This window comes from Actinoplanes sp. NPDC019969 (assembly GCF_055562375.1).
In genome coordinates, this window is record NZ_JBVHFK010000023.1 from 1 (window position 1) to 56748 (window position 56748).

The following is a 56748-nucleotide window of genomic DNA, read 5'->3' on the forward strand; positions in this document are numbered from 1 at the left end:
CTCGGCAGGTCCACCGACCTGGTCGTCCGGTTGACCGGCGGTGACCCGGACGCGGGCCGGGAGGAGGTCTCCACCGAGGAGATCCGCGACATGGTGGCCGCGCAGCAGGACATCACCGCCGAGCAGCGGACCATCATCAGTGGCGCGTTCGACATCGCCGACCGGATCCTGCGCGAGATCCTGGTGCCGCGCCGCGACGTGCTGATCCTGCCGGCGGACCTGCCGACCGGGGAGGCCCTGGCCCGGCTGGTGAAGGCGGGGCACTCGCGGGCGCCGGTGACCGGGCCGATGGGTCTGGACGATGTGCTCGGGGTGGTGCATCTGCGGGATCTGATCGCCGCGGACGGTCTGGTGCGTGATCACATGTTCACCCCGTTGTTCCTGCCGGAGACGTTGAAGGTGTCGGACGCGATGCGGCAGTTGCGGGTGCAGCGGCAGCAGTTTGCGCTGGTCGTCGACGAGCGGGGTGCGATCGACGGGATCGTGACGATGGAGGACCTGGTCGAGGAGGTCGTGGGGGAGATCTACGACGAGACCGACCGGGACGTGCAGTCGGTGATCCGGGAGGAGGACGGGGCGATGCTGCTGCCGGGCACGTTCCCGATCCACGACCTGCCCGACATCGGCGTCGACATCGAGGAACTGGACGCCGGGGACTACACCACGGTCGCCGGGCTGGTGCTGGCCCGCCTGGGGCACATCCCGACCGTGCCGGGCGAGACCGTCGCCATCGACGGCCACACCGCCGAGGTCGTGGAGATCACCGGCCGGGCGATCACCAAGCTGCGGCTGCGCCCGCTCGCGACCGAGCCGTCCGAGGACGACGAGGCCACCGTCTGACCCGCTCCTTTTCTTTCCCCGCGACCGGGCACGGATCACATCGTGCCCGGTCGCGCTTTGCCGCCACCGGCCTTAATCTGCGCCGGTGCTCATGATCATCGCGCTGGCGCTGCTGGCCGCCGTCCTGGCCTTCGCGGTGGCGCGCCCCCGCGGCCTCCCGGAAGCCGTCGCGGCCGTCCCCGCCGCCCTCGCCGCCGTCGCGCTCGGCCTGGTCACCCCCGCCGACGCCATGGCCGAACTGCGCGAACTCGGGCCCACCGTGGCATTCCTCGCCACCATCCTGGTCCTCGCCTACACGGCCGAACGGCACGGCGTCTTCGGCTACATCGGCGCCCTGGTGGCCCGCTCCGGCCGTGGCCGCCCGCGCCGCCTGCTCGGCGCCGTCTTCGGAGCCGCCGCCCTGACCACCGCCGTGCTCAGCCTGGACGCCACCGTCGTCCTGCTCACCCCGGTCGTCTTCGCCGTCGCCGCCCGCGCCGGGGTGGGGCACCGCCCGCACGCCTACGCCTGCAACCACCTGGCCAACTCGGCCTCCCTGCTGCTGCCCGTCTCCAACCTGACCAACCTGCTCGCCTTCACCGCCAGCGGCCTCACCTTCGCCGGATTCGCCGCGCTGATGGCCGCCCCGTGGCTGGCCGTGATCGCCGTCGAATACCTGATCTTCCAGTTCTTCTTCGCCACCGACCTGGCCACCCCCGCCGCCGCCACCCCCGCCGAGCCCGGCCCGCCACCCCGCTACGCCCTCACCGTCCTGGCCGTCACCCTGATCGGATTCGCCGCCCTGCAACCCTTCGGCGTCGAACCCGCGGTGATCGCCGCCGGGGGAGCGCTGGCCCTGGCCGTACCCCTCCTGCTCCGCCGCGAGATCCGCGCCCGCGACCTGCTCGCCGAGGCCAACCCCGCGTTCTGCGCCTTCGTCCTCGCCCTCGGCGTCGTGGTCCTGGCCGTCCGCGCCAACGGCCTCGGCGACCTGATCGACACCGTCGTGCCCCGCCACGCCGACCTGCTGGGCCTGCTCACCGCCGCGTTCGTCGCCGCCGTCCTGGCCAACGTCCTCAACAACCTCCCCGCCACGCTGGTCCTGCTCCCGGCCGTCGCCGACTCACCCGGCCTGCTCCTCGCCGTCCTGATCGGCGTCAACGTCGGACCCAACCTGACGTACGCCGGCTCGCTGGCCACCCTGCTGTGGCGGCGCATCCTGCACGCGCGGGACGCCGCCCCGCGTACCTCCGAGTTCCTGAAGCTCGGCGCCGCGACCGTCCCGTTGTGCCTGGTCGCGGGCGTTACGGCTCTCTGGGCCGGCCTCCACTTCGCCTGATCTTGTGTGGCTGGTGCTCATGGCTGTCTCCCGCCCGTCGAGACAGCCATGAGCACCAGCCGAGGTCTCCGGCTGGTCGTGAGTGCTGCCTCGACCGGCCTGAGGCAGCACTCACGACCAGCCGGACGGTTCCGCTGCCGAACCAGCCGTCGTTCCGGCGGGTTTCGCCGTGGGGGTGGCCGTTGTGGGCGACGGCCGGGGTTGGGGGGCCGTCGTTCTGGCGGGTTTTGGTGGGCGGGTGACCGGGTTGGGTGACGGCTGGGATGGGGGCCGTCGTTCTGGCGGGTTTTGGTGGGCGGGTGACCGGGTTGGGCGACGGCTGGGATGGGGGTGACGGGGCTGCGGGCGTCAACGGAGCGTCAAAACGGTGGGGATCGGTGTTCGAGTTGTGTGAACGGGCTCTCTCGGCGGGCCGGTGGGAGGCGCCGCCGGGGAAGAATCGCGGGTGAGGGTTGGTGGGGCGGTAGGTGGGTGGGGGATGAGCGACGGTGGCGCGCGGGGAACTGCGGATCTATCTGGGCGCGGCGCCGGGAGTCGGTAAGACGTACGCGGTGCTCGAGGAGGCCCGGCGGCGTGCGGAGCGCGGCACCGACGTCGTGGTGGCGCTGGTCGAGACGCACGGGCGCAAGCACACGGCGGCGATGCTGGACGGCCTGGAGGTGGTGCCGCGGCGGGAGGTGAGCCATCGCGGGGTGACGCTGCGCGAGATGGACCTGGCGGCGGTGCTGCGGCGGCGGCCGGAGGTGGCGGTCGTCGACGAGTTCGCGCACAGCAACGCCCCGGGCGCCGGGAACGCGAAGCGGTGGCAGGACGTGCAGGTGCTGCTGGACGCCGGGATCAGTGTGCTGAGCACGGTGAACATCCAGCATCTGGAGTCGCTCAACGACGTCGTCGCGCGGATCACCGGGGTGGAGCAGCGGGAGACCGTGCCGGACGCGATGGTGCGGGTGGCGGAGCAGATCGAGCTGGTCGACATGACGCCGGAGGCGCTGCGGCGGCGGATGGCGCACGGCAACGTGTACCCGCCGGAGAAGGTCGACGCGGCGCTGGGGAACTGGTTCCGGGCCGGGAACCTGACGGCGCTGCGGGAGCTGGCCCTGCTGTGGCTGGCCGACCAGGTGGAGGAGCAGCTCGGGCGGTACCGGGCGGACCAGGGCATCGAGACGACCTGGGAGACCCGGGAACGGGTGGTGGTGGCGCTCAGCGGCGGCGCGGAGGGGGAGACGCTGGTCCGCCGGGCGGCCCGGATCGCGGCCCGTGGCAAGGGCGCCGATCTGCTGGCGGTGCACGTGACCCGGACGGACGGACTGGCCGGCGCCGACACGGCGGTGCTGGCCCGGCAGCGGGTGCTGGTGGAGAGCCTCGGTGGCACGTACCACCAGGTGTCCGGGGCGGACGTGCCGGCGGCGCTGCTGGAGTTCGCCCGCGGGGTCAACGCCACCCAGGTGGTGCTCGGGGTGTCCAGCCGGGGGCGGTTCCAGCAGGTGGTCAGCGCCGGGGTGGGGGTGACCACGGCGGCCCGGGCCGGGACGATCGACGTGCACCTGGTGACCCACGAGCGGGCCGGCAGCGGGCGGCGCGGGGAACGGATCCCGGCGGCCCTGTCGCGAGGGCGGCGGATCGCCGGTCTCCTGACCGCGCTGATCGGGTTCCCGCTGCTCACCGGGGTTCTGCTGGCGCTGCCGGACCCGCCGCTGATCAACGACATCCTGCTGTTCCTGGCGATGGTGGTCGGGGTGGCGCTGATCGGCGGGCTGTGGCCGGCGCTGTTCGCGGCGGTCTCCGGGACGCTGTTGCTGAACTGGTTCTTCGTTCCGCCGTACGGCAGGTTCGCGATCGCGCAGGGGCAGAACCTGCTCGCGCTGGCGATCTTCGTGACGGTGGCGGTGGCGGTGAGCTGGGTGGTGGACACGGCGGCCCGGCGGACCCGGCAGGCGGCGCGGGCGTCGGCCGAGGCGCAGACCCTCGCCGCGGTCGCCGGTGGGGTGCTGCGTGGCGACCGGCCGCTGCTCGCGCTGCTGGACCGGCTGCGGGAGACGTTCGCGCTGGACGCGGTGGCGCTGCTGGCGGGCGGGGTGACGGTCGCCGAGGTGGGCCGGCCGGGGCTGCGCCCGGACGAGGCGGAGGTGACGGTCCGGGCGGGAGAGGAGATCACGGTGCTGCTCGCCGGGCGTACCCTCGAAGCCTCGGATCGCCGGGTGGTGGAGGCCTTCGCCGCGCAGGCCGCCGTCGCGTTGCGGCAGGAGCGCCTGGCCGCCGAGGCGGCGACCGCGAGACCGCTGGCCGAGGCGAACCGGATGCGCACCGCCCTGCTCGCCGCCGTCAGCCACGACCTGCGCACGCCGCTCGCCTCGGCCAAGGCGTCGGTGGCCGGCCTGCGCAGCCCGGACGTGCAGTTCGACGACGAGGACCGGGCGGAGCTGCTGGCCACCGCCGAGGAGTCGCTGGACCGGCTGGACCGGCTGGTCGGCAACCTGCTCGACATGAGCCGGCTGCAGACGGGGGCGCTCGGCGTCACCGCGATCGACGTGGGCGCCGAGGACGTCGTACCGATGGCGCTGGAGGATCTCGGGCCGGAGGCCCGGCAGGTGGTGGTCCGGGTGCCGGACGACCTGCCGCTGCTGCACGCCGACCCGGGCCTGCTGGAACGTGTGCTGGTCAACCTGATCGCGAACGCGCTGCGCTACAGTCCGCCGGGCCGCCCGCCGATGGTGACCGGCAGCCGTCACGGCGCGGTCGTGGAGTTGCGGGTGATCGATCACGGCCCGGGGATCCCGGCGGATCGGTGGGAGGATGTCTTCCTGCCGTTCCAGCGGCTCGGCGACCGTGACAACCACACCGGGGTGGGTCTCGGCCTGGCCCTGTCGCGCGGCCTGACCGAGGCGATGGGCGGCACGCTCACCCCCGACGAGACTCCCGGAGGCGGCCTCACCATGATCGTCGCGCTGCCCGTGGGCGCTGCCGGATGACCCGCGTCCTGGTCGTCGACGACGATCCGCAGATCGTCCGGGCGCTGCGGATCAACCTCAAGGCCCGGGGGTACGAGGTGGACACCGCCCCGGACGGCGCCACCGCCCTGCACGCCGCCGCCCGGCACCATCCCGACCTGGTCGTGCTGGACCTGGGCCTGCCGGACATGGAGGGCGCCGAGGTGATCGCCGGCCTGCGCGGCTGGACCGCGGTGCCGATCATCGTGCTGTCCGGGCGGGCCGGCAGCGCCGACAAGGTGACCGCCCTGGACGCCGGTGCCGATGACTACGTCACCAAGCCGTTCGGGGTGGACGAGCTGCTGGCCCGGATCCGGGCGGTGACCCGCCGGGTCCAGCCGGCCGGCGAGCAGGCGCCGGTGGTGACGATCGGGGCGGTCGAGGTGAACCTGGCGGAGCGGTCGATCAGCGGTGACGTCCGGCTCACCCCGACCGAGTGGCAGCTGCTGGAGCATCTGCTGCGCCATCCCGGGAAGCTGATCACGCAGCGGGAACTGCTGCACGACGTGTGGGGGCCGCAATACCAGACCGAGACGAACTACCTACGGCAGTACATGGCACGTCTGCGCCGCAAGCTGGAGGCGGACCCGGCCCGGCCGCGGCATCTTCTGACCGAGCCGGGAATGGGCTATCGCTTCCGGCCATGATGAGAGGAATGCGGCTGGGAGTGCTCGACGTCGGGTCCAACACGGTCAACCTGGTGATCGCCGAGGCGGACTCCGGGCTGCCGCTGCCGGTGCACACCTGGGAGCGGCGGCCCCGGCTGGCGCACCGGCTGCCGGCCGACGGCACGATCGGCGCCGAGGCGCTGGACCGCATGATCGCCACGGTGGGCGAGGCCGCGGCGGAGGCGCACCGGGCCGGGGTGGACCGGATGTTCGCCTACACCACGGCGGTGGTGCGGGACGCCCCCAACCGCGAGGAGGTCCTCCTCCAGGTGGAGAAGGCGACCGGGGTACGCCTGGGCACGCTCACCGGCATCGAGGACGCCCGCCTGACGTTCCTGGCGGCCCGGCGCTGGCTGGGCTGGCAGGCCGGCCCGATGCTGATGGTCGACATCGGCGGCGGCTGCCTGGAGGTGGCGTTCGGCCGGGACCGGCTGCCCGAGTCGGCGATGTCGCTGCCGCTCGGCGCGGGCCGGCTGACCCGGGAGTTCCTGGACGGCGACCCGCCGTCGGCGCGTGCGGTGAAGCGGCTGCGGCGGCACGTGCGGGACCGGTTCGCCGAGGTCGCCGCCCGTACCTCCTGGGAGGACCCGCGCACCTCGGTGGCCGCGTCGAAGACCTTCCAGCAGCTGGCCCGGCTGACCGGCGCTCCGCCGCTGCGGCTGGGCCCGTTCATCCCGCGCGAGCTGGAGGCCGCCGCGCTGCGGCCGTGGATAACACGGCTGGCCGGGATGTCCTGCGCCAAACGGACCCGGCTGCCCGGCGTGTCCCCGCACCGGTCCCGGCAGATCCTGGCCGGCGCGATCGTCGCGCACGAGGTGATGCGCCGGCTCGGCATCGCCAGCCTGCGGATCTGCCCGTGGGGCCTGCGGGAGGGCATCCTGCTGCGCGAGCTGGAATCGTGGCAGCCGCCGCTGGTCAACGCCGCCTGGGTGCCGTGGAGGTGATGGGCCTCATACTCCGCCCGGTCGCGCCGATGGAGAGGTATCCGGTTCCACGCTCGGCAAGGAGAGTCCACCATGCGGTTGTTCGGTTCCCGGGCGGTCAGCCCCGAGGCGGCGCGCCCCACTCCGCGTGACGTGGAGGCGCTGGAGCAGCTGGTGATGGATCTCGAGGCGGCCACCGACGAGGCCAGCGCCTGGCGGATCACGGTGGAGAGCACGACCAGGTTCTACGGCTTCGGGTACGGCGGGGTCTGGGTCCCGGACGGGTCGGGCCGGTTGCGGCTGCGGTACGAGACCGGGGCGCTGGTGCCCGAGATGCGGGGTGTGTTCGGCGCCGACCCGGAGGACGGTGGCCTGGTGGCGCAGGCGGTCCGGAGCCGGGTGCCGGTCGTCGAGGAGGACCCGGAGAAGCTCACCGGATGCCGTCGCCAGCAACACGCGATCAAGTCGGGCATGGTGGCGGCGATCCTGCTGCCGGTGGTCAAGAACAACATCGTGTGCGCCGTCTTCGAGTACTACTCGACGAGCCTGGTGCACGCCGACGACGCCCGCAAGGAGAAGTTCGCGGCCATCATCCGGATCGCCGACCGGGCCCGGCTCAGCGCGGTCGCCGCGGCCGAGCTGCGCCAGGTGGCCAACGACCGGGAGGCCGTCACCACGGTGGTCAGCCGGGTCGGGGCGGCCTCGGACAGCCAGACCACGATCCGGGCGGCGCTGGACTCGGTGCGTACGGCGTTCGGGTGGGCGTACGGCTCCTACTGGGAGATCGACCCCGAGGTGAACGTGCTCAAGTTCGAGATCGAGTCCGGGTCGGCCGGTGACGAGTTCCGCCGGGTCACCCTGGCCGCCTCGTTCGCCGAGGGCGTCGGTCTCTCCGGCCGCGCCTGGCGGACCCGTGACCTGGTCTTCGTCCGGGATCTGGCGGAGATCACCGACTGTGTGCGGGCGCCCGCGGCGCAGCGGGCCGGGGTCCGTTCCGGCGTCTGCTTCCCGATCCTGAGCGGGGACAAGGTGGTCGGCACGATGGACTTCTTCACCACCGAGTACATCGACCTGTCCGAGTCCCGGGCCGCCGCGCTGCGCAACGTGCAGCAGCTGGTCTCCCAGCGCCTGGACGTGGTCCGCGGCAACGAGCGGGCCAGCTCCAATGCCCGGGATCTGCTCAACACCGTCGACCGGCTGCGCAGCGCGAGTCACGACGCCACCTCGGTGGCCGAGCAGGCGGTGACCCGGGCGTCGGCGATGACCGCCGAGGTGGCGGCGCTGGGGCAGGCGTCCACCGCGATCGGCGACGTCATCAAGATCATTTCCTCGATCGCCGAGCAGACCAACCTGCTCGCCCTCAACGCCACCATCGAGGCGGCCCGGGCCGGCGAGTCCGGCAAGGGCTTCGCGGTGGTCGCCGGCGAGGTCAAGGAGCTGGCCCGGGAGACCGCCGAGGCCACCCAGAAGGTCGCCGAGCAGATCGCCGGGATCCAGGCCAGCGCGGAGACCGTGGCCACCGGCATCCACACCACCAGTGAGACGATCGGCAAGATGGACGCGGTCCAGGCCCGGATGAACGACGTGCTCGCGGAACAGGCGGAGATGGCACGCGCGCTGTCCGGCTGACCCCTTCCGGTCGAACATTCGTCCTAGACTCCCCAGAGTGACGCAGCGCACACCATGATGCGTCTATGTGTCCGGCTGGTCGTCAGGGCTGTCTCCACGGCGTCGAGACAGCCCTGACGACCAGCCGGACGTAACGCCTATGGAGGGGAGCGGAACGTGAGCGGTGTTCGGTTGCTGGTCGGCACCCGCAAGGGGCTGTTCATCCTGACCTCGGACGGCACACGCCGGGACTGGAAGGTGGACGGCCCGCACTTCGCCGGATGGGAGATCTACCATGCCAACGGCTCGGCGGTGGACACCGGCCGGCTGTACGTGTCGCAGTCGAACGGCTGGTTCGGCCAGCTGATCCAGCGGTCCGACGACGGCGGCGCCACCTGGCAGCAGGTCGACCACGACTTCACCTACGCCGGCGAGGTCGGCGACCATCTCTGGTACGACGGGACCCCGCGCCCGTGGGAGTTCAAGCGGATCTGGCACCTGGAACCGTCCCGGACCGAGGCCGACGTGGTCTACGCCGGCGCCGAGGACGCGGCCCTCTACCGGAGCACCGACGGCGGGCAGAAGTGGGAGGAACTGACCGGCCTGCGCACCCACACCTCGGCCCCGCTGTGGCAGCCCGGCGCGGGCGGGATGTGCCTGCACACGATCCTGCTGGACCCGGTGAACCCGGACCGGATCTTCGTGGCGATCTCGGCGGCCGGGGCGTTCCGCACCGACGACGGCGGCGTCACCTGGCAGCCGATCAACCGGGGCCTGCAGAGCGAGGGCATCCCCGACCCGGACGCCGAGGTCGGCCACTGCGTGCACCGGCTGGCCATGCACCCGTCCCGCCCGGACACCCTGTTCATGCAGAAGCACTGGGACGTCATGCGCACCGACGACGCCGGGGCGAACTGGCACGAGATCAGCGGGAACCTGCCGACCGACTTCGGGTTCCCGATCGCGGTGCACGCGCACGAGCCGGAGACGATCTATGTCGTTCCGGTCACCAGCGACCAGCTGCACTACGTGATGGACGGCAGACTGCGGGTCTACCGCAGCCGGAGCGGCGGCAACGAGTGGGAGGCGCTCACCACCGGCCTGCCGCAGGAGCACTGCTACGTCAACGTGCTGCGCGACGCGATGGCGGTGGACACCCTCGAGGAATGCGGCGTCTACTTCGGCACCAGCGCCGGGCAGGTGTACGGCTCCCCCGACAGCGGCGACACCTGGCAGGCCCTGGTCACCGACCTGCCGCCGGTGCTCTCGGTGGAAGTCCAGGTGCTGCCGTGATCCGGGTGGTCCTCCCGCCGCACCTGCGCCATCTCGCGAAGGTGACCGGGGAGGTACGGGTCGAGGTGACCGGGGAGGTGACCCAGCGGCACGTGCTGGACGCTGTCGAGCAGCGGTTCCCGATGCTGCTCGGCACCATGCGCGACCGGAACACCGGCAAGCGCCGCGCCCTGGTCCGGTTCTTCGCGTGCGAGGAGGACCTGTCCAACGAGCCGCCGGACGCCCCGCTGCCGGACCGGGTGGCCAAGGGTGAGGAGCCGTTCCTGGTCGTCGGCGCGATGGCCGGGGGCTGAGACGGCGCCGATCCGCGGCGGCCGGGTGATGCCCGGCCGTCGCGGATCGAGACGACGACGGTCAGAAGCAGGGACCGCACGCGTTGTGGAACGGGAACCCGGCCGGGAACGCCGGGGCGACCAGCGGCCGCAGCGGCACGACCGGCTGGGCCAGCGGCACGATCGGCTGCATGACCGGCGTGGACAGCGTGACCGACTGGACGTCGTCGCAGGTGGACGCGACAGTGGCGCACTGCTCGTCATCGTCGGAGGTGGCCGCCTTGACGTGCTTCTTGGTGGCCTTCGGCTTCTTGTGCGGCTTGACCACCGGCTCCTCGACAGCCGGGCGCACCTGGACGGTGGCCGGCTCGGCGGTCGGCTCCGGCTCCTTCATCGGCGGCTCGGGCTGCGGCTCCGGCTGCGGCTCGGGCTCCTTCATCGAAGGCTCGTCGTCGTCGCAGGTGGCCGCCACCGTGGTGCACTGTTCCCAGGCGCTCGGCTGCGTGACCACGGGCACCGCGACCGAGAGCGCGACCGGCTGCTGGACGACCAGCGCGTACGGCTGAGCCGCCACCCAGGACGGCCGGTAGGCGCAGTCGAAGTCGTCGTGCCAGAGCGACAGCGTCGACGCGTACGAGTTGCAGCCGCCCAGCGAACCGTAGTAACCGAGCACGTGGCCCTGCGGGTACCAGGTGGTGCCGCCCGCCATGGCCGGCCCCGCCCCGAACGCCGCCCCGGCGACCAGGCCGGCGCAAGCCGTGATCAGCCCCCGTGTCACTTTCCTCATCTCGAACCTCTCCGGTGTGTGAGCCGTTTCCCGGATAGCTGAGCACGATGTGCGGTATGGGATCCGGCGTTCGCCGGAACGTCGGCTATTCGGATGGTCTCTGGCCCGTCCGGGCCACGCGGCCGGAATCAGGCGCCATCGGGCGGGGCCTACGATCGCGGTATGGCCAGGCGTTCCGGGGAGGCGACCCGTGAGGAGATCCGTGTCGCGGCGACGCGCCTGTTCCGGGAGCGCGGCTTCGCCCGCACGTCGGTCCGCGACATCGCCGCCCAGGCGGTCACCAACCCGGCGCTGGTGATCCGGCACTTCGGCACCAAGGAGCTGCTGTTCCTGGAGACGATGTCGTTCACGATCGACGACGAGCCGCTGCTGGACGTGCCGCTGGAGCGGCTCGGCGAGCGGTTCGTCGAGGTGCTGCTCGCCGACGACGACATCCGCGGGGTCTATCTGGCGCTGGTCCGGGGCAGCAACGAGGAGCGCATCAAGGCGCGACTGCAGGCGATCCACGAGCAGACCTTCGTGGCGCCGGTGCGCCGCCGGCTGACCGGGCCGGACGCCGACATGCGGGCCCGGATGGCCGCGACGGTGGTCGGCGGCCTGCTGTACGCGCTGTGGGTGGTCGAGGACGAGGGCCTGGCGCAGGCCGCCCGCCCCGAGTTGATCACCCGTTACGGCGCCCTGCTCCAGCAGACCCTGACCCCCGCTTGAGCGTGTCGAGTTCGGGCGCGCATGACGGCCGAACTCCACACGCTGTCGGGTGTGTTGAGTTCGGGCGTCATACACGGCCGAACTCGACACGCGGGAACGGCTACTGCACCGACCAGCCGCCGTCGGACGGGAGCACCACCCCGTTCAGGTTGACGCCGTCGTCGCTGAGCAGGAACGTGATCGACGCGGCCAGGTGCCCGGCCAGTGCCACCCCCGGAATGAGCTGCAGGAACGGGCCGGTCCGCGCACGGCCGAACTCGCTCTGACTCACCGGCGCCATCCCGGTGGCGACCCCACCGGGCGCGACCGCGTTGGTCCGGATGCCGCTCTGCCCGTACATGAAAGCGGTGTTCTTGGTGATGCCGATGACCGCGTGCTTGGAGGCGGTGTAGGCGACCCCGGCCGCGTTGCCGCGCAGCCCGGCCTCGGAGGCGACGTTGACGATCGCGCCGCGGCCGGCCGCCAGCATGGCCGGGACCACCGCGCGGGTGAGCCGGAAGACACCGTCGACGTTGACCGCGAAGACCTTCTCCCAGACCGCGTCGGAGGTCTCGTGGGCCGGGCTGAAGTCGTCGACCACGCCGGCGATGTTGGCCAGGCCGTCGATCCGGTCGCCGGCGGCGGTCACGATCCGGTCGATGTCGGCGGCGCTGGTGATGTCGGCGGCCACCGGCACGAACGCGACGCCCAGTTCGGCCTCGGCCTGCTTGAGCTTGTCGGCGGTGATGTCGACGCCGATCACCCGGCCGCCCTCGCGGACGATCCGGGAGGCGGTGGCCCGGCCGATGCCGGAGGCCGCGCCGGTGACGATGACGGTCTTGCCGGCGAATCGGCCGGCGGTGATCTTCTCCTGCCAGGCGCCGTCCTCGGCGCCCTGCACCGGGGCGACTCCGCCGTTGACGCGCAGGACCAGCTCGTCGATCACGGCCTGCGGCATCTTGCCCTGGCTCAGCTCGACCATCTGCTGCAGCGGCAGGCTGCGGATCGGGGCCAGCATCGAGGGGTCCGCGCCGCCGGCGGCGAGCAGCTCACCGAGGGCGGGCCCGCCCTCCGGGTGGTCCAGCCAGTCGCCGATCGTGCTGTTCGCGGTCAGCGGGTTCGCCATGGGGGTGTCCCTTCGGAACGGGGATGAGCAGCGGAAGTGAACTTAGTTTACTTCCGCCGCCGGACCAACCCCGAGTTTCCGGATAGTCGTCACACGGCGGCGCCCGGCGAACCAGACTCGGGATCATGCAGGTGCTGACCAAGCGGCAGACCAACGTCGTCTTCGTCGCGATCCTGCTCGGGATGCTGCTCGCCGCGCTGGACCAGACCATCGTGTCGACGGCCCTGCCGACGATCGTGGCGGACCTGGGCGGAGCCGGGCACATGTCCTGGGTCGTCACCGCTTATCTGCTGGCCGAGACGGTGGCGACGGTGCTGGCCGGCAAGTTCGGCGACCTCTTCGGCCGCAAGCTGGTCTTCCAGGTCAGCGCGGTGATCTTCGTGGCCGGGTCGGCGCTGTGCGGCGTCGCGCACAACATGGCGATGCTGGTCGGCTCGCGCGCGCTGCAGGGGATCGGCGGCGGCGGCCTGATGGTCACCGCGATGGCGCTGATCGCCGACGTCATCCCGCTCAAGGACCGGGGCCGCTACCAGGGCGCGCTCGGCGCGGTCTTCGGCGTCACCACGGTGGTCGGGCCGACCCTGGGCGGGCTGTTCACCGACCATCTGAGCTGGCGCTGGGCGTTCTACATCAACGTGCCGATCGCGGCCGTGGTGATCGGCATGGCGGCGAAGGCGATCCCGTCGATCCGGTCGTCGTCCCGGCCGGTGATCGACTACGCCGGGATCGGCCTGATCGCGGCGTCCGCCACCGGCATGATCCTGGCGCTGGAGTGGGGTGGCGGCGAGTACGCCTGGACCTCCCCGATGATCATCGGCCTGTTCGCCGGGTCGATCCTCGGGTTCGCCGCGTTCGTGCTGGTCGAGACGCGGGCGGTGGAGCCGATGCTGCCGATGCGGCTGTTCCGCAACTCGGTCTTCACGGTCTGCTCCACGCTCAGCTTCATCGTCGGGTTCGCGATGCTCGGCGCGATGACGTTCCTGCCGACCTACCTGCAGTACGTGGACGGCGTCTCGGCCACCGCCTCCGGGGTGCGCACCCTGCCGATGGTCGCCGGCCTCTTCATCACCTCGATGTTCTCCGGCACCGTGGTCAGCCGGACCGGCCGGTACAAGATGTTCCCGGTGGCCGGCGCCGCGATCCTGGCCGCCGGGCTGTACCTGATGTCCACCATCGGGCCGGGCACCAGCCCCTGGCTGCAGTCGCTGTACATGTTCGTGATCGGCGCCGGGATCGGCCTGTCCATGCAGGTGCTCACGATCGTCGTGCAGAACACCGTGCCGTACGCCGACCTCGGCACCGCGACGTCCGGCGTGACGTTCTTCCGTACCCTCGGCTCGTCCTTCGGCACCGCGATCTTCGGCACCCTCTACAGCAGCCGCATCGAGGACGGCCTGGGCGCCGCGCTGGCCACCTCCGGGGTCCCGGCCGCGGCGGCCGCCGACCCGGCCGCCCTGCACCGGCTGACCGCCGTCCAGGCCGCGCCGATCATCGAGGCGTACGCCGACGCCGTCACCCACGTCTTCCGCTGGGTCGTCCCGGTCGCCGCGCTCGGCTTCCTGATCGCCTGGTTCCTCAAGGAGCTCCCGCTGCGCGACAGCGCCCGGGCCGCCGCCACCGACGTCGGCGAGGGCTTCTCCGCCCCGGTCCCGGACGACCGGCTCACCCGGCTGGAACGGCAGATCAGCGACACCATGCGCCGGTCCGGTCACGACCGGGACGTGCTCGACCGGGTGCTCACCGCGTCCGGCGCCGACCTGGATCCGGCGCAGGCGTGGGCGTTGGGGCAGACCCACCTGCACACCACCGCGCGCGGGCGGGCCGAGCTGCCGGTCATCGCCCGGCACCACCGGATGCCGCCGGAGGTCATCGAACCGGCTTTCACCGCATTGTGCGAAGCCGGGTACGCCGGCCGCGACGGCCAGACCGTGCGCCTCACCGCGGCCGGCGAGGAGCAGTTCGAACGGGTGAAATCGGCCTGGCAGCAGTGGCTCGACGCGCATCTCGACGACATCACCATGTCCGATCCCGCCGACCGTGCCCTGCTCGACCAGGCTCTCGGGAACATCGCCGGCCGGCTGGTGGACGAAGAGCTGTCCGCGCCCGGGGGCGTAACCCGCTAGGGTCCACCAATGGGTTTGCTGGACAGGTTCGGCGGTTCTCCCCGCCGGCGTTTCGCGCAACTCGCCCTCAAGGTGGCCCGCCGCGCCCCCGGCGTGGAGCGTGCCGACTACCGGCCCGACGAGTTCGCCATCGCGATCCACCGGACCGGGGCGGACGGTCCCGCCCACCTCTACCTGTCCAACGTCTACCGGGAGACGGCGGACGCCTCCCCGGCGGAGCGCCGGGCCCGGCTGGAGAAGCTGATCCGGCTGATGACGCCGCTTCCCGAGGACGATTGGGCGACGGTACGGCCCAAACTGCGCCCCGTGCTCCGCCCGGTCACGTTCGGCGTGGCCGGCCCGGCCGGGATGCGCCCGCCGCTGTCCCGGCCCGCCATGCCGTTCCTGCGGGAGCTGGTCGTGATCGACACCCCCGAGGCGATGGCGTACGTGCTGCCGGACCGCGTCGAGGAATGGGGCGTCCCGGCCGAGGAGGTGTTCGCGGTGGCCCGGGACAACCTCGCCGTGATCGCCCGCAACAGCCTGAACCGTCAGTGGCGGGACGGGCCGATGGTCAGCATGCTCGACGACGGCGACGGCTACTTCACCTCGCTGTTGCTGGCGCCCGGCTGGCTGGCCGAGGTGGGGGAGCTGATGGGCGGCCCGGTGCTGGCGTTCGCCCCGGACAACAACACACTGCTGCTGACCCCGGTGCCGGAGCACGGCGGCGAGCGGCTGTACGCGGCGGTGGAGCAGGTGTTCGCCGAGGCGGTGCGCTACCTGTCACCGGTCGGGTACGTGGCCGGCCCGGACGGCCGGGCCGTGCCGTACGCGCCGCCGCCCGGCCACCCCGAGCACGTGGCCACCCGCCGGGCCGCCGCCGTCCTCGCCCTCACCGAGTACTCCAACCAGACCGACTGGCTCGCCGAGCAGTACGCCAAGGCCGGCGTCGACGTGCACGTCGGCAACCTGGCCGCGATCGAGCCACCCGGCGGCGGCCCGGCCGAGACCATCGCGACCTGGACCGAGGGGGTGTGCACGCTGCTGCCCCGGGCCGACTCGATCGCCTTCGCCCGGACCGGCTCCGGCATCGACTTCCGGGTGCCGTGGCACGTCGCCGAGGAGGAGGCCGGCCTGATCGCCGAGCCGCTGCTCGCCCCGGCCCGCTACCGGGTCGAGTCGTGGCCGCCCGCCGGCGTGCTGGCCGAGCTGCGGCGGCGCAGCCTGGACTGATCGTCGTCCACGGATCCCGCGCGGAACGGCGTGGCGCGGGCGGGGGAGACTGCAGGCGAACACCGATCCTGGGGAGGGTCCGATGCCAGTCTCCGACGACGAGGACGCCGGTCTGCGGGTGGGGCCGCCGGCCGATCACGCGGCCGGCCTCGAGGCGGTGCGGCTGAGCCTGGCGAACGCCGTACAGCAGATGGGTCTGCGTAAGACCGTGCGCAATCTGCGCACCCTCAACCAGCACGACGGCGTCGACTGCATGAGCTGCGCGTGGCCGGACCCGGCCGGCCGCCGGCACACCGCCGAGTTCTGTGAGAACGGGGCGAAGGCGGTCTCCTGGGAGGGCCAGCGGGACACCGTGGGCCCGTCGTTCTTCGCCGCGCACTCGATCGCCGACCTGGCCGGGCGCACCGATCACTGGCTGGAGAAACAGGGCCGGCTCACGCACCCGATGGTCCGGCGCGACGGTGGCACGCACTACGAGCCGATCTCCTGGGACGAGGCGTTCGCCCTGGTCGGCGGCGCTCTGGCGCACCTGGACAGCCCGGACGAGGCGGCCTTCTACACCTCCGGGCGAGCCAGCAACGAGGCCGCGTTCGTCTATCAGCTGCTGGCCCGCGCGCTCGGCACCAACAACCTCCCCGACTGCTCCAACATGTGCCACGAGTCGACCGGCACCGCGCTGATGCGCACCATCGGCGTCGGCAAGGGCTCGGTCACCCTCGACGATCTGCACCGGGCCGACCTGATCGTGGTCAGCGGGCAGAACCCGGGCACCAACCACCCCCGGATGCTGACCGCCCTGGAGATCGCCAAGCGGGACGGCGCGAAGATTCTGGCGATCAACCCGCTGCCGGAGGCCGGGCTGATCCGCTTCGACAACCCGCAGAAGGCGCGCGGCCTGGCCGGGAAGGGCACCGCGCTGGCCGACCGGCTGCTGCGGATCCGCTCCAACGGCGACCTGGCCCTCTGGCAGGCGATCGGGCACCTGCTGCTGGCCAGAGGCGTGGCCGACCGGGAGTTCATCGCGTCGTCGACGGTCGGGTTCGAGGCGTGGGCCGCGCACGTCGACAAGATCGACCGGGAGCAGGTGCTCGCCGCGACCGGGCTGACCTGGGCCGAGATCGAGGCCGCCGCCGACATGCTGGCCTCGGCGGAACGGATCGTGCACTGCTGGGCGATGGGCATCACCCAGCACCGCAACGCGGTCGCCACGATCCAGGAGTTCGTCAACGTGGCCCTGCTCCAGGGCATGATCGGCAAGCCGGGCGCGGGACTCTGCCCGGTCCGCGGGCACTCCAACGTGCAGGGCGACCGGAGCATGGGCATCTGGGAGAAGCCCCCGGCGGCGTTCCTGGACCGGCTGCGCGACGAGTTCGGGTTCGAGCCGCCGCGCGAGCACGGCCACGACGCGGTCGACACGGTCAAGGCGTTCCGGGACGGGCGGGCGAAGGTGTTCGTCGCGCTCGGCGGCAACTTCGTCGGCGCCATGTCCGACACCACGGTGACCGCCGCCGCGATGCGGAACGCGGCGCTCACCGTGCAGATCTCCACCAAACTCAACCGCAGCCACGTCGAGGCCGGGCGGACCGCGCTGATCCTGCCCACCCTCGGGCGCACCGAGCAGGATCTCACCGGCGGCCGGGTGCAGCGGGTCACCGTGGAGGACTCGATGTCGGCGGTGCACGCCTCCCGTGGGCGCTCGGCTCCGGCCGGGCCGCTGCTGCGCTCCGAGGTGGACATCGTCTGCGGCATCGCGGCCGTGGCGCTCGGCGACCGGCACGGCATCCCGTGGGCGGAGTTCGCCGGTGACTACGAGGCGATCCGGGAGCGGATCGGGCGGGTGGTGCCGGGCTGCGACGACTATGCCGCGAAGATCCGGGCCGGCGGGTTCACCATGCCGCACCCGCCGCGCGACTCGCGGACCTTCCCCACCCGGGAGGGCCGGGCCGTCTTCACGGTCAGCCCGCTCGAGGTGATGGCCGTGCCGCCGGGCCGGCTCGTGCTGCAGACGCTGCGCAGCCACGACCAGTTCAACACCACGATCTACGGGCTCGACGACCGGTACCGGGGGATCAGCCAGGGCCGGCGGGTGGTCTTCGTCAACGCCGCCGACCTGGACGAGCTCGGGTTCGCCGACGGTGACGTGGTCGACCTGGTCTCCGAGTGGACCGACGGCGTGGAGCGGCGGGCCGAGCGGTTCCGGCTGGTCGCCTACGACACCCCGAAGGGCTGCGCGGCCGCGTACTACCCGGAGACGAACCCGCTGGTCCCGCTCGACTCCCAGGCCGAGGAGAGCGGAACCCCGACCTCCAAGTGGGTGCAGATCCGCCTCGAGCCGCGTGTGGAGTTCGGGCGCGCATAGCGGCCGAACTCAACACGCGGAACTAGACCGGCTCGTTGCCCGCGGCGCCGCTCTCGAACAGGGCGGCCAGGGTCTCCACGCCGCCGCCCCACGCGGCGGCGGCCACGGCGGCCACCACGGTCGCGGCGCGCAGCGCGTGGAACATGCCGCGGCCGCTGCCGGCGTCGGCCAGGTTGCGGGCGACAGCGCGGGGCAGCGTACGCCGCAGATAGTCCTTCTCCGCGCCGAGCTCCTGATCCTTCGGCAGGAACGCGGACATCTGCACCTTGCCCCGGCCCTCGGCGTAGCAGCGTCTCATCAGGAACCCGAACGTCGACCGGTCGGCGGGCACCTCGTGGTCGATGGTGGCGTGCGGGACGTACATCCACCTGCCGCCCGCCGCCGCGCTCATCCGCAGGCACAGCTCGGTGTCCTCGGGCCGGTTCTGGTCGCCGAGCTTGCCGAACCCGGTGCGGAACCCGCCGACCGCGAGGAACGCGTCCCGCCGCACGATCATGTTCGCCGACCAGACGTTGCGGATCGGCGCGGTGGCGGTCGGCATGCCGGTGTACGACACCCCGACCGCCCACAGCAGCTCGTCCGGCATCCAGGTGGGCCGCATCCGGGACCAGGCCGGGATGATCCCGCCGCCGGTGCCGACCACCGCCGGGTCCGCGAACGGGACGAGCTGCCGCTCCAGCCACGACGGGCTGGCCACGGTGTCGTCGTCGAGGAACGCGATGAACGGGGTCCGGGTCCGGAACGCGCCGGTGTTGCGGTTGCCGGAGGCGCCCCGGGCGTACGCGTTCTCGCAGACCGTCATGTCCGGGAACTCCGCGCGGACCCGGGTGGCCATGGCCGGGTTGTGGTCGACCACGACGACGATCTCCGTGGCCGGGTGCGTCTGGGCCCGGGCGGAGGCGATCGTACGGGTGAGCGACGCCCACCGCCGCTCGGTGTGCGTCGGGATCACGATGCTGACATCGGTGCTGCTCAGCGGCTCCAAGCCGGGCTCCTGGGCGGTGTGGCGATTGAGAAGGAGCAGAGCTTGGCGCAGGTTCCTGTGCAGGGCCTGTGGATTCGGCTACCGGCATGTGGCAACCGTGTGAGACGGGTCGCTCACGAATCGGGAGAACGGTACGCGGCGGGCGTAGCGGGTACGAGCAGGCATGAGGCCGGTCACCCTCACCTGGTGAGCGATGACCACGGAGCGTACGTTGCCGGAAACACCATCGAACCGACCGAAAGTTCCCCGATGCATAACGCGATCACCCGGCGCCGCGCCCTCGCCACCCTCGCCGCCGCCTCCCTCGCCCTGGCCACCGCGGCCTGCGGCGACGACGGCGCCGCGGAGAAGAGCGCGGGCGGGCTGACGAAGATCCAGGTCGCCCTCGACTGGACGCCCAACACCAACCACACCGGCCTGTACGTGGCCCAGGCCAAAGGCTTCTTCGCCGCCCACGGCCTGGAGGTGGAGATCGTCCAGCCCGGCGACGCCGACCCGGCCGCGCTGGTCGCCGCCGACAAGATCCCGTTCGCGATCAGCGCGCAGGAGGCGCTCACCCAGGCCCGGTCCGAGGGCGCGCCGCTGGTCTCGATCGCCGCCGTCGTCCAGCACAACACCTCCGGCTTCGCCTCCCCGAAGGACCGGAACCTGACCAAGCCGGCGCAGTACGCGGGCAGGACGTACGGCGGCTGGGGTGGCCCGATCGAGGCGCCGCTGCTCAAGACCATCGTCGCGGCCGACGGTGGGGACGCGAGCACCGTCAAGACGGTCAACGTGGGCGACGCCGACTTCTTCGCCGCCACCAAGAAGGGGATCGACTTCCAGTGGATCTACTACGGGTGGACCGGCATCGAGGCCGAGCTGCGCGGTGAGCCGGTCAACATCCAGTACGTCAAGGACTACGACAAGGCCCTCGACTTCTACACCCCGATCCTGATCACCAACGAGAAGCGGGTCTCCGGCGACGCCGAACTGGTCACGAAGTTCACCGCGGCGGTCTCCGAGGGGTACGTGTTCGCCGCCAAGAACGCCGCCGAGTCCGCCGACATCCTGCTCAAGGCCGCGCCCGACCTGAACGCGGAGCTGGTCAGGAAGAGCCAGGAATGGCTCAGCCCCAAGTACCAGGACGACGCGGCCCGCTGGGGTGAACAGAAGGCCGAGATCTGGACCGGGTTCTCCGACTGGCTGTACGACCAGAAGGTCATCACCACGAAGGTGGACGGCACGAAGGCGTACACCAACGACTTCCTGCCCTCGGCGTGACCCTCAAGCGCGTCCTGCCCCCGGCGATCACACTGATCCTGCTGATCGCCGGGTGGCAGCTCTACACCAGCGTCTCCGGGGTCGACACCTGGCTGCTTCCCAGCCCGCAGGACATCTGGGAGGCGGGGGTGCTGCAACGCGAGGCGCTCACCGACCACACCCTGGCCACTGCCGAATTGACGGTGTACGGGTTCAGCGCCGGCGTGGCCACCGGGCTCCTCGTCGCGATCCTGCTGCATCTCGTCCCGGTGCTCCGGGCCGCCGTCTACCCGCTCCTGGTGATCAGCCAGAACGTGCCGGTGATCGCGATCGCGCCGCTGCTCGTGGTCTGGCTCGGGTTCGGGCTGGCCCCGAAGATCGTGGTGATCATCCTGGTCTGCTTCTTCCCGGTCGCCGTGGCCACGCTCGACGGGCTGCGCCGCAGCGACCCGCTGATCGCCGACTACCTGCTGATGAGCGGGGCGAACCGGCGGCAGCTGTTCACCAAGCTGCAGTGGCCGCACGCGCTGCCGACGATGTTCTCCGGGCTGAAGATCGCTGCCACGTACAGCGTGTTCGGCGCGATCGTCTCCGAGTGGCTCGGCGCGGAGAAGGGGATCGGCCAGTACATGATGATCCAGAAGTCGGCGTTCCGGGCGGACCGGATGTTCGTCGCGATCGGGATCGTGATCGTCCTGGCCCTGGTGGTGTTCGGCTTCGTCGTCCTCCTGGAGAGACTGACCGTGAAGGGACGGCGTCGTGACTGAGGCTCTGTCCGTGTCGCACCTCAGTCATTCGTTCGCCGATCTTCCGGTCATTTCCGATATCTCGCTGTCGGTGGCGCCCGGGGAGTTCGTTTCGATTGTGGGGCCGTCAGGGAGTGGCAAGAGCACGCTGTTCCACCTGGTCGGCGGGCTGCTCACACCGACAGAAGGCGAAATTCGGGTCGATGGGGTGAAGGCTCGCCGGGGGTTGGTCGGCTACATGCCGCAGCAGCCGGCGCTGTTGCCCTGGCGTACCATTGAGCGAAATGTCGTTCTGAGCCAGGAAATTCGCGGCAAAGCGGATACAGCGCAAGCGCGGGAGTGGCTCGCCCGGGTCGGGCTGGACGGCTTCGCCAGGTCGTACCCTCACCAGCTCTCCGGCGGCATGCAACAGCGCGTCGCCTTTCTTCGCGCGCTCCTCTCCGACCAGCCGCTGCTCTGCCTCGACGAGCCGTTCAGCGCCCTCGACGCGATGACCCGCATCGAGATGCACCGCTGGCTGCTGGACATCTGGGAAGCGAACCGCCGCGCCGTCCTGTTCGTCACCCACAACATCGAAGAGGCCCTGCTCCTCTCCGACACCGTCTACGTCTTCTCCCCGCGCCCCGCCACCATCCTGGAGAAGGTCACCGTCCCGTTCGACCGTCCCCGCCGCGACGACGTCGTCGACGACCCCGCATTCGTCAAACTGCGCCGCCGCCTCACCGACCTGCTGACAGGCGCCCCGAGATGACCCGGCCCGGCCCGCTGCTCTCGCCGACCGCTCTGGACGTCCGCCGCCGGGACGGTGATCTGCTCGTGCTCGACGCGACGGTCGAGCTGGCCGCACCCGCGCACGACGGCGACCACCGCTCGTCCTCCGGCTTGCCCGGCTGGGCGGCGGCGCACATCCCCGGCTCCCGGCACGCCGACCTGCTGCACGATCTGAGCGACACCTCCGCCGCGTACCACTTCGCCCGCCCGCCCGCCGACGTCCTCGCCGCACGGCTGGCCGCGCTGGGCGTCCGCGACGGCATCCCGGTCGTCACCTACGACCGGGTGGGCGGGATCTGGGCGGCCCGCCTGTGGTGGCTGCTCGACTGGCTCGGCGTCGAGGCCTACGTGCTCGACGGCGGCCTCACCGCCTGGCGTGCCGCGGGCCTCCCGGTCACCGCCACCCCAGCCGTCGCCCAGCCACCTCTCCCCACCCCCGAAACCGTCCTGACCGACGGCCGGCGCTCCGCCCCTGGTTCGCCGGCCGTCGTTCAGCCGCCTTTCGGCGGCGGGGAAGCCGTTGTAGGCGACGGCTGGCGTTCGGTGTCTGGGTCGGCCGTCGTTCAGGCGGCTTTCGGCGGTCCGGAAACCGGCGTGGGCGACGGCTGGCGTTCGGTGTCTGGGTCGGCCGTCGTTCAGGCGACTTTCGGCGGTCCGGAAAGCGGCGTGGGCGACGGCGGGCGCTCGGGGGCGGGGGCGGCTGGGTCCCGTATGCCTCTTGGAGGTGGGGAGACAGCCGTGAGGACCAGCCGGGGGTTGACGGTTCGGGAGCGGGGCGGGCGGTGGGTCGGGCGGGCCGAGGTCGAGCCGTGGCTCGGCGGGGAGGGCGAGGCGACGGTTCTGTGCGCGCTCAACCCGGAGGCGTACGCGGGGGAGGTGCCGACCAGGTACTCGCGGCGGGGGCACATCCCCGGCAGCGGGAACCTGCCGGCGCGGTCGCTGCTGGGGCCGGACGGGCGGTTCCGGCCGCCGGACGAGCTGCGGGAGACGCTCGGCGGGCTGCTCGCCGATCCGGCGCCGATCTGGCTGTACTGCGGCGGCGGGATCTCGGCGACCATTGTCGGGCTGGCGCTGACCGCGCTGGGCCGTGACGACGTGGCGCTCTACGACGGTTCGCTGGAGGAGTGGTCCGCCGACCCGTCGCTGCCGATCGACCTGGGCCGCGAGCCCGCCGCCGATGGCGGAACCGGATGATCGGGGGAATCGAGGACGCGGCCGGGCGGATCGTGGCGTGGGCGGAAGGGCTGGCGCGGCCGGCCGCGCGGTCCCGGGTGATCGCGGTGGAAGGGCGATCGGGGGCCGGGAAGACGACGATCGCGCGGGTGGTGGGGGAGCGGCTCGGCGCGCCGGTGCTGCACATGGACGACCTGTACGCCGGGTGGGACGGGCTGCTCGACGGGGTCTGGGCGCTGCACGACCGGGTGCTGGTCCCGCTCGCCGAGGGCCGGCCCGCCGTCTGGCGGCGCTGGGATTGGGCGGCGAGTGCGTACGCCGAGGAGCACCGGGTGCCGGACGGCGACTGGGTGGTCGTCGAGGGGGTGGGGGCCGGTGGGCGGGTGCTCCGCCCGTACCTCGCAGGGATCGTCTGGGTGGAGTGCCCCACGCCGGACCGCAAGCGGCGCGCGCTCGACCGGGACGGGCCCACCTATGCCCCGCACTGGTCCCGCTGGGCCCGGCACGAGGACGCCTACTACGCCTCCGATCAGGTCCGCGAGAGCGCGGGCCTGATCATCGATAACGCGTGACCGCCGGCTTGACCGGTTTCTTGACGGTGGGCGGGGGCGTCGTCTTCGGCGGGCGCTGCTCCATCAGGATGATGCTGAGCCGGTGGTAGTTCCAGCGGTACTTGACCCGGTAACCGGTGTGGATCAGCACCTGCTTGGCCGGTGACATGTCCGCCAGCGGGTCGGCGGCGGTGTCGGCGCGGACGATCCAGATGCGCGGCGGGGCGCCGAGGCAGGCCGCCACGTCGTCGCACTCGCGGGCCAGGAAGTGGCCGTCGGCGCGTTGCGGGGCGATGGCGAGCACGTCCGGCGGGCGGGGCATCGGCACGTACGTCTCGTAGATGTCCCGGGCGGCCCAGCCGATGCTGGGATGGTCGTCCGGGAAGACGACGACGTCGCCGTCCAGGTAGTACGGGGGAATCACCTCGGCGATCCGGGACGAGTCCTGCCAGTGCCCGCCGCGTTCCCGGATGTCCAGCTGGGCGGGGTAGGCGAGGAACGCGGCCAGCGCCACCACCAGTGCCGCCTTGACCCGGCCGGCCCGGACCGCGGTGCGGACGGCGAGGACCACCAGGGCGGGTACGGCGAACAGCGCGTACCGGGCCACCCAGACCGGGGCGACGGTTCCCGCGATCAGCAGCAGCACCGGCGGGAGCAGCCCGGCCCCGGCCAGCGCCACCGACACCCGGTCGCGGCGCAGGCCGGCCACGGCGAGACCGAGGACCAGGCCGCCGGCGATCCCGGAGACGAATAGCTGCTCCGGCAGCGCGCGGACGGTGTCGGTGGTGACCGTGTCGATCCAGGCGACCTGGGCGGCCTGCCCGGCCGCGCGCACACTGATCCAGATCGAGGTGATGCTGCCCGCGGCGGCGGCGATCGTCCAGAGTTTCCACCGGCGCCAGCCGATCGCGGCGTGACCGGCCAGCATGAGCAGCGCGCTGAGCGGGTGGAACAGGCCGGTGACGGCGACCGCGGTGGCGTACCCGGCGGCACGCCACCGGGTCGGCCGGTCCAGCAGCAGGAGCAGCGCCAGCAGGGCGAGGGCGGCGAAGAGCATGACGAACGCGTACGGCCGGGCCTCCTGCGCGTAGCGCGAACCGACCGGAAGCACCGCGAACAGCAGGCCGGACAGCAACCCGGCGGTGGGCCCGGCGACCCGGCGGCCCAGCGCGACGATGACCAGGGTGGTCGCGACGACGGCGATCAGCGAGGGCAGGCGCAGCGCCGCCGGGTCACCGGCGCCACCGGTGACGAACTTCAGAACCACGTAGTACGGGGTGAGGACCGCGTCCACCGACCCGGACAGCTGCCACAGCTGATCCCAGTCGAGCGCGACGGCGCCGCGGGTGGCCAGCTCGTCGGCCCAGAGCGCGGGCCGGTCCAGCGCCCACCCGGCGAGCACGGCCGCGGTCACACCGGGCACCACGAACGACGGCACCGTGACCAGGACGGCCCGGACCAGCGCCCACACCCGGTCGAAGGGTATCGACCAGATCCGGTCGCGGAGGCGTTCCCAGCGGGTGGCGGTGGGCTCCGGCGCGGGGACCTCCAGCGGGAGGTCGATGTCCTCGTCGCCGGATTCGCCGACGGGCGCGTCGGCCGTTTCCTCGGCGCTGACGTCCTCGTTGTCGGTACTGGTGTCTTCGATGCTGGCGCTGATGATGAACTCCGGCGGCGGGCGGTGAGTCGGCCCAGCCTAGGCGTGGCGGGTTCCGGGTGCACGGCGTTCGGGCCGAACACGCCGTGAACTCCGCCACGTCCCGCGGGCCGTGCAGAGGTTCAGGGTCCGGCGTTCACAGTACGCAGCCGGAGCCCGTCACCCCTTCACGGCGCCCGCGGTGATGCCGGTGACGATGTTCAGCATCAGCCGGCCGCGGGAGATCCGCTGGAAGGTGGCGGCCATCTGGGCGGCCAGCGTCGGCGACAGCGAGCCGGGACGGAACGGCGTGGAGCTCAAGTGCGGCAACTCCTATCAATCAAGGAGGTTAACTAGAATATGTGCACGTTCTCACACTGTGGCTGGGCCGCGGGCGTGGCGGGCAGTGTGAAAGTGAAGATCGTCCCTCCGCCCCGGTTCGGCAGCGCCTCGATCCGGCCGCCGTGCCGCTCCACGATCCGGCGGCAGATGGCCAGGCCGAGGCCGGTGCCGGGCATCGCCGTACCGTTGCTGGCCCGGTGGAAACTGTCGAAGACCGCGGCGTGCTCGCCGTCCGGGATGCCGATGCCGCGGTCCGCCACCTGCACGCGGACCGTGCCGTCCGGGCCGGCCTCGGCCGTCACGTCGATCCGCGGCGCCCGGCCCGGCGGGGTGTACTTGACCGCGTTCCCGACCAGGTTGTCCAGCACCTGCCGGAGCAGCACCCGGTCGCCGCGCACCGGCGGCAGCGGGCCGACGAAGACGTCCGCGAGGGCGGCGGGGTCGTCCCGCGCCGCCAGCACGTCGTCCGCCAGCTCCCGCAGGCTCACGTCGGCGACCCGCAGCGTCGCGTCCCGGGCCGCGGTGTAGTCCAGCAGCTCGGTGATCAGCGTCTGCATCCGGTTCGCGCCGTCGATGACCTTGCCCGCGCTGCGCAGCGCGTGCTGCCGGCCGGACGGGGTGAGATCGCCGTCCCCGAGGGCGTCCACGATCAGTTCGGCGTACCCGCGTACCGAGGTGAGCGGCGCCTTCAGGTCGTGCGCCACCACACCGGCGAACCCGCGCAGCTCCGTCTCCACATGCTTGCGCTCGGTGATGTCGTGGAAGACGGCGACCGCGCCGCGCTCCCCGGCCGCGGTGTCGATCGGCCGCGCCGACACGCTGATCACCCGGCCGTCCGGATGGCCGGCGTTGCGGACCACCATCTCCACCTGGTCACAGCTCTCCCCGGCCAGGGCCCGGCTCAGCGGCAGCTCCGCCACCGGGACCGGGGTGACCCCGTCCAGTCGGTGGAACCCGAAATGCTCGCTCCAGTCCGCCGGCCCGGCAGCGTCCTCGCGCCGCCCGAGGATCCGCCGCGCCGCCGGGTTGTGCAGCAGGAACCGGCCGTCCGGGCCGACCACCCCGACGCCGTCGCTGATCCCCTCCAGCACCGCCATCAACAGCCCGGCCTGCCGGCGCGACTCCTCCTCGCCGGCCTTCAGCTCCGCGGTCGCCGAACGGACCCGGGCCTCGGCCCGCTCCCGGCCGGTCGCCAGCACCCACACCAGGGCCGTCAGCAGCGCGGTCAGGGTGAGCCCGCCGTGCACCATCGCCGCCGGCAGGCTGCTCGCCGCCCCCGGCAGGTGGTCGCTGACCGCTGCCACCCGCAACGTCCAGTTGCCGTCGGCCACCCCGATCGTCACGGCCCGGCGCAGGTCGCGGTCCCCTGACGTCGCCGCCGGCAGCGCGGCGACCGTGACCTCGCGCCGTTCCGCGTCGACGGCGTGCAGCGACAGGTCGAGCAGTCCCTGCCCGGCCTGCGCCATGGTGGCGCCCATGAAGTCCTGCCCGCGGACGCCCAGCACGATCCAGCCCAGGATCCGCGGCTCGCCGTCCTGCCGGACCGGGGCGGCCAGCACGAACGAGTTCTGCTGCCGCTCCGGGGGCAGCGACTGGTCGACGAGCAGGTGGTAGGTGTCCGAGACGGCCGGTTCGCCGCTGCGCCGGGCCTCGGCCATCGCCGCCGACGCGGCCTCGGACCGGATCAGATCCAGGCCCGGCGGTACGGCGCTGCTGCCGTCCAGCGGGGTCCGGAAGACGGTGAACAGGTGATCGCCCCGCCCGTACGGCTTCAGCTCCAGATCCGGCATCCCGCGCGAACGCCACCGCTCCTGCACCGCGGCCACGTGCTCGTCACCGGTCGGCACGACGAACGCGATCGACGTCGCGCCGGCCAGCTTCATCGAGGTCAGCGGGGCGGTCAGGGCCGCGTACTCGGCGCCGGTGAGCTCCTGCTGCGCCCCGGTGGCCGCCGCCACGGTGCGCAGCGTGTCGACGTACCGCTGGGTCTCCGAACGGACCGCGTCGGCGGCGGCGGCGGTGCGGCGGTCCATCTGGACCGTGCCGCTGACGTCCTCCCGGCGTCGCAGCTCGGCGCCGACACCCAGCGTCACCCCGCACCCCACCGCCGCCACCAGCGCGGTGACGGTGGCCCGCTTCCTGCTCACCTCTGCCCTATCGGGCGCTGCCAGGGCGTTGCTGAGCCCCTCAGTGCCGCGGCGGCAGCAGCCAGCTCACCCGGCGCACCAGCTCACCCGGGTTCACCGGCTTCGGCAGGTACTCCTCGGCGCCGGAGACGAACGCCAGGTCGATGTCGGTGTCGGTGGCCATGCCGCTCAGCATGATCACCGGGATCTCGGCGGTCGCCGGGTCCGCGTGCATCCGGTAGCAGACGCTCAGCCCGTCCATCCCCGGCATCGCGATGTCCAGCACCACCAGATCCGGGCGGGACTCGGCGACCACTGTCAGCGCGGTGCAGCCGTCGGCCGCGGTCAGCGTCCGGAAGCCGGCCATCTGCAGCTTGAAGGTGACCAGGTCACGAACGCTCTCGTCGTCGTCGACCACGAGCACCATGGGGCCGGTGGCGGTGTGCGGGAGAACGGGGGTGATGTCCATCAGGGCCGTCATGGGAGTCTCCGGTTCTCTGGCGGGGCGGCGATGCGCCGCGAGGTTGACCGCAGCAATCGGCCCGCCCGCGGCCCTCGCCAGGCAAATCCCCGTTGCGAACCGGTTGCCGATTCCCCGCCGGGGGTGACCGGTCAGCTCAGCTGGGGCACGCGCTCCTCGGCGGCGGTCGCCGCGTCCGCCGGGGTGGGGGTGGCGAGACCGGCCTGGCGGGCGGTGACGGCGCGTTCCGGGCGGGACCGGCCCAGGAACACGGTGGCCCAGCGGATCAGCGAGCTGGCGCGATTGCGGCCCTTCGGCAGGTACGCCCAGTGGACGCCGAGCCAGAGCAGCCAGCCGGCGAGTCCGGCCAGGCGCACGCCCCGCAGGTCGGCGACCGCGGAGAACCGGGAGACCGTGGCGATGTTGCCCTTGTCGACGTAGTGGAACGGCTTGCCGGCGGGCTTGCCGGTGAGCCGGCGCCGGATCAGCCGGCCCACGTAGCCGCCGCCCTGGATGGAGACCTGCGCGACGCCGGGCAGCCGGCCCAGGCTCATCAGGTCGCCGACCACGAAGATCTCCGGGTGCCCGGGGAGCGTGAGGTCCGGCTCGACCTTGATCCGGCCCGAGCGGTCGGTCTCCGCGCCGGTCGCGGCGGCCAGCCGGGCGGCCAGCGCGCCGGCGGCGACCCCGGCGCTCCACACCTTCACCATCGTCGCGATGCGCTCGCCGCCGTCCACCGTCACGCCGGTCGCGTCCACGTCGGTGACCTTGGTGTTCAGGCGGATCTCGACGCCGATCCGGCGGAGGCGGGCCGCGGCGGACGCGGACGAGCCGGGGCTGAACGTCGGCAGGATCCGGTCGGCCGCGTCGATCAGCACGATGCGGGCCTGCGCCGGGTCGATCCGGCGGAACTCGCCGGGCAGCGTGCGGTGGGCGATCTCGGCGATCTGGCCGGCCAGCTCCACGCCGGTGGGGCCGGCGCCGACGATCGCGAAGGTGAGCCAGCGCTCCTGCTCGGCCGGGTCGGTGGACAGCTCCGCCATCTCGAAGGCGGTGAGGATCTTCGAGCGCAGCTCCACCGCGTCGTCGATGCTCTTCAGGCTGGGGGCGTACGTGGCGAACCTGTCGTTGCCGAAGTACGACTGGGCGGTGCCGGCGGCCACGATCAGGGTGTCGTAGGGCACCTGGTAGGGCGTTCCGCCGGGCGCGGTGGCGGTGACCGTGCGGTTCACCGCGTCCACGTCGGTGACCCAGCCGAGCAGCACCTCGGTGTTCGGCTGCCCGCGGAACAGCTCCCGCACCGGGGTGGCGACCTCACCGGGCGACAGGACACCGGTGGCGACCTGGTAGATGAGCGGTTCGAAGACGTGGTGGTTGGTTCCGTTGATCACGGTGACGTCGGCCGGGGCCTTCCGTAGCGCGCGGGCCGCGTACTTGCCGCCGAAACCCGCTCCGATCACGACGACCCGGTGCCGTGCCTGTGCCTGCTCGATCATGAGATCACGCTCCTCGCTACCTCCAGTAGAACCCTTTTCCCGGGGCTGGAAGTCCTCGCGTGACAGCGATGATCATCACTGATCATCGCTGTCACAAAAGGCGGAGCCGTGTCGTCGCGGGTTACTGGACCACGAAGAGCAGGCGGTTCGGGGAGCCGGTGCCCGGGCTGGTCACCACGTTCGGGGTGGCGTTGGTGGTGAGCGCCGAGGCCACCTGCGCCGGGGTGTAGCCGGTGTTGCGGGACAGGACGAGCGCGGCAGCGCCGGCGACGTGCGGGGACGCCATCGAGGTGCCGCTGATGGTGTTGGTGGCGCTGCTGCCGGTGTGCCAGGCCGAGGTGATCGACGAGCCGGGCGCGAAGATGTCCAGGCAGGTGCCGTAGTTGGAGAAGCTGGACCGGGCGTCGGTGTTCGTGGTCGACCCGACCGTGATCGCGGTGGGCACCCGGGCCGGCGAGGCGTTGCAGGCGTTCGCGTTGGAGTTGCCGGCCGCGACCGCGTAGGTGACGCCGGACGCGATCGAGTTGCGCACCGCGGTGTCGATGGTGGTGCTGGCGCCGCCGCCGAGGCTCATGTTGGCGACCGCCGGCTTCACGGCGTTCTGGGTGACCCAGTTGACGCCGGCGATGACCCCGGCCGTGGTGCCGGAGCCGGAGCAGTTCAGCACCCGGACGCCGACCAGCTTGACCGCCTTGGCCACGCCGTACGTCGACCCGCCGACCGTGCCCGCGACGTGCGTGCCGTGGCCGTTGCAGTCGACCGCGCCGCTGCCGACGGCGTCGTACCCGGGGGTGGCCCGGCCGCCGAACTGGCTGTGGCTGTAGAGGATGCCGGTGTCGATGATGTACGCGGTGACGTTGGAGGCGGTCACCGGGTAGGTGTACGTGGTGCTCAGCGGCCGGGCCCGCTGGTCGATCCGGTCGATGCCCCAGGTCGCGTTGGTCTGCGTGGCGGCCAGCGAGATCACCCGGTTCTGCTCGACGTACGCCACCTTCTTGTCGGCGGCCAGGCGCCGGGCCTGGTAATCGGTCATGCTGGCCTCGAACCCGTGGAGGGCCTTGCCGAAGCCGCGCTGGACCTTCGCTCCGTAGGACTTGCCGACCTCGGCGGTCGCCCCGTCCTTGAGCACCACGATGTAGCTGCCGGGGATAGCGTCGGCGCCGCCGGCCAGCCGGACGGTGCCGGTCGCCGGGGCGGCGGTGGCCGGGGTGCCACCCGCCACGACGGCCGTGGCCAGTGCGAACAGTCCGGCGGCAAGGATCCGGCCGGGTCGTCGAATCGCCATGATCTTCCTCTCTCGCGCCTGCCGACGGTGAGCACAGGGATAGATGCTCGTCACTCGACAGCGTCACGGCGAGCGTAAGCGCGGCGGAGGCGGTGGCCTAGATATCGAAATAGATATATCTCCGGCTCAGGGTTTCGGCACGGTTGCCGACAAGGGGGAGGAAAGGGTCACATCCCGATACGAGGCGAGCCGATGAGACTTCCGATGGCCGTACCGCCCGTTCTCGGCTTCGCGGCGCTCCATCTGGCCGCCGTGGCGGCCGGGGCGCGCACCTCGCTGGACGCCTCCGGCATGCCGATGCTGTGGCCGGCCGCCGGTGTCGCGGCGATCTGGCTGGTGATGAGCCGGTGGCGCCTGCCCCAGGCGTCCGCCGTCGGCGCGCTCACCGCGGGCGGGATGTTCCTGGCCGGCACCGGATGGCAGGAGACGGTCGCCGAGTCGGTCGCCGCCGTCGGCGGGGCGCTGGTCTTCGCGTACGCGTACGAGCGCTGGCTGCCCTGGGCCGGCAAGGAGGACGGGCCGCCGCTGTCCCGGCTGGCCGAACTGTGGCGGGTGCTGCTCTGCGCGACGCTCAGCGCGGCGTCCGGCACCCTGCTCTGGACCGTCTGCGGCCTGAGTCTGCACCAGAGCTGGACACCCGTCGACGTGGTCACCCGGCTGGCCCGGGACGTGGTCGCCGTCCTGCTCTTCGGCGTGGTCGTGCGGCGGGCCGTGCTGCTGCTGCGCGACCGCGGGCAGGAGCTGCGGGCCGTGCCGCGGGCCCGCTGGCTGGAGTGCGCCGCGATCTTCGCCGCCTCGGCGGCCGCCTACTGGTACGTGTTCGGCTTCCAGGAGGAGCTGCCGATCGGGTTCGTGCTGATCACGCTGACCGTGTGGGCCGCGATCCGGATGCCGGCCGCGGTGGTGCTCGCCCACTCCGCGGTGTTCACCACCGTGGCCGGCCTGTGCACCCGCTCCGGGATCGGTCCCTACGCGACGGTCGCCGACCTGGCGGTCCGCGGCCTGCTCATCCAGCTCTTCGCCGGGGTCGTCGGCTGCGTCGGGCTGACCCTCGCGCTGACCTGCGCCGAACGCGACATCCTGATCGAACGCCTGCGGGCCTCCGAACAGGAGGCCACCGACAAGGCGACGATGATGAGCACGGTGGTCAACTCGATGACCGAGGGCGTGGCGATCCTCGACCACACCGGCCGTCTCGTCCTGCGCAACCCGGCCGCCGGGCGGCTGCTCGGCGCGGCCAGCGCGGTCTCCGGGACGGTGCCGCTCGGCAGCGACCACGGCTTCTTCCGCCCGGACGGCACCCCGCTCACCGACGCCGAGCTGCCGCACACCCGCGCGCTGGCCGGCGAGGAGGTCGAGCCGATGGACGTGCTGGTCCGCAACGGGGCCGCGCCGGAGGGCCGGATCGTCCGGTTCAACACCGCCCGGCTCGCGCTCGGCGCCGGCCCGTACCACGTGGTGGTGGTCTTCCACGACGTCACCGCCGACCGGCGGCACCGCGAGGAGCTGATGTCCTTCTCCGGCCGGGTCGCGCACAACCTGCTCAACCCGCTGACCACCATCGAGGGGTGGTCCGAGGTCCTGGAACAGGAGCTGGCCGGGTACCAGCCGGCCGAGCGGGTGGTCCGGATCCAGCGGGCCGCCGCGCGGATGCGGACGTTCCTCAACGGGCTGCTCGCCTACACCGCGGCCCGCGACGGCAAGCTGATGCCGACCACCGTCAACCTGGCGCTGCTCGTCGGCGACATCGTCAACAGCCGGCTCGACCAGGCCGACAGCAGCGGGGCGGCGCCGCCGTACTTCGAGGTGGGCCGGCTCGACCCGGTGGAGGCGGACCCGGTGCTGCTGCGCCAGCTGCTGGAGAACCTGATCGACAACTCGCTGCGGACGATCGCCGCCGGGGTGGCGCCGTACCTGGCGATCTCCTGCCAGCCGGCGCCGAACGGGCTGCTGCGCATCGACATCCTGGACAACGGCCTCGGCATCCCGCCCGGCACCCGGCACGAGATCTTCACCAACTTCCACCGCGACAAGGGCAGCGGCGCCACCGGTCTGGAGCTGGCGATCTGCAAGCGGATCGTGGAACGGCACGGCGGGACGATCGAGGCCATGGCCAATCCGTACGGCCAGGGCACCCGGATGTCCTTCACGCTGCCGGCCGGCCGTTCCGCGTACGCCCGGGCCCTCGCCCCGACCGGCTGACCGCGAACCCCGCGTGTGTGGTTCGGCCGTCAGACGCGCCCGCAACTCCACACGCGGGTTCTCAGGGCACCGCGCCGAGCATGTCCAGGACGCCGCCGAACAGGGTCGTGGTGGCGTTCTGATCGAGGTGCCGGGCCTGCCAGCCGCGGTCCTGCAGGCCCTGCAGGACACCGATCACGGTGGTCCGCACGGTCCGTAGCGTGGCCGGGGACAGCAGCACCGCCGAGGTCCCGTCGGCGTGCGCGGCCCGCGCCGCCGACCCGAGCGCCACCAGCGCCGCAGCCGCCCCGTTGAGGATCTGCGCCACGTGCAGCCGGTCCCGGTCCAGGTTGAACGCGGCCACGTGCACGGCCAGCCCGAGCGCCGTCATCAGCCGCCCGGTCTCGTCGCCGCTGAGCACCGCCGGCATGGTCGCCGAGTCGTCCTCGGCGGTCGCGATGCCGTCGCAGAACCCGCTGATCAGCTCCTCGGCCACGTCGGCCGGGACGAGCTGCGCGCCCGGCAGGCGGCGGCGCAGCGCGGCGTCGATGGCGTCCCGGACGATGTACTCCGGGACGACGCGGTGCTGCTCGGCCAGCCGGCGCAGGATCACGGACACGATGGCGTCGACGTGCATCCCGCCGGGCTGAGCCATCTGTCTAGCCTAAGACCTAGGCGCAGGCGGGCAGAGTCACACGGGCGACGGTACCGCCGGCCTCCGGTGTCACGGTGACCGTGCCGTCGTGCGCCTGGATGATGTTGCGGGCGATCGTCAGGCCCAGGCCCACCCCGGGAACGGCCTGCTCACGGGCGTGCCGGCCGCGGTAGAAACGGTCGAAGACGTACGGTAGCTCGTCGGCCGGGATGCCGATCCCGGCATCGGTGATCGTCACCGACGGTCCCGGCCGGCTGCCGGTGCCGATCGTGATCGGACGGTCCGCCGGGGTGAACAGCAGCGCGTTGCGCAGCAGCTGCGCGACGGCGTGCGCCAGCCGGGCCAGGTCGGCGCGGACCGGCACGGCGCCGTCCCGCTCCCTCCGGACGTTCTCCGCGCGCAGCGCGATCAGCGGCCGGCAGGTGTGCACGGCGGCGTCGACGACGGTCTCCAGCGTGACCGTGCCGACCGGGGCGGGCAGCGGGGCCTCGTCCGGGCGGGTGCCGGCGAGCAGGTGGTCGACCATGCTGACCAGGCGTTCGCCGTTGCGCTGGATCGGTTCGATCAGGCGGTGGTACGGGGCCAGATCCGCGGCCTGGTCGCCGAGGATCTCCAGGTAGCCCTGGATCGAGGCGACCGGCGTACGCAGCTCGTGGGTGATCGTCGCGACCAGATCGTCCTCCCGCTGCGAGGCGCGGGCCAGCTCGTCGCCGAGGTCGGCCATCCGCAGCCGGTTGCGGATCGCCGCCAGCTGGGTGGACGCCTGCCCGGCGAAGGTGACCAGGTTGCGCACCTGACGTTCGTCGATCTCGCGCGGCCGGTCGTCGACCACGCACATGGCGCCGAGGGTGTGCCCGTCCTCGTCGATGATCGGCGCGCCGGCGTAGAACCGGATGTTCGGCGCCCCGGTGACGTTGGGCAGCCCGGCGAACCGGCTGTCCCGGGTGGCGTCCGGCACGATCAGCGGCTCCCCGGACGGGACGACGTGCTTGCAGAACGACACGTCGAGCGGGGTCTGCTCGTCGGCCAGGCCGTGACTGCCGGCGAACCACTGCCGGTCCCGGTCGACCAGCGAGATCGCGGCCATCGGGGTGTCGAACATCGAGGCGGCCAGCCGGGTCAGATCGTCCAGGACGGGCGGCCGGGCCCGGTCGAGCACCTGGTAGGACCGCAGGGCCTGCAGCCTGGCCTGCTCGTCGGCGTCCCGGCGTTCGCGCTCCACGAATGCTCTTCGGCGGTGGCTCAGAGGAGCTGAGCGGAATCAGGGACGGGTTCCGGTTCGCGCGCGGCCACCGGAACCGTGAAGACGAAGCGGGAGCCGCCGCCCGGGTTGTCCGACGCGGTGATCGTTCCACCGTGCCGTTCCACGATCCGTTTGCAGATGCCCAGGCCGAGACCTGTCCCGGCGTACCCCTGCGTGGTGTGTGCCCGGTGGAAGTTGCCGAAGATCTCGTCGTGCTGGCCGGCCGGGATGCCGATGCCGTTGTCGATGACGCAGACGTGCGCCATGCCGTCCACGATGGTCGCGGAGACGGTCAGCGACGGCGTCACCCCGCGGGCGGTGTACTTGATCGCGTTGCCGATCAGGTTGTCCAGCAACTGCCGCATCAGCACCGGGTCGGCCCGGACCCGGGGCAGGTCGCCCACGGTGAACCGGGGCGCCGGGAACCCGCCCGCGATGGCCGCGTCCAGCCGGGCCACCGTCACCTCGGACACCATCGCGCCCAGATCCACGGTCTCGGTGGCGACCTCCCCGTCCCGGGCGGTGGTGTAGTCGAGCAGCCCGTCGATCAGCGACCGCATCCGCTCCGCCGACCGGCTCACCCGTGCCAGGCCGTCGCGGGCCTGATCGGCCGCCGGATGGGCCGGCGTCATGTCGAGGGCGGCGGCCGCCACCTCGGCCCAGCCGGTGACCGCGGTGAGCGGGCTGAGCAGGTCGTGCGCCACCACCCCGGCGAATCCGGCCAGCTCGTCGCGGTGCCGGCGCTCGGCGGTCACGTCGTGGAACAGGACGACGGCGCTCCGGGTGCCGTCCGGGTCGGGCAGGGCCGCGGCGCGCACGCTGAGGATCCGGCCGCTGTGCCGGACCAGCACGTCGGTCTCCGGGACGTCCCGGCCGGCCAGGTCCAGGGTGAGCGGCGTGCCGTCCGGGTGCAGCAGCAGCTCGTCGAGGCCGGTGAACCGGCCGAGCAGGTGGGTGGCCGCCGGGTTGCGCAGCCGGACCCGCCCGCCGGCGTCCAGCACGACCAGGCCGTCGGAGGTCGCGTCGATGATCGTCTGGAGCAGGTCGGCCCGCCCGGACGCCTGTTCGCGCTCTCTGGCCAGCTGCGCCTTCTCCGCGGCCAGTTCGGCGAGCAGGTTCTCCCGCTCGTTGCGGCCCAGCGCCAGGGTCAGCCCGATCACCGCCACCATGGCGACGAAGAGCTGGCCGACGAACGCCCGGGTGGTGGGGTCGTCGATCGCGGCGAACGGGCCGTTGCCGGCCAGGGTGAACAGCACCGAGACGATGCCCACCGCCAGGTCGTGCACCACCACGAACGCGGTGGGGAACCGGGCGCCGGCCCAGATCGTCACCGCCAGCAGGGTGAACGCGATCGGCAGGCCCCGGCTGTAGGCGAAGGTGCCCAGGTACACACTCGCCGAGCAGACGATCAGGGCGGTGACCTCGGCGGCGCGCGGGCCGCGGAGCGGGCGGCCCCGGCGGAACCAGGCGGCGATCTGGCCGCCGCACAGCGCGACCGCGCCGATCAGCAGCATGCTCGCGGTGTTGCGGGCCAGCCAGACGAACGTGGACGGCCACGAGTAGTGATCGGTGAGCAGCCACAGCCCGGTGGGGCCGACCGCGGCGCCGGCCACGGTGGCGGCGAACGCGGCGGCCAGCAGCGCCCACAGGTCCCGGGTCCGGTGCAGGCCGTCGTCCCAGAGCCGGGGCCGCCAGCGGTTGATCAGGCGCAGGAACACCCCCACCTGAATCAGGTTGGCGAGGACGAAGACCGCCGCCATGGCCGGCGTCGCCCCGGTCGCCGTGTTCACCAGCACGGTGACCAGGGCGAGCGCGGCGACGTCCGCCCAGCGAGCGGGGGCCTTCCGCTGGGCGCAGAACCAGACCACGGCGATCCCGGCCGCCGGCCACACCAGGCTGAGGTTGCGGCCGTCCACCACGGTGAGGCGGCCGGCGAGGACAGCCAGCAGGTACGCCAGGGCGAACAGACCCGTGCGTGCCAGCGACCTGCCGTACGTCACTCCTCACCTATCGGCGGGGAGCCGGGGGGACTGAGGGTCAGCTCGCGGCGGCGCGGCGGGCGGTGTAGTCGGCCCCGGCACGGTGGCTGGGGTACGGGATGAGGTTGTCGGGCTGGTCCTCGTACGCCGTCTCGGCCCACCGGGACCGGCTGCTCTCCAGCGGATCGGCGTCGTAGACGGACCGGCTGTGGAACCGCTGCGCGTAGTCCATCATGCCGTCGACCAGCCGGTCCACGTCGGCGGCCGGGCGCACCACGAGCCGCATGAACTGGCTGGTCATGCCGAGCTTGTTGCCGCACTCCCGGGTCATGATGCCGTGGTTGGCCACCAGGTAGTCGCGCAGCGCCGTGCCGGACCACTCGTTCGGCAGCTTGACCAGGAAGAAGTTGCCCTGCGACGGGAAGACTGTCAGGCCCTGGACGCGCTGCAGCTCGCGGCCCATCGACCGGCGGTCCCGGCTGAGCAGGCGCAGGCTCTCCTCGTACTCCATCTCGTGGTCGGAGATCATGTGGACGACCTTCTCGGCGAGGGAGTTCAGGTTCCACTTCGGCAGCATCCTGGCGATCTTCCCGGCGATCGCCGGGTTCGCCAGCATGTAGCCGAACCGGATGCCGTGCAGGCCGAAGTTCTTGCCGAGACTCTTCAGCACCACCGCGTTCGGCCGGATCACCGCGTCCGGGCCGACCGACGGGTACCGCTCGGCGTCGGAGAAGTCGATGAACGACTCGTCGACGACGACCAGGTCCAGGTCGCTGAGCGCGTCCATGAACCGGATCACGTCCCGCCGCGGGATGTAGTGACCGTCCGGGTTGTTGACGTTGCAGACCACCGCGACCCGGGACTTGCGCTCCCGGATGAACCGGACGTACTCCTCCAGGTCGAGCCGGAACCCGTCGCGTTCCTGCAGCGGGAACATGTCCACCCGCTTGCCGGTCTCCAGCGGCTGGTCGGTCCAGCGCCCGAAGGTCGGGATCGGGATCGCCACGCTCTCCTTGATCAGCAGGTGGTCGATCCAGGTGATCAGCTCGGTGGAGCCGTTCGCCATCGCCACCGTCTGCGGGTGCAGGCCGAGCACCGCGGCCAGCTTCTTGGTGATCGCCGCCGAGTCGCTCGGGTAGTACTTCAGGATGCTCTTCAGGTCCCGGCTGAGCTCGTCGAACATCTCCGGCGTCGGGAAGTACGGGTTGCACGGGATGCAGAAGTCGACGATCTCGACGCCCTCACCGGCGGCCCGTGCCACGTCGAAGTACGACGCGCTGTGCGAGCCCTTGTGCAGGATCGACGTATCGATGCCGGTGCGTGCCACAGTGTCCTCCCGAACCCGTTCGGTGACGTTGCCGCCAGTCGGTACGGGCCCGCTCGTCCGATCGTTCACGATTTCGCCGATCCTTAAGTCGCGGGAAAGGATCGCCTCCCGCCACGATTGATCAACTAGCTCGTTCTCCCCTGAAGGTGGCTGTCACGACATGGGGGACGAGGATGCGCGGACTGATCAGGGTGGGGCTGGCCGGCGCGGTGGTGTTCGGCGCGGTGATGACGGCGAGCCCGGCGGACGCCGAGCCGCGGCACGGCGGGAGCACCGGGGCCGTGCGGCCGGCCGCCGATCATGAAAAGGTGGGGAGGAGCGAAGGGGGCGATCATGACCGCGCCGGTGATCTATGAGATCGGCACCTGGCCGTGGCTGGCCGGGCTGAGCCGGCGGTACGGCAGGCCGGTCACCCTGGCCGACGTCCCCGCCGAGGTGTGGGACGAGATCGCCGCCCCCGGAGTGGACGCGGTCTGGCTGATGGGCGTCTGGGAGCGCAGCCCCGCCGGTCTGGCCGTCGCCCGGGAGAACGACCTGCTCCAGCGCGCCTTCCGGGCCGCCCTGCCGGACCTGGCCGACGCCGATGTGGTCGGCTCGCCGTACTGCGTCCGGCGGTACCGGGCCGACGACCGGCTCGGCGGCCCGGACGGCCTGGCCACGGCCCGTGCCGAGCTGCGCCGCCGGGGCCTGCGGCTGATCCTCGACTACGTGCCGAACCATGTGGCGCCGGACCACCCGGCGGCCGTCGAGAACCCGGAATGGTTCGTCCACGGCACCCCGGACGACCTGGACACCGACCCGCGGGCCTGGTTCGCGGCGGACGGCCGGGTCCTCGCCTTCGGCCGTGACCCGTACTTCCCGCCGTGGCCGGACGTCGCCCAGCTCAACGCGTTCGACCCGGGCCTGCGCGCGGCCACCGCCGACCTGCTGACCCGGATCGGCGAGCAGTGCGACGGCGTCCGCGTCGACATGGCGATGCTGGTCACCAACGACATCTTCGCCGGAACCTGGGGCGACCGGGCCGGCCCGGCGCCCGCCGAGGAGTTCTGGCCACCGATCATCGAGCGGGTCCGGGCCGTCCACCCCGGCCTGATCCTGATCGCCGAGGCCTACTGGGACACCGAGTGGATGCTCCAGGAACAGGGCTTCGACTTCTGCTACGACAAGCGCCTGTACGACCGGCTCGCCCACGAGGACGCCGCCTCGGTCCGCAAGCACCTGCTCGCCGACCGCGGGTACCAGGACCGGCTGCTGCGGTTCACCGAGAACCACGACGAGCCGCGCGCCGCCGCCGCGATCCCCGGCGGGCGCGGGCGGGCCGCCGCGGTCGCCGTCGCCACCCTGCCCGGCGGCACCCTCTGGCACGACGGTCAGTTCGACGGCCGCCGCACCCACCTGCCGGTGTTCCTGGGCCGGTACCCCGACGAGCCGGCCGACCCCGAGCTGCGGTCCTTCCACCGCCGGCTGCTCACCGTCGCGGCCCGGATTCGGCACGGCGAATGGCGCCTGCTCGACACCGGTGGCTGGCCCGACAACCCCACCCACCGCGACGTCCTGGCCTGGTCCTGGCACGACGGCGGTGCCCGCCACCTGATCGTCGTCAACTTCGGCGACCGGCCCGCCCAGGCCCGCGTCCGCCTGCCCTGGCCCGGCCTGGCCACCCGTTCCTGGGAACTCACCGACCTGCTCGACGGCAGGGTCTTCGACCGCGACGGCGACGAGCTCTCCCGGGAGGGCCTCTTCGTCGATCTGCCGGCGTGGGCTACCCACGTCCTGAGCGTCGAGCCTGCCTGATCCGCCGGGCGTGCCGGGCCCGCTGAACGCGCTCGGCCCGGCGCCGGTCGGCGCGGTTGGCGGCGTACGGCATCGGCTTGCCCGGGGGTCCCTCCGCGGGGACGAACCGGAGGACGAGGATCGAGCCGGTCAGGAACAACACTTCCACGGCGATGAATCCCGGCAGGTCGGACCAGTCGTCGAGCGTCATGTCCGGTGAGGTGACCCGGTTCGTGTCGTCCGGATCGACCAGAACGACGACCCGGTCGCCCTCGATCGGCGACCCGGACAGCCGGTCGGTCAGCGCGGTGTGCAGCAGGCCGTCCCACTGGAACTCGACGGTCCACTCGGGGGCGACGGTGGCGTGCCCGATCCGCGCGTCGGTGCGCACCGCGTGCAGAGCGAACCGCCACTCCATCAGGCCCTCGTAGGCGGTGTAGAGCCCGATCGCCACGACGAACGCGATCAAGCCCCACGCGATCTCGCGAATGGTCTTCCTCACGAGATCATGGTGACAGCCACACGCGTCAATACGGCAGTCCGCGCCTCGCCTACCGGGGCAGGGTCACGGTGAACGGGTGTCGAAGGCGGCTCCTGAGGCGTGACCGCCGTCTCATCGCATCGGGAATTATCGATTCCTGACTCCGGTTGAGCGGGTCACGAGAGGCGGACAGAGCCCCTCACCGGAGACGGAGAGAGTGATCAGAATGAGCCAGCAGAAGATCATCGCGGTTGTCGGCGCCACCGGTTCCCAGGGCGGCGGACTGGTCAAGGCGATCCTGGCCGACAAGTCCGGCGAGTACGCGGTCCGGGCCCTGACCAGGGATACCACCTCGCCCCGCGCCCAAGAGCTGGTCAAGCTCGGCGCCGAGGTGGTGGAGGCGGACAACTACGACGCCGAGAGCCTGGAGCGGGCGTTCGCCGGGGCGTACGGCGCCTTCCTGGTGACTAACTTCTGGGCGCACATGTCCGCCGAGAAGGAGCTGGAGGAGGCCGCCAACCTGGCGGGCGCCGCCCAGCGGGCCGGCCTGAAGCACGTGATCTGGTCCACCCTCGAGGACACCCGCGACCACATCGCGGTGGACGACGCCAGGATGCCGACCCTGCAGGAGAAGTACAAGGTTCCGCACTTCGACGCCAAGGCCGAGGCGGACGAGCTGTTCCGGGCGGCCGGGGTGCCCACCACGTTCCTGCGGACCACTTTCTACTGGGAGAACCTCGCCAACGGCTGGGGCGCCACCCGCGACGCGGACGGCGTGCTCACGCTGAGCCTGCCGATGGGGGAGAGCAGGCTCGCCGGGATCGCGGTCGAGGACATCGGCAGGACGGCGTACGGGATCCTCCGCGCCGGCGACGAGTACGTGGGCAGGACCGTCCACATCGCCGGCGAGCATCTGACCGGCGAGCAGATCGCGGCCGGGCTGACCCGGGCCGTCGGTGAGCCAGTCGTTTACCGCCCGCTCACCCACGACGCCTACCGTGGTCTCGGTTTCCCCGGCGCCGACGAGGCGGGCAACATGTTGCAGTACTACACCGAGTTCGAGGACTACTTCACCGGCGTCCGCGATCTCGCCGAGGTCCGCCGGCTCAACCCGGAGCTGCAGACCTTCGACCAGTGGCTCGCCGCGAACGGTCACACCATTCCCACCGCGTGACAAACGGGTAGGAACCACCGCATAAGATCCAGCGGTGCTCATCCGCGACCTGACCGCACGTTGCCTGGGAATCGTCGGCGCACCCTGGTTCAGCATCGCCGGATTCGCGGTCATCGTGATCAACGCGGCGTGCCTCGGCCTGGAGACCTACTCCGGGATCGAGGCCGCCGCGGGACCGTTCCTGCGGTTCGTCGAGCACCTGTGCGTCACCGGCTTCGCGGTGGAGCTGCTGATCCGGTTCGGCGCCTCGCTGGACCGCCCGTCCGGCTTCTTCCGCGACCGGTGGAACCTGTTCGACCTGGCCATCCTCGTTGCCCCGCTGCTGCCCGGCATCCGCGAGAACGTGACGGTGCTGCGGCTGCTGCGCCTGGCCCGGATCGTCCGCGCGTTCCGGCTCTTCCCCAGCCTGCGGGTGATCCTGGTCGGCATCCGGCGCAGCCTGCCCGGCCTCGGCAGCTTCCTGCTGATCACCGTCCTGGTGATCTACGGGTACGCGATGGTCGGCTGGATGCTGTTCGGCACGGCCCAGCCCGAGCGGTACGGCACGGTCGGCCAGGCCATGCTCAGCCTCTTCCTGCTGCTCTCCCTGGACGGCATCACCGACATCCTGGCGGCCGGCCGCGAGGTCACCCCGCTCGCCGTGCCGTACTACGTGTCCTACATGGTGATGGCCTGCTACCTGCTGACGAACCTGCTGGTCGGGCTGGTGCTGACCGCGCTGCAGGAGGCCGCGGAGTCCGAACGGGCCGCCGGCCGCGGCAAGCGGAACGGCCCGCCCATCCCGGTCGAGCACTCCCCGCACCACCAGATCGCCAAGCTGCGCGAAGCCCTGGACGCCCTGGAGGCGCAGCTCACGATCCCGCAGCAGCTTCCGCCGCCGGAGCCGGTGGATGCCCGTGCCCCGGGCCGCGCGGGGTGACGGCGGCGACGGCCAGGTCGACGATGCCGTCGGCGTAGGTGTCGGTCAGCGGGCCGGTGCGCAGCAGCCAGCGGTGGTAGAGCGGGCCGAACAGCAGCTCGACGACCTGGTCCAGGGGCGCGTCGGCGCGGACCTGCCCGGCGGTGCGGGCGGATTCGAGGCGGGTGCGGACGGCGTCGAGCTGGGGGCGCAGCAGGCGGTCGCGGACCTGGGCGGCGAGCTCGTCGTCGGCGAGGGTCTCGATGGTGAGGGCGCGGGTGGTGGCGGACAGGCGCGGGTCGGCGAACTCGGCGACCGTGGCCCGCAGCACCGCCCGCAGGTCGGCGCGCAGGTCGCCGGTGTCGGGCAGCTCGATCGTGCCGGGCAGGCCGTCGGCGAGGGCGTCCAGGATGACCGCGCCCTTGCCGCGCCACCAGCGGTAGATCGTCTGTTTGCCGACGCCGGCGCGGGCGGCGATGGCCTCGATGGTCACGGCGGGATAGCCGGTCTCGGCCAGCAGCTCGAGCGCGGCGGCGAGGATCGCGCGGCGGGAGTTCTCGTTGCGTCGGGGCGTCACGCCGAAATTCTATAACGAGACGCAACGTCTCGTCTTGACGGCACGGTGCGGGTGTGCGAACCTCGTTCAAGCGAGACGCAACGTCTCGTCTTAGTCAAGGGGATCGCATGCCGCATATCGCCGTCGTCAGCATTCCGTTCCACGGGCACGTCAACCCGAGCCTGGAGATCGTCCGGACGCTCGTGCGGCGCGGCCACCGGGTCACCTACGCCAACGACGCCCGGTTCCAGGACGTCGTCGAGAGCACCGGCGCCGAGCTGCGGCCGTACGTGTCGAAGCTCCCCGCCGACGGCGGCGCCGGCAGCGACGACCCGATCGACCACCTCACCTTCTTCCTGGACGACGCGATCGCGATGCTGCCGCAGCTGCGGGCCGCCTATCAGGACGACAAGCCGGACCTTTTTCTGTACGACATCGCCGGCGCCCCGGCCCGGCTCCTCGGCGAGCAGTGGGGCATCCCGGCGATCCAGCTCTCCTCGACGTACGTGGCCTGGGCGGGGTACGAGGAGGAGATGGCGCCGATGATCGAGGCGATGCGGGCCGACCCGCGCGGCGCCGCCTACTACCAGCGGTTCACCGCGTGGCTGACCGCGGAGGGATCGTCGGTCACCGACAGCCTCGCGTTCCAGGGCCGCCCCGTACGCAGCCTGGTCCTCCCGCCGGAGGCCCTCCAGCCGAACGCGGACCGGGTGGACCGTTCGGTCTACAGCTTCGTCGGGCCGGTCCTCGGCGACCGTTCCGATCAGGGCCCCTGGGCCCGCCCGGCCGGCGCGGAGAAGGTCCTGCTGGTCTCGCTCGGTTCCGAGTTCACCAGGCAGCCGGAGTTCTACCGCCGCGCGATCGCCGCCTTCGGCGACCTGCCGGGCTGGCACACCGTCCTGCAGATCGGCAAGCACGTCGACCCGGCCGAGCTGGGCCCGGTGCCGGACAGCGTCGAGGTGCGGTCCTGGGTGCCGCAGCTCGCCGTCCTGGAGCAGGCCGACGCCTTCGTCACCCACGCGGGCATGGGCGGCAGCAGCGAGGGCCTCTACTGCGGCACCCCGATGATCGCCGCCCCGCAGGCCGCCGACCAGTTCGCCAACGCCGAGCAGCTCGCCGCCCTCGGGGTCGCCCGGGTCGTCGACTCCGCGACCGTCACGGCCGCCGAACTGCGCTCGGCGCTGCTCGACCTCACCGGCGACCCGGCGGTGCTCGCCCGCAGCGCCGAGCTGAAACGGCAGGCCCGCGCGGCAGGCGGCGCCGACCGGGCAGCCGACCTGATCGAAGCCGCGCTGGCCGGATAGCTAGTGCGTTGTCCACGAACGTTCACCGGCTTCCGCTGTTGCTTCACGCCTATTGTCTTGTATAAAGTAGGCTTATGCCTAGGAAGCGGGTGGAGGGTGCCGGTCCGGTGGTGCATCGCACTGCCCGGATCGGCCTGCGCCTGACCCGAGGCCAGCGGCAGCGGTGCTTCGGCCTGCTGCGCTCCGCCGGTGACCTGTGGGCCTGCGTGCTGGAGATCAACGCGTGGTGGCGGCGCGGTGACCGGCCGGCTGCCGGCTATCAGGAGCTGTGCCGGCTGTTGACCGAGTCCGGGCCGGGCACGTTCCAGGAGCTGGACAGCGCGGGCGCCCGGTCGGTGTTACGTCGTTACAGTGACGCCTGGTTCTCCGCCGCCGCGCCACCGCCGCCCGCGCCCCGAGCAAAGGGCAACGCGGCTCCCGGTGCTGGCGCAAGACCCGACGCCGCGCCCGCCTGGTCGAAGGTCGGCATCGGCGGCAGGTCCGTCAAGCCCTGCACGAAGCGGCAAAAATCGTGATCGGCTGGGCGGTCGACCAACAGGTCGGGACGTTGACGGTCGGTAACCCGCGCGGGGTCCTGGACCTGCCGGCCGGGCGGCGGCACAACCTGCGGTTACGGCAGTGGCAGATCGGCCGGACCCTGCAGGTCCTGCAGGACAAAGCCGCCCTCGCCGGGATCCGGGTCCACCCGGTCGACGAACGTGGCAGCTCCTCCACCTGCCCCGCCTGCCACCGGCGCATCCCCGAACCGCGCGGCAGGACCATGACCTGCCGGCATTGCACATTCTCCGGACACCGTGGTCTCACCGCGGCGTTCACCATCGCCACCGCACCCCGGGCAGCGCCACCACCACCAGCGTCAGGTGGGGTGGTCACGTCACCGTCGAGCCGGACGGCACCCGCCCGGTGTCCGAAACGCACGACGTGCCCCCCGCCGCCACCACACGGCAGCAGGAGGGTCGGTTGGCCAGCGGAGGCCCGCCCCACCACCCCCGGCGGGGAGTCGCTCGCACACACCCGTGCACGAGGATCCACAACATCACCGGCACCAACCCGGTGAACGTTCGTGGACACTGCACTAGTCTCCTAGGATGACCGAGATCATGGTGGCGTCGACCGCCGACCGGCCGCGCATCGTGGACTCCCTCGTCGCGGCGTTCGCCGCCGACCCGGTGCTGCGGTTCCTGTTTCCGGCCGATGTGGACTACCCGGAGCAGGCGGCGGCCTTCTTCGGGCACCTCTTCGACAAGCGGGTCGAGCGGGGCACCGTCTGGACCGTCGAGGGCGGCGCGTCCACCGCGATCTGGGAGCCGCCCGGCGGCGGCACCCCGGCCGGCGAGCTGGACGTGCCGGCCGAGGCGTACGAGCGGGTGAAGGCGTACGACGAGGCGGTGCACGCGGCCCTGCCGGACGAGCCGTTCTGGTACCTCGGGGTGCTCGGCACCGACCCCGCGTTCGCCGGGCGCCGGCTGGGCCGGGCGGTGATGGCGGCCGGGCTGCGCCGGGCCGCCGAGGACGGGCTGCCGGCGGTGCTGGAGACCAGCACGCCGGTCAACGTCGGGATCTACCGCCGGGCCGGCTGGGAGGTGGTCGCCGAGGTCAGCGTGCCACTGCCGATCTGGGTGATGCGTCATCCCGGAGCACCCGCGACGCGGTGAGCCAGATGCCGATGATCAGCAGCAGTTCGCCCACGTTGCCGATCCAGAAGGCGACCGCGCCGGCCGCCGCGGCGGCGAACATCGCGACCGAGCCGCCCAGCAGCCACGGCTGACCGGCCCGGGCCAGCAGCACGCCGAGGCCGATCAGCACCAGGATGGTGACGATCGCCGGGACGGGCGGGCCGTGCGCGGCGGCGTTGGTGTAGCGCAGGGTGTCGGCGTACCGGGTCGGCTCGAGATCGAGGGCGACGATGTCGAGCCGGATCCCGGCGGCGATCAGCACGACGGTCAGCACGCCGAGGGCGGCAGGCACCCCGGCGCCGACGAGCGTGCGGACGCCGTGCCGCCGGCCGAGCCCGACCGCGACCATGATGAGCAGCGGGACCAGCAGGGCGTGCGTGACATACCGCGGCACCGACAGGGTCCGCAGCGTGTCGCCCTCGCCGATCGTGGCGCCGATCGCGAGGACGGCGTTGTCCCCGACCAGCGCCAGGCCGACCAGGATCAGCAGGGTGAGCGACCGGTCCGGCCGGTGGCGGCGCAGCACGGCGACCCGGCTCAGCAGGACGGCCTGTGCGACGGCGATCAGGCCGAGGAGCGCGCTGAGCATCCGTACCCCTTGTTTCGTTGGGGGAAACGTCGTTCCGTCAACGTAGACGCGTGGCGGCCGGTAGGCAAGGTCGCGCCTGCGGCCACCTGTGGTTCATCTGTCGTTCCCACGGATTTCACAGGGAGCGTCGAGGTCGCTCTGTCCTCGATCGCCGTGGACAGGCGTCATGAACCGCCCGCACGGCGCCGACCATGCCGGGCACGCCCTGCGTGCGCCCGGCAGACTGCACTCGTTCAACCGGTACGAGATCAAGGAGACCCGGGACGCCGGGTTCATCTTCCTGGTGATGAGCGAGCTGATCGGCAGGCTGGGCGAGCGGACCGGCGGCCAGCGGGTCACGGTCCTGACCGGGTACGACCAGACGGACCTCTGATGAGACGGCGGCTGGTCCACCGGATCCCGGTTCGGGGTCCGGCACTACTGGAAACTGCTCGCCACCTGCGCTGCCGTCCTGGTCGCGTTCCCGGTGGTGTTCAGTACGGTCCGGGTCGCGCCGCTGGTCACGAGTGCCGGCGACGCCGGCGGCGGCGAGGTCTCGGTGAACATCGCCGGAACGACCGATCTGTTCGACGCGGCCCGGGCGCACACCATCCGGATCACCTTCCGGGACAAGGCGTATCAGGACCTGCTCGACTCGTTCGGGAAGGACGGGGCCGGGGCGGATTCGGAGGCGGGCACAGGCTCAAGGAACGGTTCCTGGCCACGCACGAGTTCATCACGAAGGCGTGAGATGCCCGGCCGGCTGCCAAGACCCCCCAAGGCAACCGGCCGGCACGGCGACGACAGTCGGCAGGCTCACCCCGTACCTGAGGAAATTCCGTCCTCGGAGAAATCCAGGCCGAGCAGGCGGTCGAACAGGCGCAGCCGGAACACCACCGTCAGCGAGAGGTACCAGAGGATCAGCGCGGGCAGCACCACGAAGAACACCGGCTTCGACGGCTTCATCAGGCCGAAGTACTCCCAGAGGACCGGGACGTTCAGGACCGCGCTGAAGATCACGAACAGGGCGATGACCAGGTACGCGGGCCGCCGGTCGCCGGTCGGCGGGGTCCACGCGCCGAACGCCCGCGAGTACGGCAGCAGGAAGCTGATCAGCAGGAACGACGCGAAGCAGAAGAACGTCGACAGGCCGGTCTGCGCCAGGATGGTCGCGGCGGCCTCGGTGAAGTCGACGTCGACGCCGGAGGTGAGGCCGGTGGACCGCTCGAACTCGTGGATGATCCGTTCGGGGGTGCGGCCGGAGCTGAACCCGTGCGTGATCATCGAGTAGAGGATCGCGTAGATCGCGGTGCCGAAGCTGGCGGTGACCACGGCGGCCGGCGCCACGAACCGCACCAGGTTGCGCAGCATGTGCGGGTCCGGTGGGGTCGGCTTCGCCCACATGGTGAGGAACACGGTGGGGATGCCGACGGTGAACATGGTCAGACCGACCTGCGTCGGCGAGTACGGGAACGACAGCCCCAGCATGGTCACCGACAGGATCACCAGGCCCTGGCTGGCCACCCGGGCCAGGAAGACGTAGAGCGACACCCCGATCCCGTTGATGATCTTCCGGCCTTCGTGCTGGGCCGGTGGCAGCGCCGCGAAACTGTCGTCGACCAGCACGATGTCGGCGACGTCGCGGGTCACCGCGCTGCCCGAGCGCATCGCCACGCCGACGTGCGCCTGCTTGAGGGCGCGGGCGTCGTTCACCCCGTCGCCGATCATCGCGACGTACCGGCCCCGGCGGCGCAGCGACCGTACGATCCGTTCCTTGTGCTCCGGCGCGACCCGGCCGAACACGCTGGTCCGGGCGACGACCGCGTCCAGCGCCGGATCGTCCAGGCCGTCCAGGGCCGCGCCGGGAACCGGTTCGTCGCCGGCGATCCCGGCCCGCGCGGCGATCGCGGCCACGGTCCGCGGATCGTCGCCGGACAGCACCTTGATCCGTACGCCGTCGGCGTGCAGCCGGGCCACCGTCGCGACGACCTCCGGGCGCAACTCGTCGGCGAGCACGGCGAGCGCCACCGGCTCCAGCATCGGCAGGTCCGGCCGGCCCGCGTCGTCGCGCAGCCCGTCGGCGGCCCGGGCCAGCAGCAGCACCCGCAGCCCGCGCCCGGTCCGCTCGGTCACCTCGCCGGCGGGCAGCGGCTGCCGCAGCCGGCCGGCGAGCGCGTCGGGGGCGCCCAGCACCCACGTGCCGTCGTCCGCGGTGACCAGCCCGGACCAGCGCAGCGACGACGAGAACGGCACCTCGTCGCGGATCTCCCAGACCGGCCCGCTGAGCGCGCCGAGGATCGCCATCGCGGTCAGGTTGGGGCTGGCGCAGTTGTGCGCGATCCCGCCGAGCGCCTCGGCCGCCTCGTTGTACTCGTGTTCGCCCAGCGGCACGATCTCGTCCAGGGTGAGCTGCCCGGTGGTCAGCGTGCCGGTCTTGTCGGTGCAGACGACGTCCACGTTGCTGACCGACTCGACCGCGTTGACCTGCTGCACCAGCGCGCCGTGCCGGGCGATCCGGACGGCCCCGGCGGTGTAGGCCAGGGCGATCAGAAAGAACAGGCCGTACGGTACGAGGCCGGACAGCACCGCGGTGATCTGTACGACCCGCAGCACGCTGAACCCCTCGAGCGCCGCCTGCGCCAGGATGCACCCGCTCATCAGCGCGGTCAGCGCCATCACGAGCCGCACGATGAAGTCGATGCGCCGCTGCAACGGGGTCTTGTCGGTGGTGCTGCGCCGGGCCTCGGCGGTGAGCCGGCCGGCGTAACTGTCCGCCCCGACGTCCCGGGCCTGCATGTGTCCGTCGCCGGCCACGCACAGGCTGCCGGAGCGCAGGTCGTCGCCGGGGTGCTTGACCACCGGATCGGACTCGCCGGTCAGCAGCGACTCGTCGGCCTCCAGGCGGCCGCCGTCCAGCAGCGGCCCGTCCACCACGATCTGGTCGCCGGGCCGGACCCGCAGCACGTCACCTCGTACCACCTGGTCGGGGGTGATCTCGGCCTCCTGGCCGTCCCGCACCACCAGCACCCCGGTGCGCTCCAGCAGCTGCAGCCGGTCCAGTTTGTGCTTGGCCCGGATCTCCTGGCTCGCGTTGATCACCGCGTTGATCAGGCCGAGACCGACACTGACCAGGGCGTCGCTGTAGCGGCCCAGCACCAGCAGCGCCCCGCCGATCACGAACAGGATCAGGTTGTAGAACGAGAACACGTTGGTGCGCAGGATCTCCGCGTAGCCGCGGGTACCGCCCTGCACAGCGGTGTTCGCCTCGCCCCGCCGGCGCCGGGCCTCCGCCTCCGCCGTGGTCAGACCACCGGCCGGCGCGAGCGTCACCTGTTTCACACCTAACCGTACATTTGGGATGACCGGCTTCGAGGCCGTTTTCGCCCGGGTCCGCACCGGCCACCGTATGTTTGGTTCTTGTGCACCATGCGTCACGATGTTGCTCGCCGCTCGCCCCTAGCGTCGACTCGACCGCGCCCGGCTGCGCCGCCGGTTCCCCTCCCTGCGTAAGCGAGTCGACATGTCTGCTGAACCGGATGTCAGCGTCGTCATCCCGACCTGCAACCGCCCGCACCTGGCGGCCCGCGCGGTCGGCAGCGCCCTGGCCCAGACCCACCGTGACCTCGAGGTGGTCGTCGTCGTCGACGGGCCGGACGAGGACACCGCCCGGACTCTGGCCGGCATCGGCGACCCCCGGCTGCGGGTGATCGTCCTGCCGGAACGCGGCCGGGCCCCGCACGCCCGCAACGTCGGCGCCCGCGCGGCCCGCGGCCGGTACACCGCCCTGCTCGACGACGACGACGAGTGGCTGCCGGAGAAGATCGCGGTGCAGCTCGGCCTCGCCGCCGGATCGTCCGCCCGGCTGCCGGTCGTCGCCAGCCGCCTGATCAACCGGACCCCGCGTGCCGACTCGGTCATGCCGCGCCGGCTGCCCGGACCCGGCGAGCCGCTCAGCGAGTACTTCACCGTCCGGCGGGGACTGTTCTACGGCGACGGCTTCATCCAGACGTCGACCATCCTGGCGCCGACGGAGTTGCTGCGCCGGATACCGTTCACCGAGGATCTGCGCCGCCAGCAGGAGCTGGACTGGGCGCTCCGGGTGATCCGGGAGGACGACGTGGAGCTGATCTACGCCCCGGAGCCGCTGGTGCTCTGGCATCAGGACGAGGACCGGGAGCGGATCAGCCTGCAGAACCCGTACGAGGAACAGCTGGAATGGCTCCGCGGCAGCCGGCACCTGTTCACCCCGCGGGCGTACGCGGCCTTCACCCTCAGCGTGCTCAGCTCGATGGCCGCGCCGTCCCGCCGGCGCCGCGACTTCCGGGAACTGCTCGCCGAGGCCCGCCGCAACGGCCGCCCCGGCGCCCTCGACTACCTCACCCACCTGCAGATCTGGGCCCTGCCACCGGCCGTGCGGCACCGCCTCCGCGACATCGTCGTCGGCCGCCGCGCCGCCACCGAGGCCCGCGAGCCGGTCGATGTCGCCTGACCGCCGGCGGGTCGCCATCTGGCGCAGCGCGCTGCTGCTCGGCTCCGAGACGTTCATCCGGGGCCAGGGGGACGCGCTGAGCCGCTGGTCACCGATTTACGTGGGGGCGACCCGGGTGGATTCGGCGCTGGCCCGGCCGGACGACGTGATCACCTTCCCGGACGGTCCCCCCGGGCGCCGCGAGTTCATGCGCCTGCGGCTGTCCGGCGCCAGCCCCCGGCTGCGCGGCGTGCTCGCCGGGGTCCGGCCCCACCTGGTGCACGCCCACTTCGGAGGTGACGGCTGGCTGGTCAGCCGGACCGCGCAGCAGCTCGGCGTCCCGCTGATCGTCACCGTGCACGGCCACGACGTCACCCGCCAGCCGCAGAGCCCCGGCCTGCACGGCCTCCGTTACCGCCGTAACCTGCGCGGCGTCTTCGCCCGGGCCACCCTGGTCGTCGCCGTGTCCGAGGTGATCCGCGGCCACGCCGAGAGATGGGGCGCCGACCCTGCCAAGGTCCGCGTGCACTACACCGGCGTCGAGGTGCCCGCCGCCGTCCCGATGGTCCCGAAACGGTGGGACGTCGCGTTCGTCGGCCGGTTCGTCGCCAAGAAGGGCGTCGACGACCTGCTCACCGCCCTGTCCCGGATGAGCACGCCACGGCCGCGCGCCCTGCTCATCGGCGACGGCCCGCTGCTCCCCGCGATGCGCGACCGGGCCGAGCGCCTGGGTGTCGACGCCACCTTCGTCGGCAGCCAGCCGCCCGAGTCCGTCCAGCGGCACCTCGCCGAGTCGCGGATGCTGGCCGCCCCGTCGAAGACCGCCCCCGACGGCGACACCGAGGGCCTGCCCACCACGATCCTGGAGGCCGGCGCGCTGGGCCTGCCGGTGGTGGCCACCCGGCACAGCGGCATCCCGGAGGCGGTGCTCGACGGGCGGACCGGGCTGCTCGTCCCGGAGGCCGACCCGGACGCCCTGGCCGCCGCCGTCACCCGCCTGCTCGGCGACGCGGACCTGCGGCGGCGCTTCGGCACCCACGCCCGCGACCATGTCACGGCCGGCTTCAACCTGCACACCCAGACCGGCCGCCTGGAGGACCTCTACGACGAGGCCGCCGCAACCGCCCCCGCACCGGCCCACTGACCTTGCCCGGCTGGTTGTCAGGGCTGTCTCAGCGACGCTGAGACAGCCCTCAGAACCAGCTCAGGGGCGGAGGCGGCGGATGGCGGCGCGGGCCAGGCGTTTGCCGGAGCGGGCGCCGTCCAGGACGGCCTTGGCGGCCCGGCCGGGAGTGGTGCCCTTCAGGACCGCGATGACACGGTTGGCGCGGGACAGGTCACGCTGCAGGGTCGCGGCGCGTTGCTCGTACCAGGCCAATTGGGTCTTTGTCTGACTCAGCTGCTCGGTGAGGCGGTCGTGGGCGTCCCGGAGCTCGCGCAGGGTCTCCGGAGTGGACGGCGGCTCCGGGAACGGGGCGAGGTCGATCCCGGACATGGCGGCCAGCAGCTCGGTGGCGCCGTCGAAGGGCCACAGGTGGGCGACGCCCTCCCGGTGCAGCGCGGCGGCCAGGCGCTGGAGCACCTCGGTACGGCCGCCGGGGCGGCGGGTCGGGGCGGGCAGCGGGTGCAGGCCGCCGCCGGGGGCGAGGACGATCTCGTCGGCGCCGATGGTGGCGGCCGGGCCGGACTGCCAGGCGGTCAGGAGACGGCGCAGTTCCGGCTGGTCGGCGGCCCGGGCGGCGGCCAGCAGCGCGTCGTGCAGGCAGCGGCCGGCCGGGACCGGGTCGCCGGACGGGTGCCACGACCAGCCCTGACCGGTACGGACCAGGTGGGCGCCGGCGAACCGGGCCTCGGCACGATCCCGCTCCACCGGCCGGTCGCCGGCCCGGGTGGCGACGACGATCCACGCCGGGGCCAGGGCGGCGGCGAGACCGTGCCGGAGCAGGTCCGCGGCGAGCGGGCGGGGGTCGGCCAGCAGCGGGCCGGGCGGCAGGCCGGCCCGGCGCAGCGCGGCGGTGAGGACGCCGTGCAGCTCCGGGTCGGTGAGAGCGTCCTCGCTGAGCAGGGCGGCGGGTTCCCGCGGGCCGGGGTACGCCGCGTAGTCCTGCCGCACGACGAGCCCGGCGTCGCGCAGGTGCGCGCGTAGCGGCGCGAGCCCGGCCGGCCGGGTCGAGTCGCTCGGGACGGCCCAGTCACCGTCGCCGGGGGTGGCGGCGGTGTGCAGGCGGTCCAGGCCGAGCGCGTTGGGGACGGTCAGGAGCAGGTGGCCGCCGGGACGCAGCGCGGTGCGCAGCCGGGCGACCCCGTCGGACCAGGTCAGGTCGGGGGATTCGGTGGAGCGGGTACGGTCCAGGCCGTCCAGGGCGACCACCGTGTCGTACGCCGCGATCGCCGTCAGATCGGCCAGGCTGCCGCAACCGATCCGCACGTCCGGCCGGTCCGCGTAGCGGGCCGCCAGCTCCGCCGCGTCCGGCGCCCCGCGCACCAGCACTGTCACCCGGCCCGCCACCGCGTCGATCAATGACGGATCGTGCGGCCCGGCGATCAGCACGTCACCGCCGGCGACACTGAGCAGCTCGCGCAGGACCGCCCCGCGGACCGGGTGCTGATCGGACCAGTGCGGCATGGCGCCGTTGAGGGAGGGAGTCGTCATGCCGCGGCCTGCCAGTGGAAGAGGCGCCGGAGTTCGGCGGGGGAGAGGAGCCGGTCGGCGCCGAGTTCGTCGGCGGTGACGGCGCGGGCGGTGTCCAGGTCGACGGTGGCGCCGTGCAGGGCCGCCCACTGGCCGCGGATGCGGGAGCGGCCGCCGAACAGGTCACGTTCGCCGTCGAGTTGCATCGGGTCGCCGTAGACGGCCGGCTCGCATCCGGCGAGGACCCCGTAGAAGACCGCGCTGCACAGCCGGTTCGACGCGACCCGCCGGTGCCTGCGCTGCTCGGCGTACTGCCGTACCAGGAAGTCGGGGTCCAGGTCCTTCCACCAGCCACCCCGGTAGCCGTGGCAGATCACCCGGAACCCGGCCGCCTCGTAACGGCGGCGCACCGCCGGGGTCCGGTACTCCTGCCAGTACAGGCAGACGGTGACCGGCCCCTCCTCGGTGTCCCGGATCTCGTCGATCAGCCGATCGTGGTCGCCCTGGACGTGCTGGCCCTCCCAGCCGTGGAACGGGTAGTAGATCGTCCCGTCCCGGTCCCCGGGGGCGGGCGGATCCATCGCGACCAGGTACGCCCACGGCGCCCCGGTCACGTACACCTGCCGCCGCCCCATCGACCAGGCCCGCCGCCGGGTCCGCTCGCTCCAGACGAACGACGGGATCCCCGGCGTGAACTCGTGGTCGGGCGCCATCCCGTCGCCGATGTTCCACCCGTGCTGCAGGTAGCCGCGGATCAGCGGCAGTTCGGAGTCGAACCCGCAGTACCGGGCGAGCACGGACGAGTGTCCGTAGTAGTGGTTCGCGTGGTGCACGGCCCATCCCATCGCGGCGAGGCGTACGTCATACGAACACGCTATGAGCGGAGGGTGGCGGGCCGCTGTGGATCAGCCGCCACGCCACCCGCCGGGGCCGTCAGGAGGCGACGGCCACCAGCTCCTTGAGGTACGCCTGGTAGCCCTGCGCGTTCGGGTGGAACGCCTCGGCCAGGTTGCCGGTGAGCCCGTTGATCCACGGTTCGGCGGTGCACGCGCCGTGCCCCTCGAACGCCTTGCGCACGTCGACGAACGTGAAGCCCTGCGCCGCCGCCACCCGCGCCTTGATGATCTCGACGAGCGAGTCGGCGCCCTTGTTCAGCGCCGCGCGCCGTGGGTCGGTCAGGCTCTCGCAGGCCACCCCGGACTTGCCCGGCTCGGCGACCAGATGCGGGTACCCCAGGACGAACACCTTGGCGTTCGGGGCCTTGCTGCGGATCGACTTGTACAGGTCGTCGAGCGCGGCCGGCAGCGTGCTCTCGGCCTTGGTGACCGCCTGCTCGACCGAGGTCTTGCAGGTGGCGTCGGTGCCGAGCATGCACTGCTGCAGCGTGGTGGACCAGCCGGCGTCGTTGCCGCCGACGGTCAGGGTCACCCAGCCGGTGGTGTCACTGAGGGCGGACAGTTGCTCGTACCGCACGTCGTTGATCACCGCGCCGCCGCAGGAGACGTCGGTGACCTTGCCGAACGTGGCCGCGGTGCGCGCCTTCACGAACAGCTGCGGGTATCCGCCGTCCAAGCTCCGCATGCAGTTCTTGTCGTCGCCGTAGTTCCCGGAGCCGACCCCGGCGGCGTACGAGTCACCGAGCGCGACGAAGTCCGTCGCCTTCACGGCCTCCGTGGCGCCGGTCTCGCCGGAGCCACCGGAACAGGCGCTCGATGTGGCCGCCAGCGCCACGGCGACGACCGCGGTCAAACGTCGCTTCAAAGTCATTCCTCCACCATCGTGTGATCCCCGGAATCATGCCTGACAGCCGAACTGCGGCATACTCCAGTGCTGTGACGCCGCGAGAACCCCGCCTTACGGCGGAACGACAACGGTCCATCGAGGTGGAGGTCCTGGCCGTCCTCCTGGTGCTTCTGGTGATCTTCCGGGATCGGATCTCCGGGCTGATCGACGGCGAACGCCTGCAGACCTGGACCACGGTGTTCGTCTCGGTGCTCGTGCAGGCGGTGCCGTTCCTGGTCTTCGGGGTGCTGCTGTCGGCCGTGATCGCGGTGTTCGTGCCGCGCTCGTTCTGGGCGAAGGCGCTGCCCCGGCACCCGGCCCTCGCGGTCCCGGCGGCGAGTGTGGCCGGCGTCGTCCTCCCGGGGTGCGAGTGCGGCGCCGTACCGATCGCGGGGTCCCTGATCCGGCGGGGCGTGACCCCCGCAGCCGCGCTGGCGTTCCTGCTCGCCGCGCCCGCGATCAACCCGATCGTGCTGACCGCGACCGCCGTCGCCTTCCCGGACGACCCGGCGATGGTGCTGGCCCGCGGCCTGGCCAGCCTGACCGTCGCGGTGGTGATGGGCTGGCTGTGGCTGCGCCTCGGCAAGACCGAGTGGATCAGGCTGCCGCACCGGCCCGACCTGGACGGCACGTCGAAGGGCCGGGCGTTCTGGTCGGCGTGCCGGCACGACGTGGTGCACGCGGGCGGGTTCCTGGTGCTGGGCGCCGCGGCCGCCGCGACGATCAACGTGATCGTGCCGGAGGCGTGGCTGCAGACCCTCGCCGCGCAGCCGGTGCTGTCGGTGCTGGCCCTCGCCGTCCTGGCCGTCCTCCTCTCGATCTGCAGCGAGGCCGACGCCTTCGTCGCCGCGTCGCTGTCGCAGTTCTCGCTCACCTCGCGCCTGGTGTTCCTGGTGGTCGGCCCGATGGTCGACCTGAAGCTGATCTCGATGCAGGCCGGGGTGTTCGGCCGCGGTTTCACCTCGCGGTTCGCGCCGGCCACGTTCGTGCTGGCGATCGTCGCCGCGACCGGCTTCGGGCTGGTGCTGCTGTGAA

51 protein-coding genes and 1 pseudogene (1 of these 52 only partly in view) are annotated in these 56748 nt (G+C 72.3%); 31 read left to right on the forward strand and 21 right to left on the reverse strand.

Annotated features, from left to right (window positions below):
- From ACZ3II_RS41180 to ACZ3II_RS41215, 8 genes are all read left to right on the forward strand, one after another.
- The coding region (locus tag ACZ3II_RS41180) for a hemolysin family protein (RefSeq protein WP_465525878.1) at nucleotides 1-840 on the forward strand (840 nt) is incomplete at its 5' end.
- A gap of 85 nt (nucleotides 841-925) precedes the next feature.
- Nucleotides 926-2158: an SLC13 family permease gene (locus ACZ3II_RS41185; RefSeq protein WP_465525880.1), complete on the forward strand. Its 1233-nt coding sequence runs from the start codon at nucleotides 926-928 to the stop codon at nucleotides 2156-2158.
- Nucleotides 2159-2646: 488 nt separating this feature from the next.
- Nucleotides 2647-5127 carry a DUF4118 domain-containing protein gene (locus ACZ3II_RS41190; protein WP_465525882.1) on the forward strand — a complete coding sequence of 827 codons (2481 nt, stop codon included), beginning with the start codon at nucleotides 2647-2649 and terminating at the stop codon, nucleotides 5125-5127.
- Nucleotides 5124-5792: a response regulator gene (locus ACZ3II_RS41195; RefSeq protein WP_465525884.1), complete on the forward strand. Its 669-nt coding sequence runs from the start codon at nucleotides 5124-5126 to the stop codon at nucleotides 5790-5792. Before ACZ3II_RS41190 ends, ACZ3II_RS41195 begins: the two co-directional genes overlap by 4 nt.
- 8 nt (nucleotides 5793-5800) lie before the next feature.
- Nucleotides 5801-6757 carry a Ppx/GppA family phosphatase gene (locus tag ACZ3II_RS41200; RefSeq protein ID WP_465525886.1) on the forward strand — a complete coding sequence of 319 codons (957 nt, stop codon included), beginning with the start codon at nucleotides 5801-5803 and terminating at the stop codon, nucleotides 6755-6757.
- A 72-nt stretch (nucleotides 6758-6829) separates the two neighbouring features.
- Nucleotides 6830-8365: a methyl-accepting chemotaxis protein gene (locus ACZ3II_RS41205; protein WP_465525888.1), complete on the forward strand. Its 1536-nt coding sequence runs from the start codon at nucleotides 6830-6832 to the stop codon at nucleotides 8363-8365.
- A 156-nt stretch (nucleotides 8366-8521) separates the two neighbouring features.
- Nucleotides 8522-9637, forward strand: coding sequence for a WD40/YVTN/BNR-like repeat-containing protein (locus ACZ3II_RS41210; RefSeq protein WP_465525890.1), 1116 nt, complete (start codon nucleotides 8522-8524; stop codon nucleotides 9635-9637).
- Entirely contained in the window at nucleotides 9634-9930 is a 297-nt protein-coding gene (locus tag ACZ3II_RS41215; protein WP_465525892.1) for a MoaD/ThiS family protein, read from the forward strand. The genes ACZ3II_RS41210 and ACZ3II_RS41215 overlap by 4 nt, the downstream gene beginning before the upstream one ends.
- Before the next feature lie 61 nt (nucleotides 9931-9991).
- On the opposite strand, the gene ACZ3II_RS41220 is transcribed toward ACZ3II_RS41215, so the two are convergent.
- Entirely contained in the window at nucleotides 9992-10687 is a 696-nt protein-coding gene (locus ACZ3II_RS41220; RefSeq protein WP_465525894.1) for a hypothetical protein, read from the reverse strand.
- 171 nt (nucleotides 10688-10858) lie between these two features.
- On the opposite strand from ACZ3II_RS41220, the gene ACZ3II_RS41225 reads away from it, so the two are divergent.
- Nucleotides 10859-11404, forward strand: coding sequence for a TetR/AcrR family transcriptional regulator (locus ACZ3II_RS41225; RefSeq protein ID WP_465525896.1), 546 nt, complete (start codon nucleotides 10859-10861; stop codon nucleotides 11402-11404).
- Nucleotides 11405-11504: 100 nt separating this feature from the next.
- On the opposite strand, the gene ACZ3II_RS41230 is transcribed toward ACZ3II_RS41225, so the two are convergent.
- The gene (locus ACZ3II_RS41230; RefSeq protein WP_465525898.1) at nucleotides 11505-12509 is read right to left on the reverse strand and encodes an SDR family NAD(P)-dependent oxidoreductase; all 1005 of its coding nucleotides are present in this window, start codon (nucleotides 12507-12509) and stop codon (nucleotides 11505-11507) included.
- A 125-nt stretch (nucleotides 12510-12634) separates the two neighbouring features.
- On the opposite strand from ACZ3II_RS41230, the gene ACZ3II_RS41235 reads away from it, so the two are divergent.
- The 3 genes from ACZ3II_RS41235 (at nucleotide 12635) to ACZ3II_RS41245 (ending at nucleotide 18203) form a co-directional block, all read left to right on the forward strand.
- Entirely contained in the window at nucleotides 12635-14632 is a 1998-nt protein-coding gene (locus ACZ3II_RS41235; RefSeq protein WP_465525900.1) for an MDR family MFS transporter, read from the forward strand.
- A 9-nt stretch (nucleotides 14633-14641) separates the two neighbouring features.
- Nucleotides 14642-15844, forward strand: coding sequence for a DUF1444 domain-containing protein (locus ACZ3II_RS41240; protein ID WP_465525902.1), 1203 nt, complete (start codon nucleotides 14642-14644; stop codon nucleotides 15842-15844).
- Between the two features lie 82 nt (nucleotides 15845-15926).
- Complete coding sequence (locus tag ACZ3II_RS41245) at nucleotides 15927-18203, forward strand: FdhF/YdeP family oxidoreductase (RefSeq protein ID WP_465525904.1); 2277 nt, start codon at nucleotides 15927-15929, stop codon at nucleotides 18201-18203.
- 22 nt (nucleotides 18204-18225) lie between these two features.
- Here ACZ3II_RS41245 and ACZ3II_RS41250 read toward each other — a convergent pair whose 3' ends face one another.
- On the reverse strand, nucleotides 18226-19188 hold the full coding sequence (locus ACZ3II_RS41250; RefSeq protein WP_465525906.1) for a glycosyltransferase family 2 protein: 963 nt from the start codon (nucleotides 19186-19188) through the stop codon (nucleotides 18226-18228).
- Nucleotides 19189-19437: 249 nt separating this feature from the next.
- On the opposite strand from ACZ3II_RS41250, the gene ACZ3II_RS41255 reads away from it, so the two are divergent.
- Genes ACZ3II_RS41255 through ACZ3II_RS41275 form a run of 5 tightly spaced genes read left to right on the forward strand, consistent with a single transcriptional unit; the run spans nucleotide 19438 to nucleotide 23692 of the window.
- Complete coding sequence (locus tag ACZ3II_RS41255; protein ID WP_465525908.1) at nucleotides 19438-20451, forward strand: ABC transporter substrate-binding protein; 1014 nt, start codon at nucleotides 19438-19440, stop codon at nucleotides 20449-20451.
- Nucleotides 20448-21197, forward strand: coding sequence for an ABC transporter permease (locus ACZ3II_RS41260; RefSeq protein WP_465525910.1), 750 nt, complete (start codon nucleotides 20448-20450; stop codon nucleotides 21195-21197). The genes ACZ3II_RS41255 and ACZ3II_RS41260 overlap by 4 nt, the downstream gene beginning before the upstream one ends.
- Nucleotides 21190-21927 (forward strand): ABC transporter ATP-binding protein, encoded by a 738-nt coding sequence (locus ACZ3II_RS41265; RefSeq protein ID WP_465525912.1) that lies wholly within the window; start codon nucleotides 21190-21192, stop codon nucleotides 21925-21927. The genes ACZ3II_RS41260 and ACZ3II_RS41265 overlap by 8 nt, the downstream gene beginning before the upstream one ends.
- The gene (locus ACZ3II_RS41270; protein WP_465525914.1) at nucleotides 21924-23141 is read left to right on the forward strand and encodes a sulfurtransferase; all 1218 of its coding nucleotides are present in this window, start codon (nucleotides 21924-21926) and stop codon (nucleotides 23139-23141) included. Before ACZ3II_RS41265 ends, ACZ3II_RS41270 begins: the two co-directional genes overlap by 4 nt.
- Nucleotides 23138-23692 carry a nucleoside/nucleotide kinase family protein gene (locus tag ACZ3II_RS41275; RefSeq protein ID WP_465525916.1) on the forward strand — a complete coding sequence of 185 codons (555 nt, stop codon included), beginning with the start codon at nucleotides 23138-23140 and terminating at the stop codon, nucleotides 23690-23692. Before ACZ3II_RS41270 ends, ACZ3II_RS41275 begins: the two co-directional genes overlap by 4 nt.
- Here ACZ3II_RS41275 and ACZ3II_RS41280 read toward each other — a convergent pair.
- From ACZ3II_RS41280 to ACZ3II_RS41305, 6 genes and pseudogenes are all read right to left on the reverse strand, one after another.
- Entirely contained in the window at nucleotides 23676-25142 is a 1467-nt protein-coding gene (locus ACZ3II_RS41280) for a glycosyltransferase family 39 protein (RefSeq protein ID WP_465525918.1), read from the reverse strand. The two genes, ACZ3II_RS41275 and ACZ3II_RS41280, sit on opposite strands and share 17 nt — an antisense overlap.
- A 372-nt stretch (nucleotides 25143-25514) precedes the next feature.
- Nucleotides 25515-25613, reverse strand: a pseudogene (locus ACZ3II_RS41285) (LLM class flavin-dependent oxidoreductase); the annotation flags it as partial.
- Nucleotides 25614-25660: 47 nt separating this feature from the next.
- Nucleotides 25661-27796, reverse strand: coding sequence for an ATP-binding protein (locus ACZ3II_RS41290; protein ID WP_465525920.1), 2136 nt, complete (start codon nucleotides 27794-27796; stop codon nucleotides 25661-25663).
- 40 nt (nucleotides 27797-27836) lie between these two features.
- Nucleotides 27837-28256, reverse strand: a complete 420-nt coding sequence (locus tag ACZ3II_RS41295) for a response regulator (RefSeq protein WP_465525922.1) — start codon at nucleotides 28254-28256, stop codon at nucleotides 27837-27839.
- Nucleotides 28257-28387: 131 nt separating this feature from the next.
- On the reverse strand, nucleotides 28388-29731 hold the full coding sequence (locus ACZ3II_RS41300; RefSeq protein WP_465525924.1) for an NAD(P)/FAD-dependent oxidoreductase: 1344 nt from the start codon (nucleotides 29729-29731) through the stop codon (nucleotides 28388-28390).
- Nucleotides 29732-29852: 121 nt separating this feature from the next.
- The gene (locus ACZ3II_RS41305; protein WP_465525926.1) at nucleotides 29853-31016 is read right to left on the reverse strand and encodes a S8 family peptidase; all 1164 of its coding nucleotides are present in this window, start codon (nucleotides 31014-31016) and stop codon (nucleotides 29853-29855) included.
- Between the two features lie 192 nt (nucleotides 31017-31208).
- On the opposite strand from ACZ3II_RS41305, the gene ACZ3II_RS41310 reads away from it, so the two are divergent.
- Nucleotides 31209-33218, forward strand: a complete 2010-nt coding sequence (locus tag ACZ3II_RS41310; protein WP_465525928.1) for an ATP-binding protein — start codon at nucleotides 31209-31211, stop codon at nucleotides 33216-33218.
- A 61-nt stretch (nucleotides 33219-33279) separates the two neighbouring features.
- On the opposite strand, the gene ACZ3II_RS41315 is transcribed toward ACZ3II_RS41310, so the two are convergent.
- Genes ACZ3II_RS41315 through ACZ3II_RS41330 form a run of 4 tightly spaced genes read right to left on the reverse strand, consistent with a single transcriptional unit; the run spans nucleotide 33280 to nucleotide 38401 of the window.
- On the reverse strand, nucleotides 33280-33852 hold the full coding sequence (locus tag ACZ3II_RS41315) for a hypothetical protein (RefSeq protein WP_465525930.1): 573 nt from the start codon (nucleotides 33850-33852) through the stop codon (nucleotides 33280-33282).
- A gap of 16 nt (nucleotides 33853-33868) precedes the next feature.
- The gene (locus tag ACZ3II_RS41320) at nucleotides 33869-35074 is read right to left on the reverse strand and encodes an ATP-binding protein (RefSeq protein WP_465525932.1); all 1206 of its coding nucleotides are present in this window, start codon (nucleotides 35072-35074) and stop codon (nucleotides 33869-33871) included.
- Between the two features lie 20 nt (nucleotides 35075-35094).
- Nucleotides 35095-37095, reverse strand: coding sequence for an ATP-binding protein (locus ACZ3II_RS41325; protein ID WP_465525934.1), 2001 nt, complete (start codon nucleotides 37093-37095; stop codon nucleotides 35095-35097).
- A 37-nt stretch (nucleotides 37096-37132) separates the two neighbouring features.
- On the reverse strand, nucleotides 37133-38401 hold the full coding sequence (locus tag ACZ3II_RS41330) for a pyridoxal phosphate-dependent aminotransferase (protein WP_465525936.1): 1269 nt from the start codon (nucleotides 38399-38401) through the stop codon (nucleotides 37133-37135).
- A 173-nt stretch (nucleotides 38402-38574) separates the two neighbouring features.
- Between ACZ3II_RS41330 and ACZ3II_RS41335 the strand changes: the two genes are divergently transcribed.
- Together ACZ3II_RS41335 and ACZ3II_RS41340 are read left to right on the forward strand one after the other, a co-directional pair.
- Nucleotides 38575-38757: a hypothetical protein gene (locus tag ACZ3II_RS41335; RefSeq protein WP_465525938.1), complete on the forward strand. Its 183-nt coding sequence runs from the start codon at nucleotides 38575-38577 to the stop codon at nucleotides 38755-38757.
- Nucleotides 38735-40195: an alpha-amylase gene (locus ACZ3II_RS41340; RefSeq protein WP_465525940.1), complete on the forward strand. Its 1461-nt coding sequence runs from the start codon at nucleotides 38735-38737 to the stop codon at nucleotides 40193-40195. The genes ACZ3II_RS41335 and ACZ3II_RS41340 overlap by 23 nt, the downstream gene beginning before the upstream one ends.
- On the opposite strand, the gene ACZ3II_RS41345 is transcribed toward ACZ3II_RS41340, so the two are convergent.
- Complete coding sequence (locus tag ACZ3II_RS41345; RefSeq protein WP_465525942.1) at nucleotides 40164-40676, reverse strand: hypothetical protein; 513 nt, start codon at nucleotides 40674-40676, stop codon at nucleotides 40164-40166. The two genes, ACZ3II_RS41340 and ACZ3II_RS41345, sit on opposite strands and share 32 nt — an antisense overlap.
- A gap of 205 nt (nucleotides 40677-40881) precedes the next feature.
- On the opposite strand from ACZ3II_RS41345, the gene ACZ3II_RS41350 reads away from it, so the two are divergent.
- On the forward strand, nucleotides 40882-41829 hold the full coding sequence (locus tag ACZ3II_RS41350) for an NmrA/HSCARG family protein (protein WP_465525944.1): 948 nt from the start codon (nucleotides 40882-40884) through the stop codon (nucleotides 41827-41829).
- Between the two features lie 34 nt (nucleotides 41830-41863).
- Nucleotides 41864-42748 (forward strand): ion transporter, encoded by an 885-nt coding sequence (locus ACZ3II_RS41355; RefSeq protein WP_465525946.1) that lies wholly within the window; start codon nucleotides 41864-41866, stop codon nucleotides 42746-42748.
- On the opposite strand, the gene ACZ3II_RS41360 is transcribed toward ACZ3II_RS41355, so the two are convergent.
- Nucleotides 42681-43304 carry a TetR/AcrR family transcriptional regulator gene (locus ACZ3II_RS41360; protein WP_465525948.1) on the reverse strand — a complete coding sequence of 208 codons (624 nt, stop codon included), beginning with the start codon at nucleotides 43302-43304 and terminating at the stop codon, nucleotides 42681-42683. The two genes, ACZ3II_RS41355 and ACZ3II_RS41360, sit on opposite strands and share 68 nt — an antisense overlap.
- A 107-nt stretch (nucleotides 43305-43411) precedes the next feature.
- Between ACZ3II_RS41360 and ACZ3II_RS41365 the strand changes: the two genes are divergently transcribed.
- From ACZ3II_RS41365 to ACZ3II_RS41380, 4 genes are all read left to right on the forward strand, one after another.
- Entirely contained in the window at nucleotides 43412-44587 is a 1176-nt protein-coding gene (locus ACZ3II_RS41365; RefSeq protein ID WP_465525950.1) for a macrolide family glycosyltransferase, read from the forward strand.
- Nucleotides 44588-44694: 107 nt separating this feature from the next.
- Complete coding sequence (locus ACZ3II_RS41370; protein ID WP_465525952.1) at nucleotides 44695-45102, forward strand: hypothetical protein; 408 nt, start codon at nucleotides 44695-44697, stop codon at nucleotides 45100-45102.
- Nucleotides 45099-45644: a zinc ribbon domain-containing protein gene (locus tag ACZ3II_RS41375; protein WP_465525954.1), complete on the forward strand. Its 546-nt coding sequence runs from the start codon at nucleotides 45099-45101 to the stop codon at nucleotides 45642-45644. Before ACZ3II_RS41370 ends, ACZ3II_RS41375 begins: the two co-directional genes overlap by 4 nt.
- 31 nt (nucleotides 45645-45675) lie before the next feature.
- On the forward strand, nucleotides 45676-46242 hold the full coding sequence (locus ACZ3II_RS41380; protein WP_465525956.1) for a GNAT family N-acetyltransferase: 567 nt from the start codon (nucleotides 45676-45678) through the stop codon (nucleotides 46240-46242).
- Here ACZ3II_RS41380 and ACZ3II_RS41385 read toward each other — a convergent pair.
- A complete protein-coding gene (locus ACZ3II_RS41385) occupies nucleotides 46184-46852 on the reverse strand; it encodes a hypothetical protein (protein ID WP_465525958.1) in 669 nt (222 codons plus the stop codon). The two genes, ACZ3II_RS41380 and ACZ3II_RS41385, sit on opposite strands and share 59 nt — an antisense overlap.
- A 166-nt stretch (nucleotides 46853-47018) precedes the next feature.
- Between ACZ3II_RS41385 and ACZ3II_RS41390 the strand changes: the two genes are divergently transcribed.
- Nucleotides 47019-47225 (forward strand): hypothetical protein, encoded by a 207-nt coding sequence (locus ACZ3II_RS41390; RefSeq protein WP_465525960.1) that lies wholly within the window; start codon nucleotides 47019-47021, stop codon nucleotides 47223-47225.
- A gap of 44 nt (nucleotides 47226-47269) precedes the next feature.
- Here the strand turns inward: ACZ3II_RS41390 and ACZ3II_RS41395 are convergent, their stop codons facing one another.
- Nucleotides 47270-47443, reverse strand: a complete 174-nt coding sequence (locus ACZ3II_RS41395; protein ID WP_465525962.1) for a hypothetical protein — start codon at nucleotides 47441-47443, stop codon at nucleotides 47270-47272.
- A 204-nt stretch (nucleotides 47444-47647) separates the two neighbouring features.
- Nucleotides 47648-50161, reverse strand: a complete 2514-nt coding sequence (locus ACZ3II_RS41400; protein WP_465525964.1) for an HAD-IC family P-type ATPase — start codon at nucleotides 50159-50161, stop codon at nucleotides 47648-47650.
- Nucleotides 50162-50351: 190 nt separating this feature from the next.
- Here ACZ3II_RS41400 and ACZ3II_RS41405 point away from each other — a divergent pair, with 190 nt between their 5' ends.
- Together ACZ3II_RS41405 and ACZ3II_RS41410 are read left to right on the forward strand one after the other, a co-directional pair.
- Complete coding sequence (locus ACZ3II_RS41405; RefSeq protein ID WP_465525966.1) at nucleotides 50352-51320, forward strand: glycosyltransferase family 2 protein; 969 nt, start codon at nucleotides 50352-50354, stop codon at nucleotides 51318-51320.
- Nucleotides 51310-52443 carry a glycosyltransferase gene (locus ACZ3II_RS41410; protein ID WP_465525968.1) on the forward strand — a complete coding sequence of 378 codons (1134 nt, stop codon included), beginning with the start codon at nucleotides 51310-51312 and terminating at the stop codon, nucleotides 52441-52443. Before ACZ3II_RS41405 ends, ACZ3II_RS41410 begins: the two co-directional genes overlap by 11 nt.
- A 60-nt stretch (nucleotides 52444-52503) precedes the next feature.
- On the opposite strand, the gene ACZ3II_RS41415 is transcribed toward ACZ3II_RS41410, so the two are convergent.
- The 3 genes from ACZ3II_RS41415 to ACZ3II_RS41425 form a co-directional block, all read right to left on the reverse strand.
- Nucleotides 52504-53952, reverse strand: a complete 1449-nt coding sequence (locus ACZ3II_RS41415; RefSeq protein WP_465525970.1) for a methyltransferase domain-containing protein — start codon at nucleotides 53950-53952, stop codon at nucleotides 52504-52506.
- The gene (locus ACZ3II_RS41420) at nucleotides 53949-54764 is read right to left on the reverse strand and encodes a hypothetical protein (RefSeq protein WP_465526006.1); all 816 of its coding nucleotides are present in this window, start codon (nucleotides 54762-54764) and stop codon (nucleotides 53949-53951) included. The genes ACZ3II_RS41415 and ACZ3II_RS41420 overlap by 4 nt, the downstream gene beginning before the upstream one ends.
- A 100-nt stretch (nucleotides 54765-54864) precedes the next feature.
- Nucleotides 54865-55698 (reverse strand): SGNH/GDSL hydrolase family protein, encoded by an 834-nt coding sequence (locus tag ACZ3II_RS41425; protein WP_465525972.1) that lies wholly within the window; start codon nucleotides 55696-55698, stop codon nucleotides 54865-54867.
- 29 nt (nucleotides 55699-55727) lie between these two features.
- Here ACZ3II_RS41425 and ACZ3II_RS41430 point away from each other — a divergent pair, with 29 nt between their 5' ends.
- Together ACZ3II_RS41430 and ACZ3II_RS41435 are read left to right on the forward strand one after the other, a co-directional pair.
- The gene (locus ACZ3II_RS41430; protein ID WP_465525974.1) at nucleotides 55728-56747 is read left to right on the forward strand and encodes a permease; all 1020 of its coding nucleotides are present in this window, start codon (nucleotides 55728-55730) and stop codon (nucleotides 56745-56747) included.
- A protein-coding gene (locus ACZ3II_RS41435; RefSeq protein WP_465525976.1) for a TIGR03943 family putative permease subunit crosses the window boundary here: on the forward strand, nucleotides 56744-56748 show its beginning. 703 nt of this gene lie beyond the right edge of the window; 5 of the gene's 708 nt are visible here — the first part of the coding sequence; its start codon is at nucleotides 56744-56746; the stop codon falls past the right edge of the window. The genes ACZ3II_RS41430 and ACZ3II_RS41435 overlap by 4 nt, the downstream gene beginning before the upstream one ends.

What these genes read in the sequence shown, in the direction of transcription:
- ACZ3II_RS41195 (WP_465525884.1), top strand. Translation starts at nt 5,124, where the DNA reads ATGACCCGCGTCCTGGTCGTCGACGACGATCCGCAGATCGTCCGGGCG.
- ACZ3II_RS41200 (WP_465525886.1), top strand. Translation starts at nt 5,801, where the DNA reads ATGCGGCTGGGAGTGCTCGACGTCGGGTCCAACACGGTCAACCTGGTG.
- ACZ3II_RS41205 (WP_465525888.1), top strand. Translation starts at nt 6,830, where the DNA reads ATGCGGTTGTTCGGTTCCCGGGCGGTCAGCCCCGAGGCGGCGCGCCCC.
- ACZ3II_RS41225 (WP_465525896.1), top strand. Translation starts at nt 10,859, where the DNA reads ATGGCCAGGCGTTCCGGGGAGGCGACCCGTGAGGAGATCCGTGTCGCG.
- ACZ3II_RS41230 (WP_465525898.1), bottom strand. Translation starts at nt 12,509, where the DNA reads ATGGCGAACCCGCTGACCGCGAACAGCACGATCGGCGACTGGCTGGAC.
- ACZ3II_RS41235 (WP_465525900.1), top strand. Translation starts at nt 12,635, where the DNA reads ATGCAGGTGCTGACCAAGCGGCAGACCAACGTCGTCTTCGTCGCGATC.
- ACZ3II_RS41240 (WP_465525902.1), top strand. Translation starts at nt 14,642, where the DNA reads ATGGGTTTGCTGGACAGGTTCGGCGGTTCTCCCCGCCGGCGTTTCGCG.
- ACZ3II_RS41245 (WP_465525904.1), top strand. Translation starts at nt 15,927, where the DNA reads ATGCCAGTCTCCGACGACGAGGACGCCGGTCTGCGGGTGGGGCCGCCG.
- ACZ3II_RS41255 (WP_465525908.1), top strand. Translation starts at nt 19,438, where the DNA reads ATGCATAACGCGATCACCCGGCGCCGCGCCCTCGCCACCCTCGCCGCC.
- ACZ3II_RS41270 (WP_465525914.1), top strand. Translation starts at nt 21,924, where the DNA reads ATGACCCGGCCCGGCCCGCTGCTCTCGCCGACCGCTCTGGACGTCCGC.
- ACZ3II_RS41275 (WP_465525916.1), top strand. Translation starts at nt 23,138, where the DNA reads ATGATCGGGGGAATCGAGGACGCGGCCGGGCGGATCGTGGCGTGGGCG.
- ACZ3II_RS41295 (WP_465525922.1), bottom strand. Translation starts at nt 28,256, where the DNA reads ATGACGGCCCTGATGGACATCACCCCCGTTCTCCCGCACACCGCCACC.
- ACZ3II_RS41300 (WP_465525924.1), bottom strand. Translation starts at nt 29,731, where the DNA reads ATGATCGAGCAGGCACAGGCACGGCACCGGGTCGTCGTGATCGGAGCG.
- ACZ3II_RS41305 (WP_465525926.1), bottom strand. Translation starts at nt 31,016, where the DNA reads ATGGCGATTCGACGACCCGGCCGGATCCTTGCCGCCGGACTGTTCGCA.
- ACZ3II_RS41310 (WP_465525928.1), top strand. Translation starts at nt 31,209, where the DNA reads ATGAGACTTCCGATGGCCGTACCGCCCGTTCTCGGCTTCGCGGCGCTC.
- ACZ3II_RS41315 (WP_465525930.1), bottom strand. Translation starts at nt 33,852, where the DNA reads ATGGCTCAGCCCGGCGGGATGCACGTCGACGCCATCGTGTCCGTGATC.
- ACZ3II_RS41335 (WP_465525938.1), top strand. Translation starts at nt 38,575, where the DNA reads ATGCGCGGACTGATCAGGGTGGGGCTGGCCGGCGCGGTGGTGTTCGGC.
- ACZ3II_RS41340 (WP_465525940.1), top strand. Translation starts at nt 38,735, where the DNA reads ATGACCGCGCCGGTGATCTATGAGATCGGCACCTGGCCGTGGCTGGCC.
- ACZ3II_RS41350 (WP_465525944.1), top strand. Translation starts at nt 40,882, where the DNA reads ATGAGCCAGCAGAAGATCATCGCGGTTGTCGGCGCCACCGGTTCCCAG.
- ACZ3II_RS41365 (WP_465525950.1), top strand. Translation starts at nt 43,412, where the DNA reads ATGCCGCATATCGCCGTCGTCAGCATTCCGTTCCACGGGCACGTCAAC.
- ACZ3II_RS41380 (WP_465525956.1), top strand. Translation starts at nt 45,676, where the DNA reads ATGACCGAGATCATGGTGGCGTCGACCGCCGACCGGCCGCGCATCGTG.
- ACZ3II_RS41385 (WP_465525958.1), bottom strand. Translation starts at nt 46,852, where the DNA reads ATGCTCAGCGCGCTCCTCGGCCTGATCGCCGTCGCACAGGCCGTCCTG.
- ACZ3II_RS41390 (WP_465525960.1), top strand. Translation starts at nt 47,019, where the DNA reads ATGAACCGCCCGCACGGCGCCGACCATGCCGGGCACGCCCTGCGTGCG.
- ACZ3II_RS41395 (WP_465525962.1), bottom strand. Translation starts at nt 47,443, where the DNA reads ATGGTGTGCGCCCGGGCCGCGTCGAACAGATCGGTCGTTCCGGCGATG.
- ACZ3II_RS41405 (WP_465525966.1), top strand. Translation starts at nt 50,352, where the DNA reads ATGTCTGCTGAACCGGATGTCAGCGTCGTCATCCCGACCTGCAACCGC.
- ACZ3II_RS41410 (WP_465525968.1), top strand. Translation starts at nt 51,310, where the DNA reads ATGTCGCCTGACCGCCGGCGGGTCGCCATCTGGCGCAGCGCGCTGCTG.
- ACZ3II_RS41415 (WP_465525970.1), bottom strand. Translation starts at nt 53,952, where the DNA reads ATGACGACTCCCTCCCTCAACGGCGCCATGCCGCACTGGTCCGATCAG.
- ACZ3II_RS41425 (WP_465525972.1), bottom strand. Translation starts at nt 55,698, where the DNA reads ATGACTTTGAAGCGACGTTTGACCGCGGTCGTCGCCGTGGCGCTGGCG.
- ACZ3II_RS41430 (WP_465525974.1), top strand. Translation starts at nt 55,728, where the DNA reads ATGCCTGACAGCCGAACTGCGGCATACTCCAGTGCTGTGACGCCGCGA.